Origin of the sequence: Rubrilithobacter danxiaensis (assembly GCF_047272945.1) — a bacterium.
In the GTDB taxonomy this organism is placed as follows: domain Bacteria; phylum Bacteroidota; class Bacteroidia; order Sphingobacteriales; family Sphingobacteriaceae; genus Rubrolithibacter; species Rubrolithibacter danxiaensis.
Genome location: NZ_JBKOPS010000014.1, coordinates 1 through 57,671, shown reverse-complemented (window position 1 = coordinate 57,671; position 57,671 = coordinate 1). Strand labels below are relative to the sequence as shown.

Genomic DNA, 57,671 nt, shown 5'->3' with positions numbered 1-57,671 from the left:
TATGATTAAGAAAAGTCTTTCAATAGGATACCTTCTTCTGTTGCTTACATTAAATGCCGTTTCGCAACAATTACATGTTCTGCCACAGAATAAGGATTTGAAATACATGGGGCGGATTTCACACAGTCCGGACATTGCGGAATTGTACTGGTCAGGTTCGTCTGTGAAGATGAATTTTGAGGGAACAGCTGTAAAAGCTGTATTAAAAGATGAGCGGGCAAATAATTATCTGAACGTTATCATAGACAACGACAGTATTTATAAAATTAAATTAGATTCCGTTAAAAAAGAATATTCTCTGGCAGAACACCTTCCAAACGGAAAGCACAGCATAGAGTTAGTTAAGATAACTGAATACGACCGTGGTAAAACCGGATTTTACGGATTCGAGTTAAATAAAGAGGGGAAAATTTTGGATGCACCGGCCCCTCGAAAAAGAAAAATGGAATTTTATGGAAACTCTATTACCTGTGGTTATGCTGTAGAAGATGCGACAGGAGATTCTCCCGCGAGTCCGTTTGAAAATCACTATTTAAGTTATGCCGCCATTACTGCCAGGCATTTCGATGCAGATTATAATTGCATTGCTAAAAGTGGTATCGGAATAACAATCAGCTGGTTTCCTTACACCATGTCCACTGTTTTTGACCGCTTAAATCCTGATGATTCCTCTTCAAAGTGGGACTTTAAAAATTATACACCAGATATTGTTGTGATCAATCTGTTTCAGAACGATTCATGGTTGGTGAACATGCCGGAACATCCGGAGTTTAAACGATTGTTTGGCAGCAAAAAGCCTTCGGAAGATTTCATAATAGACTCATATACCCGTTTTGTAAAAACAATTCGTGAAAAATATCCTCATTCTGATATCATTTGTGCATTAGGAAATATGGACGCTACAAAAGAAGGATCCCCCTGGCCTGGATATGTTGTAAAAGCTGTGAAATCATTAAATGATAAACGGATTTATACCCACTTTTTCCCTTATAAAAATACGCCGGGGCATCCAAAAGTAACTGAACAGCAAGCAATGGCTCAGGATTTAATTGAATTTATTGAGCAAAACTTTCACTGGAATTAGTCTTATAAAAATATTCGGGAGCGTTTACTTCCCGATGTACAATAGTGGTAGGTAGTTCCAGGTGGTAAGCACCTGATGGAATCAGTCCGAATCCTCCATATCTTTCCATCAGTCTGAGCTGGGCTAACACATCTTCTCCGCAATGATTTTCCGGAAGTTCTTCCCAAAAATCGAACCCTCCGGTTTCCTTTAGTTTTGCTGTATTAAATAATACGCAGCCACCAACCCATGAAACTTTATACTTTTTCTGGTTTGCAGGATAAATAGCCAGCTTTTCTGCAACATGGAGAATATTTGCCGCATTATGCAAGGGATACCTGTTCCATTCTTCAGTTCCGGGCCGAACAATTTCGGGTTCAACCTTGTTTTCCCAAAAATTGATGTACTGCTGATGAGGCCTGTAATCGTTCAAATAGCTTAACCCTATCAAAGGCATTCCAACAAAGCCCGCATTCTCATCCTCAAGAGCAGTAAGCATTCTTTCTAAAACATCGGCTTCCAGTATAATGTCGTCGTCTAAAAATAAAGAATACTCTCCTGTTGCCTGTTCCAGTAAAAACTGTCGCTGATGGGCAATGCCCCTCGAAGGTAAATTTTGTAAAATTCTGACTGGGTTTTTATGTAACTCAAAAACACGTTTTATAGTTTGTATAGTGCCATCTTCTGCTACAGCCAAATCACTCTGATCGGAAATAATAAGTTCAAAATCTTTACAAGTTTGTGAAAGCAGGGCAGTAAGTGTAGCTGTAAGCGCATTTAGACGGTTGTAAGTGGGAATAAGAATTGAAATTTTCATTCTTTATGTTTCTGCTAAAATCTCTGAACGGTCTCTGAAAAAGAATCTCTTAAAACTTTGTTTTGTTTTTTTGAATTTGAAATAAGTTCTGCTACTGTCAGTTTTACTTCCTGAACTGTTACATCAGTAACAAATGAGGTTTCGTGTGTGCAAAAACCCCGATCTTCCTTATCGAATTGCTTCGAAGAAAGTCCGCATAAAGGGCAGTTAACAGTCCACGACATTAAAGTTCTGTTGTATGCAGTAGTCATAGGCAGGCCGGTTATGCCATTTCCGCATAAAAAAATACCGGCGGTAGGTGTTTTTACTGCCCTTGCTAAATGTAACGGACCGGTATCATTTGAAATTACAACTTCAGCAAGGGATAAAAGGCCTGTCATTCCATTTAACGTAAGTTTACCACACAAATCCTGAATCTTCTCTGAATTCCTGGCATTAGTTATAACTCCGGAGACAATCTCTTTTTCAGCAGACACTCCTGTTATACAAACTTGAAATCCTTCATTTGTTAAAAAATCTGCTATTTGACTGAAATTCTCTGCCGGCCATCTTCGTCTTACATCCGTTGCGCCCGGATGAATAACTGCTATTGGTTTGTTATGATTTGTAAGAACATTTGTTGCTTCATTAATGTCGCTTTGAAGTACAGTAACTACTGGTTCAATAGAAGTAGTTGTAGCTCCAACTTTTGAAACAACCTCCAGGTATCTTAAAATTTCGCTGAAATAATAGACATAAGGAACATTGATATCCAAATCTACGGCATCCGGAGTTTTTAAACCGGCATTTAATTTTGCCCCAAGGCGAAGTAAAAAGGGATTGGAGTTTTTGCCGCCCCCGTGTAACTGGAAAGCCATGTCAAATTCTTCCTTTTGCATTTCAGAAAAAAAGGTATTCACTTCCGCTATGTCGGCATTAAAATTTTCTTTTTCGCCCACGCCGGGATACGGAGGAACTACCACAACACGATTTACCGGACCGGCCCTGTCAGTTAAGAAATCTTTATGCCACTGTTTGCCCAGTAAGGTTAATTCCGCTTCAGGATAAGCTTCTTTTAAGGCTTGCAAGGCAGGAATTATAAAAATATAATCACCAAGCGCATTCGCCCTTAATACTGCTATTTTTTTAACCATGAATTTTTAAGCTTCGGTTTTCTCAGGAGCAGTGCATAAGCCGAGTAACTCTGCTTTTTCTATAATATGTCCCTGCATTTTTTCTTCTACTTCCTCTCTTTCAGAAGCTTTTGGAAGATCAAGCACGATATCAAGCGCATATAATCTGAACCAGTAATGATGAGTGCCTTTAAAATATTTCGGACAAGGGCCTTCGTAACCGAAACTATGATTATTGGCGAGTCCCTCTATGCCACCTGCGGGAACAGTGTTTTCATCTACTTTTGTCGTTTCAGACGGAATATTGAAAACCATCCAGTGCGTCCAGGGTTTGGGAGTTGCGTCTACATCTTCAAATATCAAAACAAGGCTTTTAGTTCCTGCCGGAACGTTTTCAAATTCTAAAGGCGGAGTAATATTTGGACCCAGGCAGGTGTAGGGTTGAGGGATTTCTTCGTTGTATTCGAAAACTGTTTTTATATTCATCTGATTGATTGTTTTTCAGTATCGAAACAGTGTTTTTATGTAAAAGGTTTATACGTTATTTAAATTTTTCTCCCTTAAAAGCTTAAATAAATCTGTGGGAACAATGTTAGTTAGCTGCTGTTAGTATTAAAACATAAGAAGCAAAAACTATGCAGGAAAATAACGAAGATTTCCATGGCAGACAAGGTCAGAGCCAGGATAAAAGCGTACAGGAACAGATTAACGAAAAATATAATGAGGGAGAAAACAGGAGAGAACCAACTGGTGAATCAGAAAATGAAGAGTCACATTGGTCGGGATATAATCAGGATAAAATTGATACTTCTGAGCAAGGGGTGGTAATGCCTGATACAGAATCTGATGAAGATGTAGTAAACTCTCAAAGCGCACAAGGAAACTACTCTTTTTCAGAAAATCCTCCTTTATACGGTGCTGATGACATCAGTGGAACCCGCCAGAATGATGTGAATCCGAGTAATGCTTATCGCGGCAAAGATGAGCAGAAAAAGAATGCGGAAAATGTAGGCGGTACAAGTGCTGAAGATATTTAAATAGGGTAGACTGTCCAAAAACAGTAATGATGATTTTTGGACAGTCTCTTGAATTAATCTTACAAATCTATCTTTTTATGTTCACCTACCTGGTACGGATTTCCGGCCAGGCCGGCCTTTACAACCAGCAGTATTTGCGACATGATAGAATCCGGTGCATCCCAGTATTCAACCTTGTGCGGAACTACTTTCAGAAGTGCGATGTTCGGATCATTTTTCCCGTCGGCAAACCATGCCTTAAACATTTCGGTCCATAATTCATCAATTTTTTCCTTATCTGCCGATAAGCTTGCTTCTCCCGTTACTGAAACATACAGATTATTCGGATGATCGGTATAATTTATATTTACCGTTCGGGTTGTAGTAATTTCTTCCGATTTGATAGAATCCTTTTGTGTTAAGAACCAGATTACGCCATCGTCTTTTATTGGAAAAGTGTACATAGGCCTGCTATGCGGTTCTCCTTTAGTATCATTGGTGGTCAGCATAGCTATTTTAACATCCTTGACCCTGTCAGATAGTTCCCTCACTTTTTTTATTCTCTCAATTTCATTGAGTTGTTCCTGAATTTCCTGAGTATTCATAAGCAAAATTTTTAGGCAGCTATATTTATAAATACCAATGCCTTAATTTTGTTTAGGAAGATTGAAAATCAGAACGTACTGCGATTGTGGAATAGTCGCCGGTAAATTGATTACTTATACTGGCACAAATAAGAAGTTTGCCCAACAGAACGTACTTTGAATTTTACATCAGCCGGAACTTTAAACTGCTCACCCTGTTTAAAAGATTTCCAATCAGATTCTCCGGGTAATAAGGCTATTAACGTACCTTCAATAACTATCATAGTTTCTTCTGTAGAAGTGCCAAATTCATATTCGCCCTCATCCATTACTCCGATAGTTGATTTTCCGTTGAGTGATTCGTAACCTAACGATTTTACTTTGCCGTCAAAATATGCATTAACTTGTATCATGTTATTTTCTTTGCGGCTAAAATACGCAAGAGAATTAAAAAAATTGGCGTCAACTTTAATAGGGAAGATTTAATAGAAAGTCGTTCAGTATCCTGTTAAGCGTTTGCTCACGGGGAAGAACAATTTCATCATATAACAGGGGCCACGACTTGTATTTTTCTTTGTGATGCTTCAGCATATTTGAATAGGCCATATAAACACATTGTTCTACTAATTTCAGGCTTTCCTTATCAGCAGAAATACTTTTCAGCGAGAATTCTGTTTTTGTTTTAAGCCTTGTCATAACTACTCCGCTTATATTATTTACTGTATAATCAGTAATAACTACAAAACTTCTGACAGCATTTACAGGATAACTGATATCAAATGAAAAATCAACAATACTATGGAATTGTGATTCATTGATGCATTCTTTATTAATATAAAATTCTTCCAGATTAGTTTCCTTTTCTTTCAACAGAATGGCTTTCATCTTTTCTAACAGTTATTTCTCATAATCCCCATACTGCTGTCAAGATACTTTTATATTCGTTTCAATTTAGAGGGTAACGCTTTTATTACTATTTTTCCAAACCTAAAAAAGAGCTTCTTGTTTAATGGAAGGTCTTGTAAATAATGTTTATGATAAGAAAATTACCTCTTTTATTTCTGTGTTTTTTAATGCTCAATTCTGCTTGCCGGAAAGATGATAAAATAAAAGATCAAACAAGTAGCAGGATGTCTGCAGACTACGACGGCAGTTTTATCCGGTCATATTATGATTTAACCTGTAAAATTGTAAAGAATACTTCCGGTTTCTTTCCTACACAGGCTTCCAGGGCTTATGCTTATATATCATTGGCGGTTTATGAAGCAGCTGTTCCGGGTATAGATCTGAATGCAAGTCTTGCAGGGCAGATAAATGGATTAAGCAACAACTCGCTTCCGAAACCCGAGGCTGGACTGGAATATAACTGGGCTATCGCAGCAAATGCGGCAACTTCAGATATGATGCGGAAAATGTTTGAAATCAAAATTTCTTCTGAAAATCTGAATGACATTAAAGCATTGGAAATGGAAAATAAAACAAACCTTGCAAATGGAGTAAATACCGATGTTGTAATCCGTTCAGAAGCATTTGGAAAAGCAATTGCTGAAGCGTTATATGAATATTCTAAAACGGATGGCGGGCACCAGTCCTATCTTGACCCTTTTAAACCTCAGTTTACTTCGCCAGCCGGCGATGATCAATGGGTTCCTACTGGTTCTGCAAAATATCCTGTTAGCCCTAAATGGGGAGAAAACAGGCCATTTCTTACTTCCAATATAACTCAAACAGAACCGGCTCCTTGTTATCCTTTTTCTTTTGAAACAAATTCGGATTTATATAAAGACGCTTTAGAGGTATATAAGCAGGTTAAAAATAATACAGAAGAACAGGTTTTAATAACAAAATTCTGGGCAGACGATCCGTTTAACACCTGTACACCTACAGGACATACCGTAAATATTTTAACACAGCTTTTAGAAGAAAATAATGCTTCTTTAGCTAAAACTGCTATTGCATACGGTAAAATGGGAATTGCTGAACACGACGCGTTTATTGCCTGCTGGAAATGTAAATACAAAACAAATCGCTTACGCCCGGTTACTTATATTCAAAAATATATCGACACTTCATTCACTACTGTTATCGGTACTCCACCTTTTCCTACCTATGTTTCAGGCCACTCGGCAGAAATAGGAGCGGGGAGCGAAATCTTTACTGATCTGTTTACTAACGGTGACGGAAAATATAAGTTTACAGACCGCTCACAGATCCAGTACGGTTTTGAAGCCCGAAGCTGGAACAGTTTCGACGAGATGGCGAAGGAATGTGCCGATTCAAGATTTTATGGAGGTATTCACTTTAAACAGGATAACGATCTTGGATTGGTACAGGGGAAACTTATAGGGAAAAATATTAATAAAATGATAAAATGGCCAAAAGGAGTATAAACTACCCTGTATTATCGGCTATTTTATTATTTTTTCTTGCCCAGTGTACCAGCCCGTATAAAACAGAAAAAGCTAAAAAGGATGCTTCTGTAATTGCCCGGATGGAATGTGAATCGAGGCAGTTTACACACAAAAAGTTTTTACTTGCCGACAAGTATAGTGCATTGGATAATAAGGTTATCAGGCACGAAATAAACCAAGATGAATCTGACAGTATCCGAAGAAAACTGGACAATGAAAAGGCGGTTCTGTTGAAAGAATCGCAGGTAAAGTCTGATTCGCTGCTTCACTATCTCAGAAAAATCTGGAAAGAAGATTATCCTTCTAAATCCGACAGGGCGCTTTTAGACTCACTCACGCAGATTGAATTAAAGAAAATATGCACATTGGATAGTCCGTAATAATGATTGGCTATGTGTTTCTGTTTCTATTTCGATCATCAATTTCAAAAATTTGAACTAATTTCACGTTATCCAGGTAGTTTCAATATAAATTGCCTGGAATTTTAGATGGATGAAATTAAACAAGCTCAGCTCAGAACAGTTGATGTAATACGTTATGTTACTCCTTTGCGTGAAGGAGGTTCATTACCCGCTATTGCCGAAGCGGATGATGAGTTTTTATATGTGCTGAAGTTTCGGGGTGCGGGCCAGGGTGTAAAAGCGCTGATAGCCGAACTTATTGGTGGCGAAATAGCACGGGCACTCGGGTTAAAAGTTCCGGAAATTGTATTTGCTAATCTGGATGAAGCCTTTGGCCGTACCGAACCGGATGAAGAAATTCAGGATTTGCTCAAAGCCAGCACCGGGCTTAACCTGGCTCTTCATTACCTTTCGGGAGCAATTACTTTTGATCCGGCAGTTACAAAACTGGATCCTAAACTTGCCTCGCAAATTGTATGGTTAGATTGCCTGTTAACAAATGTCGACCGTACTGCCCGTAATACCAATATGCTTACATGGCATAAAGAATTATGGCTGATAGATCATGGTGCTTCCTTGTATTTTCATCATTCGATGCAAAACTGGAAAGAACACGCTGTTCGACCTTTTTTACAGGTTAAAGATCATGTATTACTTCCTTCGGCTGCCGAACTTGATTCGGTTGATGAAGAGTATCATTCGCTTCTTACTCCAGACCGGATTCGTTCGATAGTTGCCTTAATTCCGGAGGAATGGCTTACAGGAGAATTTGAATCTTCCGCAGAACACCGAGAAGTTTATACTCAATTTTTAGAAACACGGATAGCATCATCAGAAATATTTGTAAAGGAAGCAAAGTATGCAAGAGAATCACTTATTTGAGTATGCTGTTATTCGTGTAGTGCCACGTGTGGAACGGGAAGAATTTTTGAATATCGGTGTTATTCTGTATTGCCTTAAGCAAAAATTTCTACAGATACGGTTCAATTTGGATGATAAGCGGCTGCAGCTTTTTTCAGAAAGTCTGGATATTAAGGAACTGGAAGAACATCTTCTTTCCTTTAGCAGAATTTGTGAGGGAAGCAGGGAAGGAGGGCCTATTGCTAAATTGGATCCGGCATCGCGGTTTCGCTGGCTTACAGCAACAAGAAGTACGGTAGTACAAACTTCAAAAGTTCATCCCGGTTTTTGCAAAGATGCAACTGAAACGCTCAACCGGCTTTATAATCAGCTTGTTCTGTAAATTGTTCGAATGTTCTTATCACCGGAAAATAAATAAAAACAGTTATGGAATGGGAAACAAAAAATAATCAATTAGTTAAAAGCTTTGAATTTAAAGACTTTGTACAGGCTTGGGCTTTTATGACTAAGGTTGCAATGGCAGCAGAAAAGATGAATCATCATCCAAACTGGACAAATATTTACAATAAAGTAGAAATAAAGCTCAGCACACACGATGCAGGAGATACTGTGACAGATAAAGACAAGGCTTTGGCGAAAGTAATAGATAGCCTGGCATAGCAGAGGTGGCGACGATGTTCTGAGTGCAGCTACTGCGGGAAAGTTGGCTCTGAAATGGTGAAAACGATAGTTGTTCAGGGAAAATTGTTATTTTGATCCACTTTACCAATTATACCTGTATTTATGAAACTTTACCTCTGGAAAAACCTGTTATCGGTTTTACTGATTACAGTAAGTATTAGCGCTTGTAAAAAGGATAAACCGCAGAACAATGTCGTTGAACCACCTCCATATAAGCCTGATACAACAGCCACATTTACGGGTTTGCCTGTTTTTAATATCCGTACAGTTGGCCCTGTAACCTCCAAAGAAGATTATGTAAGCGGCAGTTTAAGCATCAACACCAACTCTTTATATGAGCAGGAAACGACTCAGATTGCCCTGCAGATTAAAGGAAGAGGCAACTCCACCTGGTTTTTGCATCCAAAAAAACCATACCGGCTTAAGTTTAAGGAAAAAGCAAAAGTTTTAGGACTGCCAGCCGCCAAGAACTGGGTACTTCTTGCCAATTATTCAGATAAAACTTTAATGAGAACCGGACTGGCGTTTGAATTAGGAAAGCAAATGCAAGCTGATTTTACTCCGGATGTAAGGTATGTAGAAGTTTTTATGAATGGAGAGTATTTGGGCAATTATACACTTACACAACAGGTAGAAGTTAATGAGAACCGCGTAAATATAAAGGAACTTAAACCTGAAAATACTGCCGAGGCTGAAATCACCGGTGGCTATCTTGTCGAGCTGGATGAAAGAAAAGATGAAGAAAATTTATTTACTACCGATAGAGGGCTGCCTATGACAGTTAAAGAACCGGAAGATATTACGGAAGCGCAGTTCAATTACATAAAGAATTATATCCAGTTAACAGAAAACGTATTATTTTCCCCTGATTTCGCCGATCCTCAGAAAGGATATGCAAAATATATCAATGTCGATTCCTTCATCAACTGGTTTTTAATAGAAGAGTTGTTTAAAAACCAGGATTCCCAGAAGTACAGCAGCATGTTTTACTATAAAGATCGTGGCGGAAAATTGGGAATGGGCCCTATCTGGGATTTTGATCTTTCAATAGGCAATGTAGATTATTCAGACGCTACATATCCCACAGGCTGGTGGGTAAAAGATGGTTTATGGTTCAAAAGACTTTTTGAAGATCCTGCATTTCGTAAAAAGGTAAAAAAGCGCTGGGATGAAATAAAGGTGAAGGAAGTTCCGGCAATGTTTACGTATATAGATAGTACCGCAAAATACCTGCAGAAATCGCAGGAACAGAACTTTTCAATCTGGCCTATTTTAAATATGAAAGTCTGGCCAAATCCTGTAGTTTTAGGTACTTATCCGGCAGAAGTAAACCATATTAAAGAATGGCTGACAACACGCATTGATTGGTTGGATGCTAATATTGAGTTATAACAGTGTATAATGAGAATAATAATATCAGTAAACTGATCTTAACTCAAAACGGAAGCAGCTATCGATGCTAATAAGATGAAATGTAACATTAACAGATTTTTGTAATTTCTTTCTCGTGGTTAATTTTTTGTCTTATACTTAAACCGGATCTGATTATATTCAAAACCTGGAATACGCTGTTAATTTTGTTTCCTTGTCTTTATGAAATTCAGATCAACATATAAAGCTGCACATTTAGTAGCAGCAACTATAGAATCACATTTTGCACAGCATGTAGAAGAAGCACTGAAAGCAGGCGAGCAGAATATTGCCCCAGTCCCTTCTGTTGAAACAATTGAATCAATTATTGACGTTGGATTTTGGGCAAGCCTTCGGCGGGAAGAAGGGCACTCCCCTAAAATATCGCTGGCATATACGTCGCCGGATCAGGTTGAACAGCCCTTAACTTTTGCTAAGAAACTGCCGTTTAATCCACAGGTTCTTACGAAACTGGCACCGGGAGTTGAACGGCCCGGAATTCACTTAGGCGTGTGGAACGACGGAGATGGTTTATATTTATGGGGAACAACACGATCAATTCCCGGTATTTGCTTTGTTCTTGAACTTATTGAACCTGGTTTACTGATAATAAAGCACAGGCGTTTCAGCGGCTTTGGCAAATTTGTAAACGTAGCCATTCTTAAAGGAGACGAGATAAAAATTGTGGATGAACAAAGTGGAAACCTTCCCGATTGCCCGAAACTGTTAACTTCACTGCTTAGTTTCAGTTCTACATCTTCATGGAACGATTCAGTAAACATACTTGTTCAGCTTGCTGCCTCTATGCGGGCTCACGGCCGGGGAGGAACGCTGCTGGTCGTTCCATCGGGTACGAGTGACTGGAAGAATTCTATTGTACATCCAATTTCATATCCTGTTGTTCCGGCATTTAAAGGATTATCTGATTTAATGCTGCACAGTCAGGAGGATAAAAACAAACCTCAATGGCAGGCAACGCTTACCAGATTAGTTGATACGGTTGCAGGTTATACGGCTATTGACGGTGCTACCGTTATTACTGATAAGCACGAACTGCTGGCATTCGGGGCAAAGATTGTACGATCTGATAAAGGAAAACCGGTAGAACAAGTAATTTTAACGGAACCGATAATAGGAGGAGAAGCAAGCGTTATACATCCTGCCCAAAACGGCGGTACAAGACACCTTTCAGCAGCACAGTTTGTATCTGATCAGCGTGATTCTATTGCTTTGGTTGCCTCTCAGGACGGTAAATTTACTATTTTCGGCTGGTCGCATTGTGAAGAAATGGTCCATGCCCATCGTGTGGATTCTTTGTTAATGTAATCTTAACTTGTTATTTATACTGCTTAAAAAGGGTGTTTTAACTCTTTTTCAGGAAGTTAAGTATGTGTATGTTAATCTTCATAAACAATTTATGTTATGGGGAAATTTCCAAAGCATACTGAGGGCAGCACTGTTGTAAATTCTTTTTCTGTCACCTTAAAAGAAGGTGCAGTAGATTGTGAAATAGCTGAATATTGGCATCCGCTGCATATTACTTCTGTTTCCTGTGAGAATAAGGAAAAAAGGATCATCACACGCACAGTAGGAATATCCAAAACAGATCAGACAAACTTTACTTCCAGTATTAAAGGCACTTTAGGCATAAAAAATCTGTTAGCATTAGAGTCCGAGTTAAAATCTTCGAGAAATATTACAATTACTACCCAGAATTCTGTTACAGACAGTCTTGAAAAAGAATTTGCTGCACCTCCCTGCAAGGAAAAAAATATCGCGGTTTACCAGCTGGTAAGACAATACGAGTTTATTGTAAAAAAGCCTAAGAGATTCGGAATATTTAAAGAAAGGATTAAAAAAGTAATTGTAAAAGATTACCTGGATGTGTACGATGATGTTACCGAAATAATAGCTAATTACGAAGAATGTGATTGTCAAAAACCGTTACAAGAAGAAAAGTACTACACCGTATCGGGCCAGCTAAATAACCTGCATACCACTACCTATATTGGAATAACTAATGGAAAACTCAAGATATGGAATCAAGAAGTTCCTATACCTTCCGGATCTTCAGCTTTTAAAAACCAACGCGTCAGAATAACTAACAAGGATATACCGGAGTACCTGAAGTTTATTGCCGGGTTAGAAGATGAGTTTTATGATCTAGACATAACTTCTGTAACAGAGGATAAGGGTGATTTAAAAGTTAATAGCGAATCCGCATCTGAAAAAAAATCTTCGGGGGCTGTTCTAACTCCTGACGATTTTATTAACCAGCCTGAGGTATTGAAAAGCATTCAGAAATTAAAGGTAAAGTTTGGTGAGAATTACGAAAAATTGAAAGTTTCGGATGTATTGGATCAGTACGGAAATCAATATGTGGATCTTGTTCAAAAGGGAGGTGGAGTATTGGGAGTGGCTCTGGCGGGTTATACATATGTATTAGAGGAGGCGGGAATTCGTTTTTTGCGCCTGGCCGGAACCAGCGCTGGAGCAATAAATACAGCATTGCTCGCTTCAATTGATGGAGTAATCGATTCTCCCGACGGTACCCGTCTCCATCACAAGAGTGGGAAAAAGTCAAAGCGAATTCTGCAATATATTACGAGCCTTAATTTTTTTAACCTGGTAGATGGCCATCCCTTTGCCCGCTGGATTATTAAGAATTTCATTACCAATAAATCGTTCACTAAGCAGGTAAAACAGGTTGCGTCCTTCATTCTGGGTTCTTTATTGGTTCTGCTTTTTTGTAATACCCTTTTTTTAGGATTGAGTTATAAGTACGACTGGGCAGACACACTTGCCAAAATTACCTTTGTTCTTACCGGCTTTAATATTCTGTTAATTGCTGCAATAACTTTTTACTCTTCTTTTCTTTTCAGCCGTTTACGTTCCTGCGGTTATGGTATTAATCCCGGCAAGTTTTTTTACGAGTGGATAAAGAATATACTGATTGAAAATAACGTGCATACTATAAAAGATCTGCAGGATAAAATGGAAGTGCCCATACCTGGGATCCGGCTTAGAAAAGCTCATCCTACAGGCATAGATGGTTTGAATGGAGATGTAACTTTTATTACTTCAGAACTTGTTAGTCAAAATAAAATTGAGTTTCCGAGAATGTGGAACCTTTTCCGATCAGATCCTGATGCTTTACATCCGGCTCGTTTTGTGCGTGCTTCCATGTCCATTCCCATATTTTTCGAATCGCACATGATACCGGATATCGATCGTAGCGACCCTGCGATAATGGAAGCATGGAAAGAATATTTTGGAGTAGATCAGGAAGATATACCGCATATCGCACGATTTGCAGACGGAGGAATGTTATCAAACTTCCCTGTAAATATTTTTTATAATCCGAAAGTGGTAGAGCCCCGGATACCAAGTTTTGGAATTAACCTGGACGATTCTGAACCGGATACTATCGATGGAAGTGATGCGTACACCTGGAGTTTGAGTAATTATGCCGGTCGTATAATAAATACAATGCGCAATTATTATGATAAAGACTTTATGATGAAGAATAAAGTATTTACAAAAGGTATAGGCAATATCAAGTTAAGTGAATTCAACTGGCTTAATTTTTTTATTTCTGACGATGATAAGAAACGGATGTTTGTAAAAGGCGCTGAAGCGGCCTGTGATTTTCTGCTGAATTTTAACTGGGAAGAGTATCAGCAAAAACGGATTGAAATGCAGCAGATGATTGAACAGGGCCAGAAAAAGCAGGAAGAAAAGAAAAATGCCTTTAACAAAACAAGTTTCAGAAGCTTTATTCTGGAAGATGAGGATAAATTGGATGATCCGGATCTGACGAATGAAAATTTGAATGTAAATGTTTAACAATACTCGCTATGTTTATATTTGACCAGATGTGGCTGTATTTTACAGCTTGTTTTACACTGTTTTTGCTTACAAGCTGGATAATGAAGCGGCAAAGCCGTTATTTTTTTACAATGGGTCATACCCGGCAGCGGTTTAGTATTTTTGACCTTGAGTTTCCGGCAACTTCCGCGGAGCTTATAAAACTGATCAAAGGAATTGATGAATTACCCAATGCAAATGAAGCGAAGGTCTCAAAAACTGCCTTGCGTTCGCAGCTGTTAACAGACTTTCTGTTTATGCTTGCAGTGTATCCCGCTGTTTTCATGCTCTGTATGAAAACGGCTTCCAAAATGCAGTCTACAGGCCAGGCTGTTTTTGTCGTATTAGCTTACCTGCAGGTGCTGCCACTTTTATTTGATGTTATTGAAAACTGTTATTTGCTGAATAAGTTAAAGCAGCCGGTAGAATCTGCTGCTGATGTTCACCGTGCTTACCGTTACATGGTTATTGCAAAATGGGCGATTGCCTGTACAGGCGCAGTAACGGCTTTTTCCGGCCTCACTTATTTCTGGGTTACCGGAAGCTATCATGAAAACTCAGTTGTTTTCTTTGTAATAATGCTTATTGAAATCGTCTTGTTCGTAATGGTAAGTCAAAAAAAGAAAAAGGTATCTTATTGACTTTTCTTACTGCTTTCAATGTTTGGTAAAAATCCGGTTAAAAGGCCAATTAAAGGCAAAAATGAACAGAGGTAAAACACATGGCTGATACTTGTTTTATCGGCCAGGTTACCTAAAAGTGCCGATCCTAATCCTCCCATTCCAAAGGCAAAGCCAAAAAATAAACCCGCTACCAAACCTACTTTGCCCGGTATAAGTTCTTGCGCATATACTAAAATCGCAGAGAAAGCAGAAGCTAAAATCATCCCGATAGGAACAATTAATACACCTGTCCAGAACAGGTTGGCATACGGAAGCAGTAAAGCGAAGGGAGCCGTTCCCAGAATAGAAACCCATATTACATATTTTCGCCCGATACGGTCGCCGATTGGGCCGCCGGCCAAGGTTCCGGCTGCTACAGAAAACAGGAAAACAAACAAGTAAATCTGTGAGGTTTGTACAGAAATATGAAATTTATCAATAAGGTAAAAAGTAAAATAGCTGGTTAAACTTGCCATGTAAAAGTACTTGGAGAATATAAGCACGAGCAAAATAATAACCGACATAACGATTCTGCTCTTAGAAAAGGTTGATGTATTAACAGTGACGTTTTGCTGTTTTTTTGCCGATTGTGTTAATATTCGACCTTTGTACCATTTGCCTACCGTGCTTAAAATCACTATTGCAACTAAGGCAATAATTGAAAACCAGATCAGGCTGAACTGGCCGTAAGGAACAATAATCCACGCCGCCAGTAACGGACCTATTGAACTTCCTGCATTTCCTCCCAGTTGAAAAACAGATTGGGCTAAGCCTCTTTTTCCTCCGGAGGCCATGTGTGCCATCCGGGAAGCCTCGGGATGGAATATAGAAGATCCTACACCAACAAGCGCTACGGAAACCAGCATCAAATGAAAGTTATTAGAAACAGAAAGAATAATGAGGCCTGTTAGGGTGAATCCCATTCCGGTTGCGAGTGAAAACGGTTGCGGTTTTTTGTCTGTATATAAACCTACAAATGGTTGCAGTAAAGATGCTGCCATTTGAAAAGTTAATGTGATTAATCCGATCTGAGAAAAGCTGAGATGGTAATCCCTTTTTACAATCGGATAGATAGCAGGAATTAAAGATTGGATGGTATCGTTTAATAAATGAGAAAAACTGATAGCAAAAAGAATTGGAAATACGGTTTTTTCAGCGAGATCTTTAGATACGGTAGCGGTGTTCATTCAACAAAAATAGGAGCAAATGCACATAGCCTTGTGATACTTTGCAAGGCCCTGAACTTTTTTACTTAATACAGATAATCTAATAACTTACATTAACTAATACCGGAAAATGATCTGAAGGATATTTTCCATGATAAGAGTCTGTAAGAATACCCCATTTATTTACTTTAAAATGCTTGCTTATAAACACATGATCTATAATTTCATTACTATCAGATTTACCAAAAGCATTGAAGGAACCATTATTGGCATAAGGATGTTGCGCTTCTTTATATGAATCTTTTAATGATCCTGAATTGGCTATCGTTTTATACCATGAAGATTGTTGCCCACCGTTAAAATCCCCCGTCAGTATAACAGGTTCGTTTCCGGCGATAGTTTTTATTTTCTGCAATATTAGATTCGAACTTTCTTCACGGGCTTTTATTCCCTCATGGTCAAAGTGTACATTGAAAAAGTAGAACTTTTTATTGGTTTTTTTATCCTGCAAATAAACCCAGGAACAAATGCGGAAACAACATTTGGCATCCCACCCCAATGAAGGTTTATCCGGAGTTTCAGACAACCAGAAATCGCCATGTTTTAACAGATTAAAGTGCTCTTTCTTAAAAAAGATAGCCGAGTGTTCTCCTTTGTCTTTTCCGTCATCACGCCCGGCACCGTAATATACATAAGCCGGTAAAGCTTCGTGGATATCGTCTAGCTGACTTTTTAATCCTTCCTGTGTGCCAAACACATCAAAATCATGAAAACGTATTAGCGAAGCAACAACCGGCACACGGTCCGTCCATAAGTTACCCGTATCACTTTCGTTTTCATATCTCAAATTATAACTGCCTATTGTTAACTGCTGGCTATAAGCAAGCGTACTGAAAATGGATAAGAGAAGGCTTAGCAGGAAGAATTTTAATTTCATGAGACTGGTTTTAATAATAAATAACATCGCTGTAAAAGGATTTATTGAAAATATTGTTCAATAAAAACAAACTTAAAACGAATAATAGTATAATTGAGAAAAATCAGGTAAATATTATGTTAGTGATCAGAAATTATAATGAGTTTGAAAAGCATTTAGGTAAAGAAATAGGAGTGTCTTCCTGGCATGTTATTACTCAGCAGCAGATCAATTTATTTGCTGATGCAACATTGGATCATCAATGGATACATACTGATGTAATAAGAGCGGAAACGGAAAGCCCTTTCAAGGCAACTATTGCTCATGGCTACCTCACTTTATCGCTTATTCCTTATTTATGGAAGCAGTTGGTAGATGTTCAGAATCTCAAAATGGAAATCAATTACGGTATAGAAAATCTGAGGTTTGCCCAGCCTGTAGTTGTAAATAGTGAAGTCCGTTTAAAAGTTAAACTTAATTCGATTGTTAATTTACGTGGAATAACAAAAGCTACATTAGGTATTGAATTAGAAATAAACAATCAAAAGAAACCTGCTTTAAGCGGTGAAGTTATCTTTCTGTATCATTTTATTGATTGAGACTTTTATGGTTGAAAAGATCAGAACCGCTCTTATTATCCTTTTTCTAGGTGCTCTTACAGTTTGTAAAGCACAATCAGAACAGAAAAAGCCGTTATTTAAGGCACTGGTACTTTCTGAAAATGGCGGCCATCATATTTTATACTCTAATGTGGCCAAAACATGGCTTAACAAGCTGGCTGCCGACAGTAATTTTACAGTTGATTATATTGAAAATACGGATACCATAGAGGAAGCATTCTTAAACGGGTATCAGCTTTTTATCCAATTAGATTATCCGCCATACGGCTGGAAAGAGAAAGCTGTTAATGCTTTTCAAAAATACATTACAGAGGGGCACGGAGGCTGGATCGGCTTTCACCATGCCACATTACTCGGGGAGTTTGACGGTTACCCGATGTGGCACTGGTTTTCTGAATTTATGGGCGGTATCCGTTTTAAAAATTACATTGCTGATTTTGCTTCCGGTAAAGTAAATGTAGAAGATAAACAACATCCGGTTATGAAAGGAATACCTGCATCATTTATTATAGAAAAAGATGAATGGTACACCTACAATAAAAGTCCGCGTGCCAATGTACATGTTATTGCCAGTGTTGATGAATCTTCCTATAAACCCGCAAGGGATATAAAGATGGGAGATCATCCGGTAATCTGGACAAATGAACACGTAGCAGCAAGAAATATTTATATTTTCACGGGGCACTCACCCGATCTGTTTAAAAATCCGGTTTATACTTCGATTTTCAAAAATTCGATCTTTTGGGCAGCAAGCAAATAATTAATAAAAACAGAAACATTAAAAATTATTAATAATATATGAAAAGACGGGATTTTGTAAGAACATCCGTACTGGGATGTTCGTTAGCAGGAATTGCTCCTGTAATCAGTAAAGCTTCTGAAATAACAGAATCAATGGAAAAGCAATCGCTTGAATTTTATGAGCTGAGGGTTTATACCCTGAAAAACGAGGCGCAGCAAAAACTGGTAGAAGATTATTTTAAAAATGCAGCTATTCCTGCTTTAAATAAAATAGGCAGCCGTAATGTAGGTGTTTTTACCGAACTCAAGCCGGAAGGGTTTACCAAACTCTACGCCCTTATTCCTTATAAATCCATGGATGACTTTTTAAGAAGCAGCGAAAGATTAAGTCAGGATAAAAAATATGCACAGGCTGCCGCCGCTTATCTGAATGCCCCGGCAACAGCTCCTGCTTATGAACGGATTGAAAGCTCATTATTAAGGGCCTTTACAGGAATGCCTAAAATAGAAGTGCCGTCAAAAAAATCAAGAATATTTGAACTTAGAAGATACGAAAGTCCAAGTGAAAGTGCAGGTAAAAAAAAGATAGAAATGTTTAACACCGCTGGCGAGATTAGCATTTTTAAAAGAACAGGGCTTACTCCTGTATTTTTCGGTGAAACCCTTATTGGCCCTCAACGTCCTAATCTTACTTATATGATTACGTTTGATGATATGGACGAGCATGACCGTAACTGGAAACAGTTTGGCAGTGATCCTGAATGGAAAAAAATCAGCAGCATGCCCGAATATGCAGATGCTAAAATAATTTCACATATCAATGCCACGTTTTTAAAGCCTGTTGAATTTTCGCAGATATAAAAGTACTTTGCTTGAAATGCGCCCGCTGTATTGAAGTTTCCGACAAGTAATAATAGGGTGTCTTAATAATTTCTACCATATTTTCCACCAGGGTTTCTCCTTTTCAGGAAGAAGGTCTGGTGTTTGACTATTAGAAGCCTTTTTAATAATTCTTTCTTTGCTGATATGCCAGATCGAAGACCTTTCCATATTTATACTATGGTACTTTGTATAATCAGAAATTTTTTTCTTAGCTGCCTGCATCTTATAATCTTCCCAATTGACGGCCAAAGCATTAAATCCGGGATTTGCCTTAAACACCTCATCAATAATAAACTCTGTTTTACCATCCTGCTGCTCAATTATACGTTTTAGATAGTCGGCGTTCAATGTATCCAGGCTATCTGCGTATTGTATTTGAATTTCTCTTCTTTCTGCTACAGTCAATCTCGGAATTTCTAATATCGAAGTGTTTACTTTTTCAAGGAGTTTCAGTTTTACTGTAAGTTTTTCGATTTCTTCTTTGGTGTAGCTTGTCTCAAAAGTTCCCTGCAGTTCATCATTGATAAGAACGCTGTCAAGAAGCGTAGTGCTGAAAAACTCTTCATTGATTTTGTCGTAAAAGAACCTTTCATTAATATAATTAAAAGGTTTTGTCATCGCCATTGTAAGCCATTCAGTATTTTTTTCCTGACTCATGAAATAATTTAATTGATCGCCAAATTAGAAAATAGGATATATTACATTCTCTGTAGGCGATGTAATTGTTACAATAATAGCATTTGAGCAAAATGCAGGTTAAAAATATTCCTTTCTGATTTTCAGGAGATCTTCCGGAGTATCTACGGCAAGTGTTTCAATATCAGTAACAGCAACACGAATTTTATAGCCGTTTTCTATCCAGCGAAGCTGTTCCAATGCTTCTGCTTTTTCTAATGCAGAAAGGGGTAATTGTGTTATCGCAAGCAGGCTATCTGTACGGTAGCCATAAATCCCGATATGTTTATAGTAGATTGTATTTTTTAACCACTCTGACATTTCTTTTCCCCGGAAATGGGGGATAGGGCTGCGACTGAAATAAATAGCTTCAGAACGCTTATTTAACACAACTTTAGGAGAATTTGTATTGGTAAGTTCTTCCGGGCTGTTTATTTCTTTTACTAAAGTAGCTAAAGTGGTGTCCTCATCGGCAAAGCAGGTACAAACCAGGTCAATTTGTATAGGATTGATAAAAGGTTCATCGCCCTGGATATTTATTATAACATCAAAGCCCGGAAGTTTCTTAGCAACTTCTGCACACCGGTCGGTTCCGCTCTGATGTGCGGCTGAAGTTAAAATTGCTTTATAACCAAGTTCATGAAGGTGCAAAAGAATCCGCTCATCATCCGTTGCAACTACTACTTCATCCAGCTTTTCTGATTTTAATGCCTGTTCATAAACCCGTTGAATCATTGTTTTCCCTTCAATATCAGCTAAGGGTTTTCCCGGAAAGCGGGTAGAAGCAAAACGGGCAGGTATTATTCCAAGAATGGCACTTTTCTTCATTTTAATTCAAATGTTTAGTTGCTCTCCGGATATCAAATTTTCTCTTTTTAAAATAGGAGTGATTAGAATAAGCCGTGCGTTTCGCGTTCTATACTTTGTATTATGTATCCCAGATCTTCCGGATTGTTTGCAAAGTCAAGTTTGTCTTTATCTAAAATTAATAGTTTTCCTTCTTTGTAACCGTCAATCCACTTTTTGTATTTGTCGTTCAGTTTAGAGAGGTAGTCGAGGCGAATACCGGCTTCGTATTCACGGCCTCTACGCTGAATGTTGTTTACCAGAGTTGGAACAGATGCTTTAAGATAAATCAGCAGATCGGGTGGCTTTACAAAAGATATGATATTATCGAATATTGCCCGGTAATTTTCGTAATCGCGTGTCGTCATTAACCCCATATCATGAAGATTTTCAGCAAAAATGTAAGCGTCTTCATAAATGGTCCGGTCCTGGATAATATTCTGTTTGTTTTTCTGAATATCAATCAACTGTACAAAACGGCTGTTCAGAAAATAGATCTGTAAATTAAAACTCCAGCGTTTCATGTCGCTGTAAAAATCCTCTAAATAAGGATTATTCTCTACAGTTTCGAATTGCGGCTCCCAGCCTAAATGTTTTGAAAGTAATTCAGTGAGCGTAGTTTTGCCTGCACCAATATTTCCTACTATTGCAATGTGCATCTGATAAATAGAATTGAAAATTAAGATTTAACCCAAAAACTGGTTTAATATCGACAAAAACAAGCTTATTATATAATTTAGACTGCTTTTTTATTAAAAACTTTTAAATCCGATAATCTCTCTCACTTCCTTAATTGTTTTCGAAGCACTTTCCCGGGCCTTTTCTGCGCCCAATTTTGCTACTTTTCTCAGATAATCAGAATCTGCACCTATTTCTTTTATCCGGGTTCTTATGTCTGTTGTAGTAAGAATAATATCTTCGGCAAGTTGTTTCTTTAAGTCGCCGTAACGGATCTGGCAGGTATTGTACAGATTATTAAAATGTGAATAAGTGTCTTCAGAAGAAACTATCCTCATTAAGTCAAACAGGTTTTGAATTGCTTCCGGTTTTTCCTGGTTTTCTTCCGTTGGTCCGCTGTCGCTTACAGCACGCATCACTTTTTTTTTGATAAATTCAGGTTCGTCAGACAGAAAAACCGCATTGCCTTCGCCTTCCGATTTTCCCATTTTTCCTTTTCCATCCAGACCCGGAACCTTCACCAGTTTCTCCGAAAAAGAAAAAGCGTAAGGCTCTGGAAAATAATCGGTTTTATACAATCTGTTAAACCGGTTCCCGAAGGTCCTTGCCATTTCCAGATGTTGTTCCTGGTCTTTTCCAACCGGTACTTTGGTTGCTTTATGAATAATTATATCTGCCGCCATTAAAACAGGATAGGTAAGTAAGCCGGCATTCACATTCTCCGGATTTGCCCTTACTTTATCCTTAAAAGAGGTGCTTCTTTCCAGTTCGCCCAAATAAGCGTTCATATTAAGGAAAAGATACAATTCGGCAATTTGTGGCACATCCGACTGAATATAAATAGTAGCTTTTTCCGGATCAATACCGGCGGCAAGATATTCAACCAATACCTGTTTTACATTATCATGCAGATGTTCTGAAGTTGGATGCGTAGTTAATGAATGATAATCGGCAATAAAGAAAAAGCAGTTATATTCATCCTGCATTTTTAAGAAGTTTTTAACAGCTCCGTAATAATTGCCCAGATGTAACTTGCCTGTACTCCGAATGCCACTTACAACAGTTTCCATAATACGGCGAAAGTAAGTATTTTTTCTATTTTTGATGAAGCATGAAACGTCTTTTAAAGAAAGTGCACCGTTGTTTTTATCTTCTTAGTGTGATTTTTTTCTTTGTTCTGTTATATCCCTTGCTTTATTTCTATTCAAGGAAATTTGAAAGGTTTCCTGTTCTTAACAAGCTTCGCCGGCTATTCGCATTTTCCACGTCTTTTGCAGCCGGTTTTTTTTATGTTTTTGAATATGAGAAGGAAATAGATTGGTCTGGTACATATATTATCTGCCCCAATCATGCCTCTATTCTTGATATTTCAGCCATTTCTGTTCTTGTAAAATCGAATTTTGCATTTATGGGAAAAGACGAATTGCTCGACAACCCGATTACTGGTTTGTTTTTCCGATCAGTTGATATCCCCGTAAACAGGGAGAGTAAAATAAGCTCTTTTCGTGCATTTAAAAGAGGAGAGGAGTATGTTAAAAAAGGAATGAGCCTGGTGGTTTTCCCCGAGGGCACTATAGCAGATGTTTATCCGCCGGTTCTGCAGTCGTTTAAAAACGGACCTTTTCGCCTTGCAATTGAACAGCAAATACCAGTAATTCCGGTAACATGTTTGAATCTTTGGAAAAAAATGTGGGATGATGGCTCTAAATTGGGAAGTAGCCCGGGGATTTGCGATATTCGTATTCACGAGCCAATTGAAACAAAAGGTTTAACTTTGGATGATATAGATTCTCTGAGAGAAAAAACGTACCGGATTATCTGTTCAGAATTAAATAAAAATGCAACTTAATAACGATACAATCTCAAAAATTGCTCATCTGGCCAGACTTGAAGTGTCTGAATCGGAAAAAGAGAACCTGCTGGAGGATATGAATAAAATATTGAGCTTTATGGAAAAGCTGAATGAGCTTGATACAGCAGGTGTAGCGCCTTTAATTTATATGACTGATGAAGTGAATGTCTTTCGGGAAGATGTGGTGAAACAGGAAATCAGTCTGGAAGAAGCATTGAAAAATGCCCCCAACCAGGATGGTCAATACTTTAAGGTTGCCAAGGTAATTGATAAATCAGCAGGTTTGTAACAAATTAAGCCAGTGTAGGGTCTAAACCAGGTATGACACAACAGCCCTTAATAACCATCAATGATATTGGTCGCAAATATGTGATTGGTGCAGAAACAATACATGCTTTAAAGTCGGTAAGCCTTGATATTAAAAAAGGTGAGTTTGTTGCTTTAATGGGCCCTTCCGGTTCAGGAAAATCAACGCTGATGAATATTCTTGGATGCCTGGATACTCCTACAAAGGGAGAGTATATTCTTAATGGAATAAACGTTAGCCACATGTCAGATAATGAGCTTGCGGAAGTAAGAAACAAAGAAATTGGCTTTGTATTTCAAACTTTTAATCTTTTACCCCGCTCTTCGGCATTAGAGAACGTGGCTTTGCCGCTGATATATTCAGGGATAGGCAAAACTTCCCGTGAAGAGAGAGCAAAAAAAGCCCTGGAAAACGTAGGTTTGGGGAACAGAATTGATCATAAACCAAATGAGCTTTCCGGCGGGCAGCGTCAGCGTGTTGCTGTTGCACGGGCACTTATAAATAATCCTTCTATTATCCTTGCGGATGAGCCAACGGGAAACCTTGATACCAAAACATCTGTAGAAATTATGGGCCTGATGGAAGAAATCCATTCAAAAGGCAATACCATTATCCTGGTAACACACGAAGAAGATATTGCGCAGCATGCGCATCGTATAGTACGGATGCGTGACGGACTTATTGAGAACGATTACATAAACGAAAATGTAAAATCAGTTTCTCCACGCCTTAAGGACCTGAGGGAAAAAGGGCTGGATTTTGAGCAGATCCAATAAGCGGAAAATTAAGAAAGCTTTCCGCTGTTGTTTGTACCGTTAACGAACTGTTCTTCGATGTATTTAATCTGTGTTTTGCCATGAGGGGTAGGTTCGCCCTGCGCATTCAGATTGACAAAAACAATTTTATCAATTGTTAATATGCTTTTCCGGGTTATTTTATTTCGCACTTCGCAGCACATGGTAAGTGAAGTACGCCCGAAATGAGTAGCTGTTATTCCTAATTCAATAATATCTCCCTGTTTTGCCGAACTTACAAAGTTGATCTCAGAAATATATTTCGTTACAACAAGGTCGTTTTCAAGTTGTACGATTGCATAAATTGCCGCCTCTTCGTCTATCCAGCGCAAAAGGCTTCCTCCAAATAAAGAACCATTCGGATTTAAATCTTCAGGTTTTATCCATTTACGTGTATGAAAATTCATATGTTTAAAATCTGATTAGACAGATTCAATAATATTGCCACGGTTATATTGGCAGATAATTTGGCAGAGTTTTAAAGAACATAGACATGAAAATTTATACTAAAACGGGCGATAAGGGCTATACTTCTTTAATTGGAGGCACGCGTGTACCTAAATATAATATTCGTATAGAAAGTTATGGAACAATTGATGAGCTTAATTCGTATATAGGCCTGATTCGGGATTTTGATATCAATAATTCTTATAAAAACGTTTTAAAAGAAATACAGGACAGGCTTTTTACAATTGGTTCGGTTTTAGCATCTGATCCGGAAAAGTCTAAAATGAAAATCCCGGATTTGTACGAAAAGGATATTGAACTACTGGAAAATGAAATAGACCGTATGGAAAATGAACTTCAGCCTCTGAAAAATTTTATATTGCCAGGCGGAAGTAACAGCATTTCATTTTGTCATGTAGCCCGGTGTGTTTGTCGGCGGGCGGAGCGTGCAGTAGTACATTTAGCTGAAGAGAGTCATGTTGAAGAAAAAGTGCTGATATATTTAAATCGCTTAAGTGATTTTTTATTTGTATTGGCACGAAAACTGGCACAGGATGCAGGAATTCAAGAAAATGAGTGGCATCCAAGAGTTTAACAGGATTATAATTTTTTTATAATCTTATTTTTATTATTATATTTTTGCGAAAAAATTAACTTTAAATTGTAGGACTATGTATTGGACATTAGAATTAGCATCACATTTGGAAGACGCGCCATGGCCTGCTACAAAAGATGAGCTCATCGATTACGCAATTCGTTCGGGTGCACCAGTGGAAGTGATAGAAAACCTTCAGGCATTGGAGGATGATGGAGAACCTTACGAAAATATTGAAGAGATCTGGCCTGATTATCCAACAAAAGACGATTTCTTCTTTAATGAAGATGAGTATTAAAAATAGTTGAACAACTATTTTAGACGAGACAATATTAGAAGCTGTTTCAGTTTGCTGCGAATTCGGAATACCAATTCTTTGCCTTCTGCTGAAACAGCTTTTTTAGTTTAATTCAGTGTACTTTCTTTTACCTCTAGCAAAGTATTCCCAAACAATACTCTTGCTGAAAAATCCTTTGTGATTAAAACTGGAAAAGTCTTTTAACTTATGTATACTGCCAGTTAAAATCATTTTTAAGAAATAAAAATGTGCCTTATTTATCGCGAATGCGTTTTTGAATGTGCCTTCGGAGATAAATTTTAACAGTGAAATAAAATCTAAACAAAAGCGGATGGAAATAATAAAAGCTGCACGTCCGGCAGGCAGGTTTTTATACAGCATCAGTAAATTGTTCCGGAAGTTTAGGTAGGTTTTATGCGGGTTCTCTTTATTTAAGGTTCCTCCACCAATGTGATATACAGTAGAGTCCGGACAATACATTACTTTATAACCCAGGTTCTTCAATCGCCAGCAAAGGTCTATTTCTTCCATGTGAGCAAAAAAATGCGGGTTAAAACCTCGGGCTTCTTTCCAGCAGGAGCTTCTTATAAAAAACGCGGCTCCACTTGCCCAAAATACTTCCTCTGTGCTTTCGTACTGCCCTGTATCTTCTTCAATAGTATCAAAAATTCTTCCTCTGCAAAAAGGATAGCCAAACTTATCTATTAATCCTCCGGCGGCACCTGCATATTCAAAAAAGTCTTTTCTGTTCCAATCCTTCAATTTGGGCTGCGCTGCTGCAACAGTTTTGTCGCTTTCGAGTAATGAAATTACCGGTTCAATCCAGTTGGAAGTAACTTCCACATCCGAATTTAGAAGAATGTAATAATCGGCATGTACTTTTTCTAAGGCTTTATTATAGCCTCCTGCAAATCCATAATTCTGCTTATTCTCAATAATGCGAACTTTCGGGAAGTTTGTATTAAGGAAATCTATTGAATCGTCGGTGGAGGCATTATCGGCAACGATAATCTCCAGTTCTGGGTAAGAAGACGCACATACAGAGGGAAGAAATCGCTCGAGATAGTTTTTACCGTTCCAATTCAGAATGATGACGGAAACTTTTGGATTACTCATTGCACATCCTCCGGCTTAAACTTCCAGCGTTTGTGCGACCATAGCCACAACTCAGGCTTTTTTTGTATTATTTGTTCTAATTCACGCGTATGTCTTTCGGTAATTTCAAACTCTTTTGTATCCTTTGGTTTGGTAAATAAAGTTTTAAAAGTGCAGGTATAGTAACCTCGTTTTACCCGGTCAAAATGCCCGAAGATTATAGTGTTATTAGTTAGTTTCGCAATCTTTTCAACCCCAAGAAAAACAGAAGTGGGCTGATTCAGAAAGTTGGTGAAGTGTTTTGATTCCCCCTGGGGTGGAGTTTGATCGCTTGCAAAACCAGCAAAATAAATTTGTCCTTTAAATTCTATTATTTTTTTTAAAGTCTGTTTCATCGAAACTAAAACTCCTCCTGTTTTCGAACGCATAGAGTTAAACATCTTCTGAAAATTCTTGTCAGACAATGGTTTATAAATCACTAATAAAGGCTCTTTAAAACCTAATGGTAATCCTATAGTTGACCATTCCCAATTGCCGTAATGTCCCGAAACGAGTAGCACAGATCTACCTGCATTAAAATGCTCTTGCATAATTTCAGCATTTATTAGTTTAAAGCGTTTTTTTATACTTTCTGTTGAAATTGAAAGCATTTTAATCGTTTCTAGAATCAGATCTGTAAGGAAGCGGTAAAACTTCTTTTCGATCTCCGCTCTTTCCATTTCTGATTTCTCGGGAAAAGCATTTTGCAAGTTCGTTCGCACTACTACTCTCCGGTATTTAACTACATAATAAATAACTAAATAAAAGAAATCGGATAAAAGGTAAAGTACCCTGAACGGAAGAAGCGATATTAAATACAGGAAAAACCGGGTAATTCTGTAGAGAACGTAATTCATTGAAACACTCTTAAAGATCCGTCGATCCCTTTAATTTGTTCTGATTTTATTAAGCTTGTTTTTATCCTTAATTTCGTCAATCAGGTTTACAAACTTACTATATAGAATGAATAAAGGCGCAATTTTACCATTATTTTACCTTCCGCCAATAGAATATTTTAACGTACTCATCAAGAACAGGAGCAATTTTTTAATTGAACAGTTTGAACATTTTCCGAAGCAAACTTATAGGAACCGGGCTATTATTCAATCCACTAATGGAAAATTGAATTTAATTGTACCAGTAATAAAAGGTTCAAAAGTGCATACCAAGGTAAGGGATGTTAAAATAAGTCATGATTTTAACTGGCAGCGGCTCCATTGGATGAGCCTGCAGACTTCTTACCGGAGCTCGGCCTTTTTTGAATTTTATGAAGATGCTTTTGCTCCTTTTTTTGAAAAGAAATGGGATTTTATTTTCGATTATAACATGGAAATCCTTCAGCTTTTACTTAAACTGCTTAAAATAGATAGTCAATACCAGCTGACAGATGTGTACGAAGGCAGTTATCCCGGCTGGGAAGATTACCGGGAGTCCATTCATCCAAAAATTAATTCCAGCTATACGGCAAAACCCTATTTTCAGGTTTTTGAGGAAAAGAACTCTTTTATGCCCAACCTAAGTATTGTGGATTTGTTATTTAACCAGGGGCCGCAAAGCACACATTTTATCTGACGATATGAGAAAAAAGTTTAAGCCAATAAAAATAAAATCCAGGCCACAGTTTAATAATCCGGGTGCCAGTCCTGGTTATATTCAATTAAGTCCTGAAGCGCTTAAACCTCAGATCACAGTTTATTCTTATGATAAAATGGGATATAATGAGCTGAAACCTGAAAATTATGCGGAAGTACGACGAATACTTAATACTCCTGAAAAAACGTTCTGGGTGGATGTAAGGGGACTTGGAGATATTGATCTTCTGAGATCTTTCCAGGATGATTTTGATATCAGCTCTTTAGTGCTCGAAGATATTATTCATACCTACCAAAGGCCAAAGCTTGAAGAATATACAGCCTACGCGTTTGCTATAAGCAGGATGCTTACTTTAGACAAGGAATTAAAGCTTGAAAACGAGCAGGTGTCGTTTATTCTCACTTCAAAAGTCCTTTTTACTTTCCAGGAGAATTATACGGATTGCCTCGATCCTGTAAGAAAAAGGTTAAAGGAAGGAAAGGGTACTATTCGGTCTGGCGGAACGTCCTATTTAATGTATGCGTTAATGGATGTTATTCTCGATAATTATTTTACACTCATTAATCGTTTTGGCGAAGACTTGGAAAGTCTGGAAGATTGCCTTTATGAACATCCTGATAAAACTATTCCTATTAAAGCGCAGCAGATAAAAAGAGGCTTTATTGTTATCAGAAGGGCAGCCTGGCCAGAAAGAGATAAACTGAACGATATGCTCAGGAGTACATCAGAACTAATAACGGATGAAACAAAAGTGTTCCTCCATGATGCTTATGATCATTCCATGCAGATTATTGATCTGGTAGAAAGCTATAAAGAAATAAGCAATAGTTTAATTGATACTTATCTTTCTTTCGCAAGCAACCGGATGAACCAGGTAATGAAAGTCCTTACCATAATTTCCGCAATCTTTATTCCGCTTACATTCATTGCCGGAGTGTACGGGATGAACTTTGCACACCAGGATCCGGATACGGGTAAGATACTGGAAAAGAACATGCCCGAACTGTACTCGGAACATGGATATGTTTATACATTGCTGGCCATGTTGCTGATTGGTATTTTACAACTTCTGTTGTTCTGGAGAAAAGGCTGGCTTAAGTAAAAAATCAGGTAAAATTAAACTTCCTCGGGTGCCGGAAGTCCTTTCTCAGTCCAAATTACTATTTTAGCAACGATGCAGTCATTCGAGCTTGACAAGAGCGATATTCAACGGATCAGGCAGGCCCTGGAAGGAGATGAGGCTACGCTAAAAGCGTTACTGGATGAATATCATGCTTCCGAGATTGCCATTATATTCGAAGGCCTTCCGCAGGAGTCGAGAGAGAAGATCATAAATATCCTTCCTTCCGAAATAGCGTCAGAAGTTATCTCTGAAATGGATGCTGAAATCCATCCGGAGAAAATTCTTGAAAACCTGCACCCCGAAAAACGGTCGGAGATTGTTGAGGAAATGGATTATGATGTCGCTACCGATATTATCAGCCAGCTTCCCCAGGAACAGCAGCAGGAAATCCTTGAAGAATTAGATGAAGAAGATGCCTTAAACATCAGGCAATTACTTTCTTATGAAGAAGATTCAGCCGGCGGGTTAATGAATACCCAGGTGCTGAAGATCAACAGTAACCTTACCAAGAAAGAAGCGCTTGAAGAAGTGATCCGCCAATCGGAAGAAATGGAGGAGTTTTACACCATCAATGTGGTAGATAACAGGGGGCGGCTGGTAGGGATTGTATCACTGAAAGATATTATCAAATCTAAAAATACGGTTCATATCCGCGAGTTGGTAAACGATGATTTTGTTTATGTAAAGGCAGAAACCGACCAGGAAGAGGTTGCTAAACTTTTATCCCAGTACAATTTAACAAGTATTCCTGTAGTAGACGATCACATGCATTTATTGGGAAGAATAACTTTCGATGATGTAATGGACGTTCTTGAAGAAGAAAATACAGAAGATATATTAAAATTTTCGGGTGTCTCTGAAGATGAAGAACTTGCAGGAAACTGGAAGGATGCAGTGAAAAGCCGGCTGCCCTGGCTGATAATAAATCTTGGAACCGCATTTCTTGCTGCATCTGTTATCCGTTACTTTGATGATACTATTTCCAGGTTTGTGGTGCTGGCAGGTTACAGTACCATTATTGCAGGGATGGGAGGGAATGCGGCAACGCAGGCTCTTGCAGTAACTGTCCGTCGTATTTCTTTAAGTGATCTTACAGATAATCAGGCTTATAGGACGGTATTAAAAGAGTTTACTGTTGGATTGATAAACGGAGCCGTAAACGGCCTCATCGTCTTATTATTTGCTTTGTTTTACGATAAAAATCCTATGCTCGGATTGGTGATTTTTCTTTCCATGACTGGAAATCTGGTAATCGCCGGTATTACCGGAGCCTCTATTCCGCTTATTTTAAAGCGTATTGGGATTGATCCTGCAATTGCTTCTTCCATTATTATTACCACTTTTACCGACGTGTTTGGCTTCCTGCTGCTTCTGGGTTTTGCAAGTAAACTATTGCTTTAAGCAAGATAATTTTTGCCTTCGGATAATTTTAATAGACAAAATTTTATTTAAGTTTGCTGCTCACAGAACCATTAAGAGATAGCAATGACTGAGATCAGGTATAACTGGACAAAAGAGGAAATTTCTGAAATATATCACAGCCCTTTATTAGACTTAATTTACCGTGCAGCAACTGTTCACCGTGAGAATAAGGATTATTCGGAAGTGCAGATCAGCAGCCTTTTATCTATTAAAACAGGCGGTTGTCCCGAAGATTGCGCCTATTGCCCGCAGGCCGCACGTTATCACACTGATGTTGAAGTGCAGGCGCTCATGTCGGTTGATCAGGTAACTGACGCGGCAAAAAAAGCCAAACATGCAGGAGCTTCTCGTTTATGTATGGGAGCAGCCTGGAGGGAAGTAAGAGACAACCGTGATTTTGATCGTGTAATTGATATGGTTAAAGCTGTAAACAGCCTCGATATGGAAGTTTGCTGTACACTCGGCATGCTTACTGAATCGCAGGCGCAACGCCTTGCAGATGCTGGTTTGTATGCCTATAACCATAACCTGGATACTTCTGAAGATGATTATAAGCGAATTATTACCACCAGAACCTATGACGACCGTTTAAAAACGATAGAAAATGCCCGTAAAGCTAAATTGACAGTTTGCAGCGGGGGAATAATTGGCCTGGGCGAAACAGTGGAGGATCGGATTTCAATGTTGAGAACGTTGTCTAATATGCCAAAACATCCTGAATCTGTTCCTATCAATGCATTGGTACCGGTGAAAGGTACACCTCTAGCTGATCAGCCACGTGTTCCGGTATGGGAAATGGTCAGAATGATTGCAACTGCCCGTATTATTATGCCTAAAACCGTGGTACGTTTATCAGCGGGAAGAACTGAAATGAGCCTTGCAGATCAGGCATTGTGTTTTATGGCAGGCGCTAACTCTATTTTTGCAGGAGATAAATTATTAACTACACCAAACCCCGCCTTCAATGAGGATATGCAGATGTTTGAAATCTTGGGACTGAAGCCTCGTGAAGCTTTTAAAAACGGAAGGCCGGAAATAAAACAAGAAGAAGTTATATCTGAGTAACTTTCTCTTGAATCAGGCAGCAAGTTGTCTTTCAACCCTGCTTAACAGGTTGTAAATATCAAAGGGTTTGGGAATGAAGTCATCTGCACCAAACTCAACAAGTGTATTTTCAATATCCGGATGAGCTGAAACCATAATTACAGGAATGTTTTTAGTTTCGGCATTTCTTTTAATTTCCCTGCAAATTTCTCTGCCGTCAAAATTTCCCAACATAATATCGAGTAATATCAGGTCGGGGTGAATTTGGTTGATCTTATTTACAACGTCTTCGCCGGTAGAAAAAGTAACAACCTTATATCCTGAATCAGTAAGAAGAAATTCTAAAATCTCCCGTATATCGTACTCATCCTCTATAGCAAGTATAAGTTTATCCATAGTGTATTTATTTGAACAATCAGGTAAAGCAAATATCATGCTATAAGTCGATTTAACTTGTAAGACAGTAGTCAAATCCCTTATATCAAAGGATTTAAATTAAAAAGGTGGTTTTTGTAAAAAATCCTGTATAAGCTTTTTCCGTGTATCAAAAAGCAATTGTGTTTTACTTTTTGCATTTTCAAGTATGACTGTTTCAGCAGTTTTTGCAGAACCGCAGTTAAAAGGAGGGGCTGGACTGTATTCTAAAATTAACTGAACAGTTTTGGCTACATCTTCTCCTGCTATCAGGGCGGTTAATGTTAATCCGAAATCTATTCCGGCAGTAATTCCGCCACCGGTAATCCTGTTTCTATCTGTTACAACTCTTTCTTCCACGGCTTCTACACCAAACATTTTAAGCAGTTCTATCGATCGCCAATGTGTAGTCGCCCTGAATCCATCCAGCAATCCGGCTGCTGCCAACAGGAGTGAACCGGTACAAACGGATGTAATATAACTGCATTTGTTTCCCTTGCTTTTTAGAAACGAAATAAAAACATCATTAGTAAGACAGTTATTTATTCCTCTTCCTCCCGGAACAAAAAGAATATCAAAATCAGGACAATCAGAGAAAGAAAGATCAGCTTGTATGTTTAATCCTCCTTCAGCTGGTATCATTCCTTTGTTTTCAGAAATCACCAGAACTTCAAAACAATCTGCCCGAACAAAGACATCATACGGGCCGATAAAGTCAAGAAGCGTTAATTCGGGGAAAATTATCATTCCCACCTTTAATTTTTGCATCGCTTTTTATTTTTGAAATTAATATTTGTACTGTACTAAAATACTTTAAAACTGTACTAAAGTATTTTAAACAGGTTTTAGTAGCTGTTTTCTTTTTTAAAGCCTCTGAATTAAACTTTTCGGGTTTTGAAACATCGAACAGTTCATCTAAATTTAGCAACTCAAATTATAAACTTTAAACATCAATAATGAGAATTTCAATTAAGCTTTTGATAGCACAGGTATTTGTTTTCTTCGCTCTTGTGAATTTTTCTTATGCGCAGCGTCCTGAATCAAAACTTGGATGGCAGCTGGGAGCACAGGCATGGACTTTCAGACAAAGTACTTTTGCTGAAACACTGGACACTTTAAAATCCATTGAAGTGGATTATCTGCAAGGATTTAACGGACAGAAACTTGGTGGAGGCATAGATGGTAATATGGATTTTCATATGGATGCCGCAACACGCGAGAAAGTTTTGGAATTACTAAAGCAGAAAGGAATAAAAATGGTCTCTTTCGGCGTAGTAAGTGCTAATAGTGATGACGACTGGCGCCAGCTTTTTGAATTTATTAAGGGGATGGGGCTGAAGCAATTTGCTACTGAGCCTGATCCTAAATTCATTCCATTGGTAGCTAAACTTGCCGATGAGTACGAAATTAACGTAGCAATTCACGATCATCCTCGTCCGACCCGTTACTGGAGCCCTGATACAGTTTTAAAATATATCGGTGCAAGCAAAAGATTGGGCGCCTGCGCTGATATTGGCCATTGGGTTCGCTCTGGTTTAGACCCGGTTCAATGCCTGAAAAAGCTTGAAGGACATATTTTTGAACTGCATTTTAAAGATCTGGACAGAAAACCTTCTGAAGAAATGCTTAAAACGCTTGCTGCTATTCCGGCAGGAGGACAATGGCCAAAAGAAGTATTTGAACTTTTAGAAAAAGGTCCGCACGATGTGCATTGGGGAAATGGAGTTTCTAATATTTCAGGTGTAATGAAAGAGCTTAAAAGACAAGGTTTTAAAGGGCCAATCTTTGCCGAATATGAATATAACTGGGGTAAAAACGCGGCAGATGTAGCAGCCAGCGCAAAGTATTTCAGATCAGTAGCCAAAAAATTATAATAAGTAAGATGGATAGGCGATCGGCTGTTAAAAGCTTTCTTATTGCCGGAAGTGCGCTTGCTTTTTTTCCATCCTGTTTACAGGATAAGAAAATAACTTCTGTCAAATTAAAAAACTTAAGTATAGATCAGGATCAGGAAAAGTTACTGGGAGAAATCACAGAAACCCTGATCCCAAAAACAGATACTCCGGGTGCAAAAGATTTATCCCTTCATCTTTTTGTGTTAAAAATGATGGATGACCTTTTCGAAAAGGAACAGCAGGAGAAATTTGTAAAGGGTTTGGATCAGATCGATGAAATTGCTGAAAAAAACTACAATAATCGGTTTGTTAAATTAACAGCGCCACAGCGGGAAGAGTTGCTGAATCGTGTAGAGAAAAAGGAATTCTCTGGCGATGTGCAGTCTTTCTATCCGTTAATGAAACAGCTAACGATTACAGGATACCTCAATTCAAAGTATGTAATGACTAAACTACGGGTATATGAATTAGTACCTGCACGTTTTCACGGTTGCGTACCAGTTAAAAAAGTAAGTTAAGAATGGCAAATATAAACGGCGATAGTTTAAAAGACAGAACTTTTGATGCAATTGTAATAGGTTCGGGAATAAGCGGGGGATGGGCAGCAAAAGAGTTTACAGAAAAAGGCTTAAAAACATTAGTACTTGAAAGAGGGCGGGACGTAAAACACATTAAAGATTATCCTACTACAAACATGTATCCCTGGGAGTTTGAACACAGGGGGCAGATGCCATTGGAAGTAACAAAAGCTAACCCTGTAGTAAGCAGGTGTTATGCTTTTAACGAAGATGCAGCACATTTTTTTGTAAAGGATAACGAACATCCGTATGTGCAGGAAAAACCTTTTGACTGGATACGCGGATACCAGGTTGGCGGAAAATCGCTTCTATGGGCCCGGCAAACTCAACGCTGGAGTGACTTCGATTTTGAAGGCCCTGCCCGTGATGGTTTTGCTGTTGACTGGCCTATACGGTATAAAGACATTGCTCCCTGGTACAGTTATGTAGAAAAATTTGTAGGAATATCGGGAAATAAAGATGGCTTGCCTCATTTACCCGACGGGGAATTTCTTCCTCCTATGGAGCTAACTTGTGTAGAGAATTACTTTAAAGATTTTGTAGCGAAGAATTATAAGGACCGGCAGGTAATTTATGCACGTTGTGCGCACCTTTCCCAACCTGAACCTATTCACCTGCAACAGGGTAGAGGGCAGTGTATGAAAAGAGATCTATGCCAGCGTGGATGTCCTTTCGGAGGGTATTTCAGCAGCAATTCTTCTACTATTCCCTGGGCAATGAAAACGGGTAATCTTACCCTGCGCCCATTTTCTGTAGTACATTCCATTATTTATGATGATAAAAAGGGAAAAGCTACAGGCGTAAAAGTAATTGATACGAATTCGAAAGAAGAGATTGAATTTTATGCACCGGTTATTTTTGTGAATGCTGCTGCGCTTAATACAAACCTCATCTTATTAAATTCAATATCTCATCGCTTCCCGAATGGTATAGGAAATGATAACGGTTTATTAGGTAAATACTTTGCATTTCATAATTACCGGGCCAGTATGTCTGCGGAATACGATGGATTTAAGGATTCTACTTCCGACGGCAGAAGGCCGACAAGCGCTTATATTCCCAGATTCAGAAATTTGCATAAACAGGAAACAGACTTTTTGAGAGGATATGCTGCGGGAATGTATTCTACCAGAGCCGAATATCCTAATACGCAAGGAACTGGTAAAACACTTAAAGATCAGCTTTTACACCAGCAGTTGAGCCCGTGGTTTGCAGGGTCGCACATGATGGGGGAAACTATTCCTAAAGAAAGCAATTACGTTGCTTTGGATAAAAGCAAAAAAGACGAATGGGGAATTCCACAGTTGAAGTTATCTGTAGACTATGACGATAACGATGAGAAGATGATAAAAGACTTTTTTGAACAGATGACTGAAATGTATACCAAAGCAGGTTTTACAAACATCAAAACCCGCGATTCAAAACAGGCCCCCGGTTTGGATATTCATGAAATGGGTGGTGTAAGGATGGGTAATGACCCTAAAACCTCACTCCTGAATAAATGGAACCAACTGCACGCCTCTAAGAATGTTTTTGTTACTGACGGTGCCTGTATGACATCGACTTCTACACAAAATCCGTCACTTACTTACATGGCTTTAACTGCACGAGCAGTGGATTTTGCAGTTAGAGAGATGAAAAAAGGAGAAATTGCTTAAATTCTTTTATTTATAAAAACACGAAAGGCTCAGAAATTTCTGAGCCTTTCGTGTTCTAAGAACCTTGAGTATTAACTGAGTAATTTTTTCAGGTTCTGCATACTGGAAGTAATGCTTCCAAACGGATCAGCAGGCATATCGTGTTCAACAAAGAAGTGCTGCATTCCTGCTACTTTTGCGTTTGCAAAGATGTTTTTAAAATCAATAGTGCCTTCTCCAACAGGTTTTATTACCTGTCTGTCCTGGGTAAGGTCTTTAACATGCCATAAAGGGAATCTTCCCGGCTGTTTCTTGAATAATTCTACCGGATCATAGCCTCCTTTTACAGCCCATGCAAGGTCTAATTCCATCTTTAGATTCGCCGCATCAGTTTGTGCCAGAATCATTTCATAAGGTATATGTCCTTCAACTTCCTTAAATTCAGCATCGTGATTGTGATAGCAGAAAGTTAATCCTGCTTTCTTTGCTACCTCTGCTGATTTGTTTAATACCTCTATCGATGATTTAATTTCATCGAGTGTAGCGATTGGAGTGCTGGCACAAACAATATATTTTATTCCACCTTCAGCTGCGTCGTCAATCAATTCCTGGTGATTGTCTCTGAGATTTTTCATTGGTGGAATTGACATCGGTTTGCCACTTGCATCTACCGGCATTTTAAAGTTAGGAGGTAATTTAATGGGAGCACCTATAACATGATGCGATTGCCATGCTAGTCCCAAATCTTTGGTAAGTGCAGCAAATTCCTTTGCTTTCATTCCATAAAAACCGCCTTTTTTACTGAATGCGGATTCGATCTCTTTGTAACCCAGATCTGCTACTTTCTTCAGATTACCTGCTACATCATCATCCAGTACATTAAATAAAGTAAATAATCCCAGTCCTACCGGATGCATGGTTTTAGCGAATAACTCAATTGGCAACTGGCTGGCTAGCATCGTACCCAATGCAGCTGTGCCTGATTTTTTTAGAAATTCTCTTCGGTTTATCATATTGGATTTTTTTGAATTATTTTCCTGAGGCTTTTGAAACAGCAGTTGCTTTATCCGCTTCGTTCATTTTAAATAAGATATCTGTCAATACAAATACAATCTGGCCGGTAGCTGCTTTTGGATTTTTATAAATAAAATAAATATCATGCACACCGGAAGTAGGTGCCAGTTTTAAAGTGGTGGGTGGTTGCGAAAACATCTTAGCCATTTCAACCGGATTAATGGAAGTGGACTCACCGACTATTTTACCAGTAGGAGAATCAATGCGCATTTCTACCGTACCTCCGGCAGCATTGGCCTGTTCTTTTGGAGCTAATGCTGTAAATGTCAGCTCACTTATTCCCGTAAGGTCTATTTTATTAAACCCGATGTATGCACCATTGGAAGATCCGATAACCATATTTCCCATTTGCGGCACTTTGTACACCTGTACAGAATTTGATGCGTCAAAGCTGCTTGCACTTATACGTGCATTGCGAAGTGTAAATGTTTTTTCTGCGGTGATTCCGGGTATTCCCAAAGCTCCTTTATCTTTATAAGCAGCCCTTAACAGGTAAATTCCGTTTCCTTTGTCTCCTTCAGGCAATTTGGCCATAATAGTTCCCTTCACCGGTAAGGATTTATTTGCAGCAGGTTTGTTAGATAAGTTTAAAATATACTTTACCATTTTTGTGGCATCTGCCTGCGTTATTTTGGGATGGGCACTCATTGATACTTCTCCCCAAACACCCGATCCGCCGCTGATGATCTTTTTAGCAAGACGTTCTGGGGCGGTGCTGTTGTTTTTATATTTAAAAGCTACCTGACGGAAAGTAGGTCCTACCGATTTTTTATCAATGTTATGGCATGCCTTACAGTCGCTTGCAGCAATTAAAGCAGATCCTTCAGCAAATTGTGCAGAGGCATCGGCGCTGCGGTGGCCCTGAGCAATTGCCACCTGGTCAAAACCTTCCGGCAGATAATCAGCTGTGACTGCGACCTGGGCTGGTAATATCTTACCATTTGCTAAACTTCCGTCTTCTTTATCTTTAACCTTTACATTATAGTTTATTGGTTTATTAGGGAAAAAGAAAGTTTTATTTCCGGGGGTAATATCAAATGCAAGTACTGCAGGTTCATTTCCAGCTTTAATTTCTATTGTTTTACTTGTTTTTGCACCGGGGCCGTCTGTAACTGTAAGTACTGCTTTATAGATACCGGGCTTATCAAAAGTAACGCGTGAGTTTTCCTGCGAATAAATTTTGGGTGAACGACCTGCGGAAGTAATCTTCCACTCGTATTTTAAAGCATCATTATCCGGATCGGTGGTGCCTTTTGCAGATAGATTAACAGTAAGGGGTAATGCACCGGCTGTTTTATCAGAAGTAGCTACTATCTCCGGCTTTCTGTTACCGCCATTGTATTCAATCCGGACTAAGCGTGCATCGTCATTTCCCTGGAACCAGCCACTACCATACTCTAGCATATACAGATCTCCATCCGGGCCAAATTCCATATCCATCGGGTTGCTGTATTTGTTGCCCTGCATAAAGTGTTCCATGCCTGCATAATTGCCATCTTTATCAAGGGTTACAGCCATAATCCAGCCACGCATCCATTCATAAATAAATAGTTTGCCATCATAATAATCAGGAAATGCCCGTTTTGCATTTTTAAATTCATCAGAATGGAAAACGGGGCCGGCCATTGCTGAACGACCACCTGTACCTACTAAAGGAAATTCAGGAGATTCTGCATAAGGATACCAGATAAATGCGTTTTGAGCAGCAGGTAATTCATTTAAACCGGTATTGTTTGGGGATGTATTTACAGGATGTTCTGCGTTAAATTTAGCTCCCGACTGGTTCTTTTTAAAGTCGAATTTGTTATAAGCTTTATTGTCTCCAACAAAATAAGGCCATCCAAAATTTCCCGCTGCTTTCGCCTGACCGATTTCATCGTGTCCGGCTGGTCCGCGATCTTCTTTTGGTTTGCTCGCATCAGGGCCTACATCTCCCCAGTAAAGATATCCTGTTTTGGGATCTACTGATATTCTAAAAGGATTTCTATGGCCCATAGTGTAGATTTCAGGGCGTGTTTTTGCCGTTCCTTTTGCAAACAGGTTGCCTTCCGGAATGGTATAGGATCCGTCATTTTCAGGATGAATCCGTAAGATTTTTCCCCGAAGGTCATTTGTGTTAGCAGAAGATTTCTGAGCATCCCATGGAGAACGTCCTTCCCGTTCGTCAGTTGGACTGTAGCCATCAGATCCGTGCGGGTTTGTATTATCGCCGGTAGATAAAAATAAATTACGCTGACCGTCAAACGCGATAGAACCACCAGTGTGGCAGCATTGCTCACGTTGTGTGTTAACTTCCAGCAATACTTTTTTTGAGTTTAAAACCAGTTCATCGCCCTTTAATTCATAGCGTGTAAGTATATTCTTGGCTTCTTTTCCCACAGGAGAGTAATACAGGTAAATCCAGTTGTTTTCACTGAAGTTTGGATCTTTTGTCAATCCCAGCAAACCATCTTCTGCTTCCGATTCCTTTCCAGAAGCATCAACATATTTTGTGCTCACAGAAATTTTGGCAATTACTTTTATTTTGCCAGTAGCGGGATTATATAATTTTACATTTCCGCGTCTTTCGATAAATAAAACCCGATTGTCTGGTAAAACCGTTAATTCCATCGGTTCCTCCAGTTTTTCTTCAATAACCACTTTGGTAAAGCGGTTCTCTTCGGGCATTTTTTTAGTGGTAACTTTTGAATAATCTAATGATTTAGGGCTTTCTCCACCCATTACGTAATTCAGGCCTTCCCACACGTGTTTTAAAAATAATGGTTCGCTAAAAGAAGCATCTGTATGTCCTCCGGCTGTATAAAATGAACGACCTCCATCAAATTCCTGGTACCATGCCATAGGATGATCTTCTCCGTTTGTACCTCCTTTGTAAGTCTTTTCATCTATTTTAAGTAGTACATGAATATCCGGACTTATATTTTTGAACGAATAAAACTCATCTTCACGGTCCCAGCGTTCAGGTAAGAAACTGGTAGCCGGATTGTTTTTGTCAACAACTACGAATGTTCCTTTTTGAACATTATCAGGCATAGGGTGATTTGAAAACCACGCTCCGGCCAGCTTTCCATACCAGGGCCAGTCGTATTCGGTATCGGTAGCTGCATGGATGCCCAGATATCCTCCGCCTGCCTGGATGTATCGCTCAAAACTGTTTTGCTGTTCCGCATTAAGCACATCGCCTGTAGTGCTTAAAAACAGTACTGCCTTGTATTTTTTAAGATTTTCTTCATTAAATTTTGTTGCATCTTCGGTTGTATCCACTGCAAAGCCGTGTTCCTGTCCCATCTTTATAAGCGCTAATTTTCCTGCGCCGATAGATGCATGCCTGAATACGGTGGTTTTACTAAAGACCAGAACTCTCGGTTGCTCTTTATAAAGCACAAATGAGCCCAGCGCAGCAATGGCCAATACTAAAAGGGAGGCCAGTCCCCACGTTTTTGAACGCTTGTAAGAATGTTTCATTTTTTGGATATAATTAGTTATTATTTTGCAGTACGGAGTTTACAATAACATTCAATTTATTATTGTGTCACACTGACACAATAATAAATGTTTACTTTTAATTCTCAAAACATATTTTTGTGCGTATGCTTCAAGAAGAAGAATTTGTAAATAATAATTTGTCTTGGGATAAATATCTGAACCACATTTCAATAGATTGTGTGGTATTTGGTTTTCATGAGGGTGCATTGAAGGTGCTGCTTGTAAAAATGAAAGGAATAGACGAATTGTATCTGCCAGGCGCATTTGTTCTGAAAGAAGAATCATTGGAAGATGCTGCAAGCAGGATATTAAAAGAAAGAACAGGTGCTGAAAATATATTTTTAAAACAGTTTTACACATTTGGTGATCCTCACCGGTCTGAATATCACATTCAAAAATACAAGGAAGCTTTTGAGCATGATGAAGAGTTTTTCACCAACAGGTTTATTAGCATTGGATTTTATGCCTTGGTAGACTACACAGATGTAAATACTTCGCCCGATGTTTATTCTGAAGATTGCAACTGGTACGAAATTCCTGATCTGCCGACACTGATACTGGATCACAATTTAATATTGAATAAAGCACTGGAAGCACTTCGAATTCAGCTTAATTATCAGCCTATAGGACTTAATTTACTGCCAAGAGAATTTACAATGTCCGAACTGCAGAAAATGTACGAGGTAATACTTAATAAGAAACTCGACCGGCGAAATTTTCAACGAAGGATGTTAAGTTTTGATATTTTAACCCGGCATGATACTCCCCGCAAATCCGGGGCACATAAAGCTCCTTACCTCTATTCATTTTGCCTAGAAAAATACAATAATGCATTAAAAGAAGGTTTACGCGGAGGATGGTAACAAAATTCTCAAAAGTACCTGAAAGAGGGATATAAAATAAACAGAGCTAATCATATATTGATACATTTATTTTAATAATGGTAGAAAATTTAAAAGCCTTTCTTGATTCTAAAGCAGAGCAGTATAATCGCCCTGATTTTATAGAGAATGACCCCATTGTAATCCCACATCAGTTTGATCAGAAACAGGATATTGAGATTATGGGATTCTTTGCTGCTATTCTGGCGTGGGGGCAGAGAAAAACCATTATTAATAAATGTAAAGAATTAGTAGAAAGAATGGAAGGCGCTCCATACCAATTTGTTATGGAACACGGGGAAAATAATTTAAAATCACTTTTAGGGTTTAAACATCGTACATTCAACGATATTGATCTTTTATATTTTATTCATTTTTTCAAACAGCATTACAGCAAGTTCAATTCACTCGAAGATGCTTTTTTGCCCTCGCGAACCGGAAAAGGTGCTAATCACATCTTCAGGGAAGAATTTATGGACGAAGGTTTTTTATATAATGAAACCGAAGTGTCTTCACCGGTATGTATGTTAAATGAATTAAAGGCAAACGACAACAGAATTGAAGTCCTGTTGAATCACTTTCGTACATATTTTTTTTCACTTCCGGACTACCCTTCAAGAACAATAAAGCATGTGAGTTCGCCGGCACAAAAATCTACTTGTAAGCGCTTAAACATGTTTTTGCGATGGATGGTTAGAAAAGATAATTGCGGAGTAGATTTTGGAATATGGAACCGGATTAATCCATCCCAATTAATTTGTCCATGCGACTTACATGTAGAGCGTGTGGCTCGTAAACTTGGTTTAATCACACGAAAGCAGGTAGACTGGCTTACAGCGGTTGAACTGACAGAACATTTAAAAATGTTTGACCCGACAGATCCGGTGAAATATGATTTCGCTTTATTCGGATTAGGAATAGAAGAAAATTTTTAAATCCGGTTCATGTTAATTAAAACAATTAATAAGAATTCTTTAATTCTTATTAAACTTTAATTTAACTTTAGCGTACAACTCGAAAACGCTAACTCGATTGCTGATTAATGGAATATGCTTCTTTTTTTAAAAGGTTTATAGTCTTAAACCTTCGGCCTTTATTGGGAATTTTATTGTTTATTGGTCTATCGACTACGGCGTTTGCCCAGGGTAATTCTCTCAAATTTGAACATATAACCACACTGAATGGGCTTTCACAAAATACGGTACAATGTATTTTAAAAGATCGTTATGGCTTTATGTGGTTTGGAACCGGCGACGGATTGAATAAATACGACGGTTATAAATTCACAGTTTATAAAAATAATCCTAAAGACCCTGCAAGTTTAAGGCTTAACAATATTCAATGTTTGTACGAAGATAAACCTGGAAATTTATGGATTGGTACAAATGGGGGTGGTCTGAGTATGTACGACAGGAAGACGGATTCTTTTATTCATTACCGGGAAAGTTATACCGATCCGACCACCCTGAGCAGCAACGATGTTGCTGCTATTTATGAAGACAACCGGAATAACCTTTGGGTGGGAACGTATTATAATCTGAACCTTGTTAACAGAAAAACAGGGAAAATAAAGAGGTTTCTGCATACTTCCGATAAGAATAGTTTAAGTAACGATATTATTCTTTCAATTTTTCAGGATAAAAAAGGAAACCTGTGGATCGGTACATCAAAAGGATTGAATCTTTATGATTATACCACCGGAAAGTTTAAGCACTTTCTGCATGATAAGAAAAATCCAAACAGTATCAGTAACGATACAATCAGGTCGATACTGGAAGATGATAAGGGCAATTTATGGTTTGGAACCGCTGGAGGCGGGCTTAACCGTTATTACAGCGATAAAGGAACATTTGAAAGTTTTAAAAAATCAACACACGGTTTAAGTAACAATAATATACTATCCATGGTAAATGCCGGTAAAGGGAAAATATGGATAGGAACAGAAGAAGGATTGAATCTTTTTGATCCGGATAAAAAAACGTTCTATAGCTACATTAATAGCCCCGCCGATCCAAATAGTATTGCCCACAATTCTGTTAACTCTTTACTGCTTGATAATTCTGGTATACTATGGGTTGGTACGTATGCTAAAGGAGTAGATAAATACGATAAAAACATTTCATTTTTTTCACAATTTAAGCACGAAATATCTGATTTAAATAGTTTAAGCAGCGATATTGTAACTTCGTTTGTTGAAAATGCTGATGGCAATATCTGGATTGGAACAGATGGTGGCGGTTTAAATCTTTATCAGGCTGCAACCGGAAAATTTCTTCATTATAATCATCAGCAGAATAATAAAAATAGCTTAAGCCACGATGGCGTTTTAGCCTTATTGCCTGATGATAATAAACTGTGGATAGGAACTTATGATGGTGGGCTTAATTTGTTTGACCCGTCAAAAAACTCCTTTAAGCATTTTGCAAAGGGAAATAAAGATACTGATTTAAGCAGTAATTCTGTTTTTGCCTTATTGAAAGACCGTTACGGTGATATCTGGATCGGATTAAACGAAGGTGGGGTAAACGTTTTAAATAAAGCAACCAATAAAATAACTCGCTACCGATATAATGAAGCAGATACCGCGAGATGCTTAAGTAATGATGATGTAAGAACATTATATGAAGACCGTCAGGGTAATATTTGGGTTGGAACTTACTCGGGGCTGAACTTATTTAACAGGAAGACAAAAACCTTTGTCCATTTTGATGAGAGTAATTCAGAGATTGAGAGTAATGTTATTTTTTGCCTTTATCAGGACAGAAAGGGTAATTTATGGATTGGAACAATGGGCGGCGGACTTAATTTGTTCGATTACAAGACAAAGAAATTTACCTCCTACAGGCAGAAGCATGGTCTACCAAATGAGATAATAAATGCTATTCTTGAAGATGATAAAGGATTTTTATGGCTAAGTACAAATAAAGGCCTTAGCCGTTTTGACCCGAAAAGCAAGACTTTTAAAAATTACGATGCCTATAGTGGTCTGCAAACACTGGAGTTTTTCAGGAATGCAACTTTAAAAACAGCTTCGGGAGAATTGCTTTTTGGAGGAACAAACGGCTTCAATGTTTTTGATCCTGCCGCTCTTAAAACTAATCTGAATATTCCGCCTGTAGTTTTTACAGACTTTCAGCTTTTTAATAAAAGTGCCGATATTCATGCGAAAGATTCTCCTTTACATACTAATATCAATTTAACTAAAGAAATTGTCCTTTCTTATAAACAGTCTGTATTTTCAATAGAGTTTGCAGCACTTGATTATACGCTTTCTCAAAAAAATGAATACAAGTATAAACTTGAAGGTTTTGATGCAGATTGGAGAAACGCCGGCACAGAGAGAAAAGCGTACTACACCAATCTGGATCCGGGTGAATATGTTTTTAGAGTTCGGGCTTCAAACAACGATGGAGTATGGAACAATGTTGGTGCATCGGTAAAAATAATCATTACTCCCCCGTTCTGGGCTACCTGGTGGTTTAGGATACTATCATTAATAACAATTATCAGCGCAGTATATGTAGCTTATCGTCTACGGATCCGGGCAATTGAAGCACAAAAAGCTGTACTTGAAAGACAGGTGCTCATACGTACTGAAGAAGTCAGAAAACAATCAGAAAAACTTCTTGCGCTTAACGAAGAACTTCAGGTACAATCAGAGGAGTTACAATCGGTTAACGAAGAGTTACATGTTCAATCGGAAGAGTTGCAGGCGCAGTCAGAAAACTTACACATTCTGAACAAAGAATTACGAGAGCAGAAAGAGCAGGAAAAAATAGCACGCCAAGAAGCTGAGCAGGCCCGGCAGGAGGCAGAAAAGGCAAACCAGGCCAAAGGTATCTTCCTTGCTACAATGAGCCACGAAATACGCACGCCGATGAACGGTGTTATCGGAATGGCTTCTTTACTGGCAGATACTCCTTTAAATGATGAGCAAAAAGAATATGTAAAAATCATCAATACCAGCGGCGATGCTTTGTTGGGTGTAATCAATGATATTCTGGATTTTTCAAAAATTGAATCCGGCCACATGGAGATTGAACAGCATGATTTTGATCTCCGAACTTGTGTTGAAGGAGTAATGGATTTATTTTCAGGAAAGGCTGCAGAGCAGGGACTTGATCTTGTTTATGAAATAGATCCGGGTATTCCGTTAAAAATAATGGGCGACGCGTTACGATTGAGGCAGATTCTTATAAACCTGGTAAGCAACGCATTAAAGTTTACGCACAAGGGAGAGGTTTTGGTAAAAGTAAAACTTGGAAAAGAAACAGCAGATTCTTTTGAATTATGCTTTGAAGTTCAGGATACCGGTATAGGAATTCCCAATGATAAATTGTCAAGGCTGTTCAAAGCATTTTCGCAGGTAGATTCTTCAACTACACGCCGTTATGGAGGTACTGGTTTAGGTTTGGCAATAAGCGAACGTTTGGTAAGATTAATGGATGGAAATATTGGAGTGAAAAGCGAAGTTGGAAAAGGTACTACATTTTATTTCTCTGTAATAAGCAGATTTCCGGCAGGATTTGAAAAGCAGTATACTGTATATGCTATTGACGAAGCACCTGGAAAAAAAGTCTTGATTATTGACGATAATATTACAGCTCTTAATGTCCTTAAATCGCAGCTGAATTTATGGAAAGTGATTGTAACAACTGCAACTTCAGGCAAAGAAGCGTTAGAGCTTGTTTCAAAAGACAGCAATTTCGACTTGGTGATAGTAGACATGCAGATGCCAGAAGTCGGTGGGCTTACCGTAGCAAAAGCAATAAAAGAGCAGGTGCCCGGCCTTCCGATTATTTTGTTAACTGCAGTTGGCGATGAACGGAGATTGCAGTTTCCGGACCTGTTTGCTGCAATATTAAGTAAACCCGTAAAACAGGGATTGTTATTAAAGGAGCTGAAACAGCAATTTCAAAACAGTTCAAATAAAATTAAAAAGCAGCAAAACGCCGACTCTGTACTTTCAGAAGATTTTGCTTCTGCATACCCTTTATCAATATTGCTGGCAGAAGATAATTTAATCAACCAGAAACTTGCAATCCGGGTGTTGAATAAACTGGGGTACCAACCGGAGCTTGCGAATAATGGGAAAGAAGCTGTTGAAATGCTTCAGAAAAAGGAATATAATTTGATTTTGATGGATGTGCTTATGCCTGAAATGGACGGGCTGGAAGCTACCCGTGTGATCAGAGAAAGTGACCTTCTTCAGCCACAGATAGTAGCCATGACAGCGAATGCTTTGCCGGAAGACAGAGAAGAATGTTTAAAGGCTGGCATGAATGGTTACATTTCAAAACCTATTAAAATAGAAGAATTGCTTGATACTCTGAGAAATATATCCTTATCAGTAAATCATTTTCAACAATAGTTAAGGTTGTTAAAATTGAAGTACATGTTTAGCTTACTGTTAAAGTTGTATGAACTTTAACTGCGGGTTTGCGTAAAAGGTAGCAGCTAAGCTTCATTATGATAAAAAAACAACCTGATCTCCTGGTTTTTAAAAGCCTGATTAGTTTATGTGTTTGTTTACTCCTGCTTGTTATATCGCCGGCAAGGGCCTTTTCTCAGAATAAATTATCATTTAAACATCTTACTACAGAGAACGGCCTGTCTCAAAGCCTTGTCCATTGTATCTTAAAAGACAAGCAGGGATTTATGTGGTTTGGTACACAGGACGGTCTGAATAAATACGATGGTTATAAATTTACTATCTACCGGCATAATCCAAAAGATAACAGAAGTCTCAGAAATAACAATATTGAGTCTATTCTTGAAGATAGTAGTGGAAACTTATGGATTGGGACAAATGGAGGTGGATTAAGTTTATATGACCGCCAAACAGATTCTTTTCATCATTATCTTCAAGATTCTCCGCTTGGGGAGAATATCTTCACGATGTTACAGGATAAGGATGGGGATTTATGGTTAGGCACTTATACCGGTTTAATTAAATTTAATCCTGCAACAAAAAAGCTTTTATCCTTTAGGCACAGCAAAGCAGATCCGTATAGCATAAGCAGCGATGTGATAAATTCCTTATTTAAGGATAGCAAAGGGAATTTGTGGATAGGCACAAACAACGGGTTAAATTGTTATAATGGTAAAACAAAGAAATTTATCCATTATCAACATGATAAGAATAATCCCAAAAGCATTGGAAGTTCAGTTATCCGAAATGTTATTGAGGATAGCAAGGGGAATTTATGGATAGGAACGATGAACGGCGGGTTGAATTTTTTCAATGTAAAAACCGGATCTTTTATCCGTTATACTTTTGATTATAATAATCCGAAAAGCATAAGCGATAACACCGTTTTTGCGCTTATACATGGAAGTGATGGGAAAATTTGGGCCGGTACCGAAAATGGATTAAATCTTTTTGATCCTGTTAAGAAAACGTTCCATGTATACAAAAATAATCCAAGCGATCAGAGCACTATAAATAATAATTCTATTAATTCTTTATATAGGGACGATAAAGGGATTTTATGGATAGGCACCTACGCGGGAGGTATCAATGTTTACAATAAGAATTTCTCATCTTTTGTCAGCTATAAGCAGGATCTTCTGGATGAATATAGCTTAAGCGGAAATATTGTAACTTCTTTTGCTGAAGATGAAAAAAATAATGTGTGGATCGGAACCGACGGTGGAGGATTAAATTATTTCGACAGGAAAAATAATAAATTTATTCATTATATAAATGATCGCTTAAATCCAAATAGCTTAAGTCACAATTCGGTATTAGCGGTTATTAAGGATCGGGATAATAATATCATAGCGGGTACTTATGAAGGAGGATTAAATATTCTCAATCCTCAAACAAAAAGCATCAGTCATATTACTTCAGGAACAGGAATTAATGAGTTAAATGATAATTCTATTTTCGCTCTTTTAGAAGATCGTTATGGAGATATATGGATTGGTACAAATTCTGGCGGCGTAAATGTTTTAAATAAAAGGAATAAAACAATAACAAAATACAAAAAAGATCCATCGAATACTAAAAACGGCATTTCAGATATAAGTATAAGGGCTTTGTATGAAGACAGGAAAGGTAATGTATGGATTGGTACGTATGCATCCGGACTTAACCTTTTTCATAGGGAGACTAAAACCTTCTCGAGTTTCAGGCACGAAAATAGTAAACTAAGCAACAATTCTGTTTCTTCCATCTTTGAAGACAGTAAAGGAAACCTCTGGGTAGGAACTATGGGAGGTTTTAATTTATTTAATCCAAAAACCAAAACATTTATTGAAATTACAGAACCCGGGGGATTTATTGACGGTAATATTAATGGTATAGCAGAAGATAAAGCCGGATATATCTGGATAAGTACTAACAAAGGTCTGTGTAGGTATGATGTAAAAACCGGAAAATTTAAAAATTACGATGTTTACAACGGGCTTCAGGGTTTTGAATTCTTCAGAGGAGCAAAACTGCTGTCCAGAACAGGAGAGTTATTTTTTGGGGGAACAAATGGCTTTAATGTTTTTAACCCCTCAAATATTAAAGATAACAGAAACATTCCTCCTGTTATGCTTACTGATTTTCAATTGTTTAATAAATCAGTTTTAGTAGGAGATAAAGATTCACCGTTAAACGCTCATATCAGTCAGGCAAAAGAGGTTACGCTCAATTATGATCAGTCTGTATTTACAATTGAATTTGCAGCTTTAGACTATACCTTATCCGAACGCAATACATATGCCTATAAATTGGAAGGCTTTGATAAAGACTGGAATTATGTAGGTACACAACGACGGGCAAATTACACTAACCTCAATCCCGGAACCTACATTTTCAAGGTAAAAGCGGCCAATAATGATGGAATCTGGAATGAAAAAGGCTCAACATTGCGAATAATTATAACACCTCCGTTTTGGGAAACATGGTGGTTTAAAATTATAGCATCGCTCAGTATAGTCGGAGCAGTGTTTGGCTTCTATCGTTATCGTATTAATAAAATAAAAAGGCAGAAAGAGGAACTTGAAAAAGTAGTATCTGCACGAACTGCAGAAGTGATACAACAGGCTGAAGAATTGCAATCCCAATCAGAGGCCTTGCAGGCAGTAAATGAGGAGTTGCAATCGCAGGCGGAGCATTTACAGGTATTAAACGAAGAGTTACAGGAAGAGCGGGAGAAGGCCGATAAAGCCAATCAGGCCAAGAGTGTATTTCTGGCCACGATGAGTCACGAGATCCGCACACCGATGAACGGGGTGATCGGAATGGCTTCCCTGCTTGCCGAAACCCATCTAAACCACGAGCAGGAAGATTATGTCAAGACGATCCGCACCAGCGGAGATGCGCTGCTGGCCGTTATCAACGACATTCTGGATTTCTCCAAGATCGAGTCGGGGAATATGGAGCTGGAGCAGCAGGACTTTGACCTGCGCAAATGCATAGAAGATGTGATGGACCTGTTTGCGGGTAAAGCAGCCGAGCAGGGCCTGGATCTGGTTTACCAGATCGACCACATGGTTCCTACCCAGATTCTGGGCGACGGGCTTCGCCTGCGCCAGATCCTGATCAACCTGGTAAACAATGCTTTGAAGTTCACCCATAAGGGGGAAGTATTTGTGCAGGTGCATTTAAGCAGGGCTGCTAATGATAATATAGAGTTAACCTTTGATGTAAAAGATACGGGGATCGGTATCCCGGAAGAGAAGCTGTCGCGGTTGTTCAAGGCCTTTTCACAAGTCGACAGTTCGACCACCCGAAAATACGGAGGTACAGGTCTCGGCCTTGTCATCAGCGAGCGGCTGGTAAAACTGATGGGGGGAAGCATCTGGGTAGCAAGCGAAGCAGGTAAAGGCACCACTTTCAGCTTTAACATACAAACAAAAGCCGGCCGGGAAAGCCTGAAGCAATATGCTTATTTCAATACAGCAGGCAATGAAGGCAAGAAAGTACTGGTGATAGATGATAATCAGACGAACCTGAGCATCATCAAAAGCCAGCTGGAGTTGTGGAAGCTGGTACCGGTACTGGCTTCTACGGGAGAGGAGGCCTTGTCATTGCTGTCCTCGGGAGCAGATTACCAGTTGGTGATCACCGATATGCAGATGCCGGAAATGGATGGCATAACATTAGCCCAGGCAATAAAGGCGAAGTATGCTCATCTGCCCATCATCCTGTTGAGTTCGATAGGAGATGAAAGCAGGGCAAAATACCCGCATCTGTTCAATTCGGTATTAACCAAGCCGGTAAAGCAGAAGCAGCTTTACAGCCTGGTGCAGGCAGAGTTGAAGCAGCAGGGAGGCAATGCAGTGTCATCGGAACAGAAAAAAGCTTCGGTATTATCGGAAGATTTTGCAAAGCTGTATCCGCTGGATATCCTGCTGGCGGAAGACAACCTGATCAACCAGAAGCTGGCCCTGCGGGTACTGAACAAGCTGGGATACCAGCCGGAGGTAGCCAACAATGGGAAGGAGGCAGCTGAAATGTTACAGGAGAAGCGCTACCAGGTAATTCTGATGGATGTGCTGATGCCGGAGATGGACGGGCTGAAAGCAACAAGATATATCCGGCAGCACAGTAGCTACCAGCCGGTAATTATAGCTATGACGGCCAATGCCTTGCCGGAAGACCGGGAAGAATGCATCCGGGCAGGAATGAATGATTACATCTCCAAACCCATCAACCTGGAAATACTGGTAAGGATTCTGCAAGAGACAGCTGAAGGTATTCGCGAAAGAGAAAGTTAAGATTCATTGTTGAATTAGAATTGTATTTTCTTATTTGTAAAATTATTTTCACAATTGAAATAAGAGTATCTTTAATATAATAGCACCGTAAAAGGGAACTAATAAGATCAGTAACACTATCCTAATAAGAAAAATAGTAGTACCTGATCTTTCTTGAGGTATGATGAATTATTTGAAAAGATTTTATTTTATTCTGCTGTTTCTGTTGCAATTAATCTGTGTTCCGGCATCGGCACAGAAATTAAATCTCAAATTTAAACACATAGGAATTTCTGAAGGACTTTCTCAAACCAATGTAATCTGTATCCTTCAGGATAGAAGAGGTTTTATGTGGTTTGGAACCAAAGATGGGCTAAACCGGTACGATGGCTATTCCTTCCGTGTGTATAAAAATATAACTGCTGATCCTTATAGTTTAGGTTTTAATTTTATTGAAACTTTATATGAAGATTCTAAAGGAAATATCTGGATTGGTACACGCGGCGGCGGATTAAATAAATACGATCCTGAAAAGGAGCTGTTTTTTGCATATAAACACGAGGATAAAAATAAGAATAGCCTTTCAAGCAATATTATTAATACTATAAAGGAAGATAGTTATGGTAATTTATGGATTGGAGGTGCCGCTGGTTTAGATCTGTTCAATCCTAAAACAAACAGTTTTATTCATTATAAATATTCGCGTAAAAATGCCGCCAATACAAATGAAATCAATATTTCAGGGATTTTTGAAGATAGCGCCCGCAATTTGTGGATTACGTCTACTGGCTCAGCTGATGGCTTAAATCTTTTTGATAAAAAAACTGGAACCTTTAAACGTATTACCGGAAAGGTAAATGGTAATGAACTAACAGAGAACAGATTCTGGAAGATGTTTGAAGATAGTAAAAAGCGCTTGTGGATCACTTCAAGATATTCTGGTTTATATCAGTTTGACGGAAAAGGAAATTTTAAAAACTACCAAAAAGAAAATAAGGATAATAGCCTGCCTCATAACAATGTGATGTCTGTAGATGAAGATGAGGAAGGAAATATCTGGCTGGGAACAGAAAATGGCGGGCTAAGTATTTTTAATCCTTCTACAGAAACGTTTACAAACTTTGAAGAAGATCCTATTGACCGGAATGGATTAAATAACAATTCAATACATTCCATTTTAAAAGATAGAAATGGAAATATGTGGCTCGGAACCTATACGGGTGGCATTAATTTATATAATAAAAGCGGGAATAAATTCAATCATTATCGCCATCAGCTGTCTCCGAATAGTTTAAGTAATAATATGGTGCTTGACCTGTTTGAGGATTCAAAGAGAAATTTATGGATTGGAACGGATGGAGGCGGAGTAGATCTATATGACCGGATCCAGGGGAATTTTAAACATTTTTTGAAAGGGCAAAATGTACTGGCTGTAAGAGAAGATCCTGAAGGTAACATCTGGGCTGGCACATGGGGTAATGGTATAAGCATATTAAATAAAAACAAAGGAACTATAAAACACCTTTTAAATAATCCAAAAAATCCTGACGGCCTTAGCTTTGATAATATTTATGCGCTTGCTGCTGGTAAGGATAAGAAAATGTGGATAGGTACTTTTGGAAATGGAGTGGATGTTTATGATTTCAATACCGGAAAGTTTACACATTATAAAAGGAACGACAATGACCCGAAAAGTTTAAGCAATAATTCGGTTTATTGTTTACTGGAAGATAGTAAAGGCGACATCTGGATTGGAACAGAAGGCGGAGGCTTAAACAGATTTGATAAAAAAACCAATACGTTTATACGATATCAGCATACCGGTATCAACAGCATTAGTAATAATAGTGTGGTGTCGGTATTTGAAGATGAAAAAGGAAATATTTGGGCAGGTACGTATGTGGGCTTAAATTGTTTAGACAGAAAAACAAATAAATTTACTGTTTACGGACTCAAGGATGGATTGGCTGGCGAAATAATTTATGGAATAGTTTCCGATAATTCGGGTAATTTATGGCTGAGTACTAATAACGGAGTTTCGAAATTTAATTTAGCGAAAAAAAGGTTTACTAATTATACTACCACGGATGGTTTACAGGGTGAAGAGTTTAAAATTCACTCAGCACTTAGAAGTTCCTGGGGAGCTATCTATTTTGGAGGTATTAATGGTTTTAATGAATTTTATCCTGATAAGATCAAAGAAGACGTTTATAATTATCCATTAGTACTCACAAACTTTCAAATATTCAATAGACCTGTAGCTATTGCAAGAGCAGATTCTGATTCCAGTCCGTTGAAAAAAAGCATCAATGAGGTAAAAGAAATTGTACTTAGTTACCGGCAATCTGTTTTTTCTTTTGATTTTGCTTCACTTGATTTTACTTACAACAATAAAATTAAGTATGCATATATGCTGGAGGGATTTGATAAAGACTGGAATATAGGATCTTCCCGAACGGCAACCTATACAAATCTTGACCCGGGTAAATACATTTTCAGAGTAAAAGCATCTAATAATGATAAAGTCTGGAATCAGAAGGGCCGTTCAATAAAAATAATTATTACGCCTCCTTTCTGGATGACGTGGTGGTTTCGAATATTGATGGTATTAAGTATTGGAAGTGCTGCCATTGGTTTTTACAGATATCGGCTCAATACAATAAAACGTCAGAAAGAAGAACTGGAGGGACTGGTTGTTGTACGTACATCAGAAGTAACCAAACAGGCTGAAGAGTTAAGAGCACAATCAGAACATTTGCAGTCTCTAAACGAAGAGTTGCAGATGCAATCCGAAGAACTGCAGGTACAATCTGAAGAACTGCAATTAAAGTCAGAGGCTTTGCAGGCAGTAAATGAGGAGTTGCAATCGCAGGCGGAACATTTACAGGTATTAAACGAAGAGTTACAGGAAGAGCGGGAGAAGGCCGATAAAGCCAATCAGGCCAAGAGTGTATTTCTAGCCACGATGAGTCACGAGATTCGCACACCGATGAACGGGGTGATCGGGATGGCTTCCTTACTTGCCGAAACCCAGCTAAACCACGAGCAGGAAGATTATGTAAAGACGATCCGCACCAGCGGAGATGCGTTGCTGGCCGTTATCAACGACATTCTGGATTTCTCCAAGATCGAGTCGGGGAATATGGAGCTGGAGCAGCAGGACTTCGACCTGCGCAAATGCATAGAAGATGTGATGGACCTGTTTGCGGGTAAAGCAGCCGAGCAGGGCCTGGACCTGGTTTACCAGATCGACCACATGGTTCCTACCCAGATTCTGGGCGACGGGCTTCGCCTGCGCCAGATCTTGATCAACCTGGTAAACAATGCTTTGAAGTTCACCCATAAGGGGGAAGTATTTGTGCAGGTGCATTTAAGCAGGGCTGCTAATGATAATATAGAGTTAACCTTTGATGTAAAAGATACGGGTATCGGTATACCGGAAGAGAAGCTGTCGCGGTTGTTCAAGGCCTTTTCACAAGTCGACAGTTCGACCACCCGAAAATACGGAGGTACAGGTCTCGGCCTTGTCATCAGCGAGCGGCTGGTAAAACTGATGGGGGGAAGCATCTGGGTAGCCAGCGAACCAGGGAAAGGCACCACTTTCAGCTTTAACATACAGACAAAAGCCGGCCGGGAAAGCCTGAAGCAATATGCTTATTTCAATACAGCAGGCAATGAAGGCAAGAAAGTACTGGTGATAGATGATAATCAGACGAACCTGAACATCATCAAAAGCCAGCTGGAGCTGTGGAAGCTGGTACCGGTACTGGCTTCTACGGGAGAGGAGGCCTTGTCATTGCTGTCCTCGGGAGCAGATTACCAGTTGGTGATCACCGATATGCAGATGCCGGAAATGGATGGGATAGCATTAGCCCAGGCAATAAAGGCAAAGTATGCTCATCTGCCCATCATCCTGTTAAGTTCGATAGGAGATGAAAGCAGGGCAAAATATCCGCATTTGTTCAACTCGGTATTAACCAAGCCGGTAAAGCAGAAGCAGCTTTACAACCTGGTGCAGGCAGAGTTGAAGCAGCAGGGAGGCAATGCAGCGCTACCGGAACAGAAAAAAGCTTCGGTATTATCGGAAGATTTTGCAAAGCTGTATCCGCTGGATATCCTGCTGGCGGAAGACAACCTGATCAATCAGAAGCTGGCCCTGCGGGTACTGAACAAGCTGGGATACCAGCCGGAGGTAGCCAACAATGGGAAGGAGGCAGCTGAAATGTTACAGGAGAAGCGCTACCAGGTAATTCTGATGGATGTGCTGATGCCGGAGATGGACGGGCTGGAAGCAACAAGATATATCCGGCAGCACAGCAGCTACCAGCCGGTAATTATAGCTATGACGGCCAATGCCTTGCCGGAAGACCGGGAAGAATGTATCCGGGCAGGAATGAATGATTACATCTCCAAACCCATTAACCTGGAAATACTGGTAAGGATTCTGCAGGAAACAGCTGAAAGTATTCGCGAAAGAGAAAGTTAAGATTCATTGTCGAACACGGAATAGAACAGTATCTTTACAAAAAGATTTTGTTTTGGGAACTCCGGTAGATTTTGGATTTAAAAATTACAATTATTACGGCGCATATCTTCGCAAAAAATACAATGGAAAACGTGTGTTTAAGATCATTGTAGATGGCGGATTTACTTGTCCGAACCGGGATGGCAGTAAAGGATATGGCGGATGTACGTATTGTAATGTAGATTCTTTTACTCCGGAACTCTCGAGGAAACTTCCAACAATTCGTGAACAGATAGAACAGGGTATGCAGCGGGCAATTAAAGGATATGCTGCAGAAAAGTTCATTATCTATTTTCAGCCTAACACCAATACCTATGCTCCTGCACATTATTTAAAAATGATGTACGATGAAGCATTGAGTATTAATCCTGAGAATGTAGTAGGCCTTTCTGTTGGTACACGTCCGGATTGCATTGATGCGGAAAAAGTAGCTCTTCTCGAAAGTTATTCAGATAGGTTGGATGTGGACCTGGAAATGGGAATGGAATCTATTTATAATGATACCCTTGCCAAAATTAACAGAGGTTGTACTCACGAAGAACTTGAAAATGCTTTAAAGCTAGTTGAAAATTCTTCGCTTGATATTTGTGTCCATACAATTTTCGGTTTCCCATGGGAAACCCGCGAAATGATGTTAAAGTATGCAGATGAAATTAACCGGTTCCCTCAAATTAAATTCGTAAAACTTCACCATTTACACATAGTTGAAGGCTCAATAATGGGGGTAAAATATAAAAGGGAGCCTTTTAAAGTATTTTCAATTGAAGAATACACTGATTTTCTGGCCGAATTTATTCCTCTCCTCAGGCCGGATATTGTTATTCAACGCTTATTCGGTCTTGCCGACTACGATCTGCTAATTGCTCCAAACTGGGGATTGAAAAAAGCAGAAATCCAAACTTATATTGATAAAGAACTTGAAAGAAGGGGTGTAAGGCAGGGAGATCAATATAAACTTATGGATGTAGTACGATGAAGTTCGTACGCAAAGGGCTTTCCTTATTTATGCTTTAATTTTATTTCTTCATATTAGTTGCTTAAGAACGAAAATGAGTCTTAAGTAATAAGATATTGCTTGTTTTCTTTTTATAAACAGTTCCTTCAATATATTTAGTAAGGTTATACTATCCCTTAGCCTTTCATTTATTTCAAATCACCTAAATTATTATAAGCTACTGTTAATATCTATTGGATAAACTATATATTTTTTCCGACTAATATTGATCTTTATCGTAAATTTTTATCTAATTCTTATTTTAAAAAGTTTGTTTTAGTTACTTATGTTGAAATAATATTAAAAATTTAACCATTTTTCCTATAATCTTTACTATTTATCGTTTTTTTCTTGTTTATTTTTAAGTTTATATGAATTATTTTCCGATTTTACATATCAAATATTAAAATAAAAATCATCTATAGCGAATTTTTGTTTAAAAAACTTAAAAATATGATAAATAATTACAATAAACT

The 57,671-nt window shown here is 38.6% G+C and carries 51 protein-coding genes; 32 read left to right on the top strand and 19 right to left on the bottom strand.

The window, feature by feature from the left end; translation table 11 throughout:
• The first annotated feature begins 1 nt into the window (after position 1).
• Complete coding sequence (locus ACLCDL_RS15680; RefSeq protein WP_423149351.1) at positions 2 to 1,084, top strand: SGNH/GDSL hydrolase family protein; 1,083 nt, start codon at positions 2 to 4, stop codon at positions 1,082 to 1,084.
• Here the strand turns inward: ACLCDL_RS15680 and ACLCDL_RS15675 are convergent.
• Genes ACLCDL_RS15675 through ACLCDL_RS15665 form a run of 3 tightly spaced genes read right to left on the bottom strand, consistent with a single transcriptional unit; the run spans position 1,056 to position 3,478 of the window.
• Complete coding sequence (locus ACLCDL_RS15675; RefSeq protein WP_423149350.1) at positions 1,056 to 1,880, bottom strand: glycosyltransferase; 825 nt, start codon at positions 1,878 to 1,880, stop codon at positions 1,056 to 1,058. The two genes, ACLCDL_RS15680 and ACLCDL_RS15675, sit on opposite strands and share 29 nt — an antisense overlap.
• 14 nt (positions 1,881 to 1,894) lie before the next feature.
• Positions 1,895 to 3,013 (bottom strand): glycosyltransferase family 9 protein, encoded by a 1,119-nt coding sequence (locus tag ACLCDL_RS15670; RefSeq protein ID WP_423149349.1) that lies wholly within the window; start codon positions 3,011 to 3,013, stop codon positions 1,895 to 1,897.
• A gap of 6 nt (positions 3,014 to 3,019) precedes the next feature.
• On the bottom strand, positions 3,020 to 3,478 hold the full coding sequence (locus ACLCDL_RS15665; RefSeq protein WP_423149348.1) for a YbhB/YbcL family Raf kinase inhibitor-like protein: 459 nt from the start codon (positions 3,476 to 3,478) through the stop codon (positions 3,020 to 3,022).
• A 149-nt stretch (positions 3,479 to 3,627) separates the two neighbouring features.
• Here ACLCDL_RS15665 and ACLCDL_RS15660 point away from each other — a divergent pair, with 149 nt between their 5' ends.
• Positions 3,628 to 4,029, top strand: coding sequence for a hypothetical protein (locus ACLCDL_RS15660; protein ID WP_423149347.1), 402 nt, complete (start codon positions 3,628 to 3,630; stop codon positions 4,027 to 4,029).
• A 59-nt stretch (positions 4,030 to 4,088) separates the two neighbouring features.
• On the opposite strand, the gene ACLCDL_RS15655 is transcribed toward ACLCDL_RS15660, so the two are convergent.
• The 3 genes from ACLCDL_RS15655 to ACLCDL_RS15645 all read right to left on the bottom strand — a co-directional run bounded on the left by ACLCDL_RS15655 (position 4,089) and on the right by ACLCDL_RS15645 (position 5,477).
• Positions 4,089 to 4,613 (bottom strand): pyridoxamine 5'-phosphate oxidase family protein, encoded by a 525-nt coding sequence (locus tag ACLCDL_RS15655; protein WP_423149346.1) that lies wholly within the window; start codon positions 4,611 to 4,613, stop codon positions 4,089 to 4,091.
• A 110-nt stretch (positions 4,614 to 4,723) separates the two neighbouring features.
• The gene (ppnP, locus tag ACLCDL_RS15650; RefSeq protein ID WP_423149345.1) at positions 4,724 to 5,005 is read right to left on the bottom strand and encodes a pyrimidine/purine nucleoside phosphorylase; all 282 of its coding nucleotides are present in this window, start codon (positions 5,003 to 5,005) and stop codon (positions 4,724 to 4,726) included.
• 55 nt (positions 5,006 to 5,060) lie between these two features.
• Positions 5,061 to 5,477, bottom strand: a complete 417-nt coding sequence (locus ACLCDL_RS15645; protein ID WP_423149344.1) for a hypothetical protein — start codon at positions 5,475 to 5,477, stop codon at positions 5,061 to 5,063.
• 149 nt (positions 5,478 to 5,626) lie between these two features.
• On the opposite strand from ACLCDL_RS15645, the gene ACLCDL_RS15640 reads away from it, so the two are divergent.
• The 9 genes from ACLCDL_RS15640 (at position 5,627) to ACLCDL_RS15600 (ending at position 14,864) form a co-directional block, all read left to right on the top strand.
• Positions 5,627 to 6,982, top strand: a complete 1,356-nt coding sequence (locus tag ACLCDL_RS15640; protein WP_423149343.1) for a vanadium-dependent haloperoxidase — start codon at positions 5,627 to 5,629, stop codon at positions 6,980 to 6,982.
• Positions 6,964 to 7,383: a hypothetical protein gene (locus ACLCDL_RS15635; protein WP_423149342.1), complete on the top strand. Its 420-nt coding sequence runs from the start codon at positions 6,964 to 6,966 to the stop codon at positions 7,381 to 7,383. The genes ACLCDL_RS15640 and ACLCDL_RS15635 overlap by 19 nt, the downstream gene beginning before the upstream one ends.
• A 108-nt stretch (positions 7,384 to 7,491) precedes the next feature.
• Positions 7,492 to 8,286: a HipA family kinase gene (locus ACLCDL_RS15630; protein WP_423149341.1), complete on the top strand. Its 795-nt coding sequence runs from the start codon at positions 7,492 to 7,494 to the stop codon at positions 8,284 to 8,286.
• A complete protein-coding gene (locus ACLCDL_RS15625; RefSeq protein ID WP_423149340.1) occupies positions 8,264 to 8,647 on the top strand; it encodes a DUF3037 domain-containing protein in 384 nt (127 codons plus the stop codon). Before ACLCDL_RS15630 ends, ACLCDL_RS15625 begins: the two co-directional genes overlap by 23 nt.
• Before the next feature lie 44 nt (positions 8,648 to 8,691).
• Positions 8,692 to 8,925, top strand: coding sequence for a 4a-hydroxytetrahydrobiopterin dehydratase (locus tag ACLCDL_RS15620; protein ID WP_423149339.1), 234 nt, complete (start codon positions 8,692 to 8,694; stop codon positions 8,923 to 8,925).
• A 123-nt stretch (positions 8,926 to 9,048) separates the two neighbouring features.
• A complete protein-coding gene (locus ACLCDL_RS15615) occupies positions 9,049 to 10,338 on the top strand; it encodes a CotH kinase family protein (protein ID WP_423149338.1) in 1,290 nt (429 codons plus the stop codon).
• Positions 10,339 to 10,539: 201 nt separating this feature from the next.
• Positions 10,540 to 11,682, top strand: coding sequence for a putative sensor domain DACNV-containing protein (locus ACLCDL_RS15610; protein WP_423149337.1), 1,143 nt, complete (start codon positions 10,540 to 10,542; stop codon positions 11,680 to 11,682).
• 96 nt (positions 11,683 to 11,778) lie between these two features.
• The gene (locus ACLCDL_RS15605; RefSeq protein ID WP_423149336.1) at positions 11,779 to 14,202 is read left to right on the top strand and encodes a patatin-like phospholipase family protein; all 2,424 of its coding nucleotides are present in this window, start codon (positions 11,779 to 11,781) and stop codon (positions 14,200 to 14,202) included.
• A gap of 11 nt (positions 14,203 to 14,213) precedes the next feature.
• The gene (locus tag ACLCDL_RS15600; RefSeq protein WP_423149335.1) at positions 14,214 to 14,864 is read left to right on the top strand and encodes a hypothetical protein; all 651 of its coding nucleotides are present in this window, start codon (positions 14,214 to 14,216) and stop codon (positions 14,862 to 14,864) included.
• Here ACLCDL_RS15600 and ACLCDL_RS15595 read toward each other — a convergent pair.
• Both ACLCDL_RS15595 and ACLCDL_RS15590 read right to left on the bottom strand, forming a co-directional pair.
• Complete coding sequence (locus ACLCDL_RS15595; RefSeq protein ID WP_423149334.1) at positions 14,858 to 16,072, bottom strand: MFS transporter; 1,215 nt, start codon at positions 16,070 to 16,072, stop codon at positions 14,858 to 14,860. The two genes, ACLCDL_RS15600 and ACLCDL_RS15595, sit on opposite strands and share 7 nt — an antisense overlap.
• A gap of 79 nt (positions 16,073 to 16,151) precedes the next feature.
• Complete coding sequence (locus ACLCDL_RS15590; protein ID WP_423149333.1) at positions 16,152 to 16,988, bottom strand: endonuclease/exonuclease/phosphatase family protein; 837 nt, start codon at positions 16,986 to 16,988, stop codon at positions 16,152 to 16,154.
• Positions 16,989 to 17,104: 116 nt separating this feature from the next.
• Here ACLCDL_RS15590 and ACLCDL_RS15585 point away from each other — a divergent pair, with 116 nt between their 5' ends.
• From ACLCDL_RS15585 to ACLCDL_RS15575, 3 genes are read left to right on the top strand one after another with little or no spacing between them, the layout of a single operon-like run.
• Complete coding sequence (locus ACLCDL_RS15585; protein ID WP_423149332.1) at positions 17,105 to 17,566, top strand: MaoC family dehydratase; 462 nt, start codon at positions 17,105 to 17,107, stop codon at positions 17,564 to 17,566.
• On the top strand, positions 17,532 to 18,347 hold the full coding sequence (locus ACLCDL_RS15580; protein ID WP_423149331.1) for a ThuA domain-containing protein: 816 nt from the start codon (positions 17,532 to 17,534) through the stop codon (positions 18,345 to 18,347). Before ACLCDL_RS15585 ends, ACLCDL_RS15580 begins: the two co-directional genes overlap by 35 nt.
• 38 nt (positions 18,348 to 18,385) lie before the next feature.
• Complete coding sequence (locus ACLCDL_RS15575; RefSeq protein WP_423149330.1) at positions 18,386 to 19,189, top strand: NIPSNAP family protein; 804 nt, start codon at positions 18,386 to 18,388, stop codon at positions 19,187 to 19,189.
• Between the two features lie 72 nt (positions 19,190 to 19,261).
• Here ACLCDL_RS15575 and ACLCDL_RS15570 read toward each other — a convergent pair whose 3' ends face one another.
• The 4 genes from ACLCDL_RS15570 to trpS all read right to left on the bottom strand — a co-directional run bounded on the left by ACLCDL_RS15570 (position 19,262) and on the right by trpS (position 22,479).
• Entirely contained in the window at positions 19,262 to 19,867 is a 606-nt protein-coding gene (locus ACLCDL_RS15570) for a hypothetical protein (RefSeq protein WP_423149329.1), read from the bottom strand.
• A gap of 99 nt (positions 19,868 to 19,966) precedes the next feature.
• Entirely contained in the window at positions 19,967 to 20,713 is a 747-nt protein-coding gene (gene kdsB, locus ACLCDL_RS15565) for a 3-deoxy-manno-octulosonate cytidylyltransferase (protein WP_423149328.1), read from the bottom strand.
• 62 nt (positions 20,714 to 20,775) lie between these two features.
• Positions 20,776 to 21,390 (bottom strand): deoxynucleoside kinase, encoded by a 615-nt coding sequence (locus ACLCDL_RS15560; protein WP_423149327.1) that lies wholly within the window; start codon positions 21,388 to 21,390, stop codon positions 20,776 to 20,778.
• Between the two features lie 93 nt (positions 21,391 to 21,483).
• A complete protein-coding gene (trpS, locus tag ACLCDL_RS15555; protein ID WP_423149326.1) occupies positions 21,484 to 22,479 on the bottom strand; it encodes a tryptophan--tRNA ligase in 996 nt (331 codons plus the stop codon).
• Positions 22,480 to 22,520: 41 nt separating this feature from the next.
• Here trpS and ACLCDL_RS15550 point away from each other — a divergent pair, with 41 nt between their 5' ends.
• Genes ACLCDL_RS15550 through ACLCDL_RS15540 form a run of 3 tightly spaced genes read left to right on the top strand, consistent with a single transcriptional unit; the run spans position 22,521 to position 24,344 of the window.
• Positions 22,521 to 23,258 carry a lysophospholipid acyltransferase family protein gene (locus ACLCDL_RS15550; RefSeq protein WP_423149325.1) on the top strand — a complete coding sequence of 246 codons (738 nt, stop codon included), beginning with the start codon at positions 22,521 to 22,523 and terminating at the stop codon, positions 23,256 to 23,258.
• Positions 23,248 to 23,550, top strand: a complete 303-nt coding sequence (gene gatC, locus ACLCDL_RS15545; RefSeq protein ID WP_423149324.1) for an Asp-tRNA(Asn)/Glu-tRNA(Gln) amidotransferase subunit GatC — start codon at positions 23,248 to 23,250, stop codon at positions 23,548 to 23,550. Before ACLCDL_RS15550 ends, gatC begins: the two co-directional genes overlap by 11 nt.
• 32 nt (positions 23,551 to 23,582) lie before the next feature.
• Positions 23,583 to 24,344 (top strand): ABC transporter ATP-binding protein, encoded by a 762-nt coding sequence (locus tag ACLCDL_RS15540; RefSeq protein ID WP_423149323.1) that lies wholly within the window; start codon positions 23,583 to 23,585, stop codon positions 24,342 to 24,344.
• Positions 24,345 to 24,352: 8 nt separating this feature from the next.
• Here ACLCDL_RS15540 and ACLCDL_RS15535 read toward each other — a convergent pair whose 3' ends face one another.
• On the bottom strand, positions 24,353 to 24,769 hold the full coding sequence (locus ACLCDL_RS15535) for an acyl-CoA thioesterase (RefSeq protein ID WP_423149322.1): 417 nt from the start codon (positions 24,767 to 24,769) through the stop codon (positions 24,353 to 24,355).
• An 86-nt stretch (positions 24,770 to 24,855) separates the two neighbouring features.
• On the opposite strand from ACLCDL_RS15535, the gene ACLCDL_RS15530 reads away from it, so the two are divergent.
• Both ACLCDL_RS15530 and ACLCDL_RS15525 read left to right on the top strand, forming a co-directional pair.
• The gene (locus tag ACLCDL_RS15530; RefSeq protein ID WP_423149321.1) at positions 24,856 to 25,404 is read left to right on the top strand and encodes a cob(I)yrinic acid a,c-diamide adenosyltransferase; all 549 of its coding nucleotides are present in this window, start codon (positions 24,856 to 24,858) and stop codon (positions 25,402 to 25,404) included.
• Between the two features lie 76 nt (positions 25,405 to 25,480).
• The gene (locus tag ACLCDL_RS15525; RefSeq protein WP_002996718.1) at positions 25,481 to 25,702 is read left to right on the top strand and encodes a DUF2795 domain-containing protein; all 222 of its coding nucleotides are present in this window, start codon (positions 25,481 to 25,483) and stop codon (positions 25,700 to 25,702) included.
• Positions 25,703 to 25,804: 102 nt separating this feature from the next.
• Here the strand turns inward: ACLCDL_RS15525 and ACLCDL_RS15520 are convergent, their stop codons facing one another.
• On the bottom strand, positions 25,805 to 26,818 hold the full coding sequence (locus tag ACLCDL_RS15520; protein ID WP_423149320.1) for a glycosyltransferase family 2 protein: 1,014 nt from the start codon (positions 26,816 to 26,818) through the stop codon (positions 25,805 to 25,807).
• Positions 26,815 to 27,693 (bottom strand): lysophospholipid acyltransferase family protein, encoded by an 879-nt coding sequence (locus tag ACLCDL_RS15515; RefSeq protein WP_423149319.1) that lies wholly within the window; start codon positions 27,691 to 27,693, stop codon positions 26,815 to 26,817. The genes ACLCDL_RS15520 and ACLCDL_RS15515 overlap by 4 nt, the downstream gene beginning before the upstream one ends.
• A 106-nt stretch (positions 27,694 to 27,799) precedes the next feature.
• On the opposite strand from ACLCDL_RS15515, the gene ACLCDL_RS15510 reads away from it, so the two are divergent.
• From ACLCDL_RS15510 to bioB, 4 genes are all read left to right on the top strand, one after another.
• Complete coding sequence (locus tag ACLCDL_RS15510) at positions 27,800 to 28,408, top strand: WbqC family protein (protein ID WP_423149318.1); 609 nt, start codon at positions 27,800 to 27,802, stop codon at positions 28,406 to 28,408.
• Between the two features lie 4 nt (positions 28,409 to 28,412).
• Positions 28,413 to 29,531, top strand: a complete 1,119-nt coding sequence (gene corA / locus ACLCDL_RS15505) for a magnesium/cobalt transporter CorA (protein ID WP_423149317.1) — start codon at positions 28,413 to 28,415, stop codon at positions 29,529 to 29,531.
• A 72-nt stretch (positions 29,532 to 29,603) separates the two neighbouring features.
• Complete coding sequence (mgtE, locus tag ACLCDL_RS15500) at positions 29,604 to 30,953, top strand: magnesium transporter (protein ID WP_423149316.1); 1,350 nt, start codon at positions 29,604 to 29,606, stop codon at positions 30,951 to 30,953.
• Between the two features lie 84 nt (positions 30,954 to 31,037).
• Positions 31,038 to 32,039: a biotin synthase BioB gene (gene bioB / locus ACLCDL_RS15495; RefSeq protein WP_423149315.1), complete on the top strand. Its 1,002-nt coding sequence runs from the start codon at positions 31,038 to 31,040 to the stop codon at positions 32,037 to 32,039.
• 12 nt (positions 32,040 to 32,051) lie between these two features.
• Here bioB and ACLCDL_RS15490 read toward each other — a convergent pair whose 3' ends face one another.
• Together ACLCDL_RS15490 and ACLCDL_RS15485 are read right to left on the bottom strand one after the other, a co-directional pair.
• A complete protein-coding gene (locus ACLCDL_RS15490) occupies positions 32,052 to 32,414 on the bottom strand; it encodes a response regulator (RefSeq protein ID WP_423149314.1) in 363 nt (120 codons plus the stop codon).
• A gap of 99 nt (positions 32,415 to 32,513) precedes the next feature.
• Positions 32,514 to 33,200 (bottom strand): DJ-1/PfpI family protein, encoded by a 687-nt coding sequence (locus ACLCDL_RS15485; RefSeq protein WP_423149313.1) that lies wholly within the window; start codon positions 33,198 to 33,200, stop codon positions 32,514 to 32,516.
• 188 nt (positions 33,201 to 33,388) lie between these two features.
• Here ACLCDL_RS15485 and ACLCDL_RS15480 point away from each other — a divergent pair, with 188 nt between their 5' ends.
• From ACLCDL_RS15480 to ACLCDL_RS15470, 3 genes are read left to right on the top strand one after another with little or no spacing between them, the layout of a single operon-like run.
• Positions 33,389 to 34,306 carry a sugar phosphate isomerase/epimerase family protein gene (locus ACLCDL_RS15480; RefSeq protein WP_423149312.1) on the top strand — a complete coding sequence of 306 codons (918 nt, stop codon included), beginning with the start codon at positions 33,389 to 33,391 and terminating at the stop codon, positions 34,304 to 34,306.
• 8 nt (positions 34,307 to 34,314) lie between these two features.
• Complete coding sequence (locus ACLCDL_RS15475; protein ID WP_423149311.1) at positions 34,315 to 34,845, top strand: gluconate 2-dehydrogenase subunit 3 family protein; 531 nt, start codon at positions 34,315 to 34,317, stop codon at positions 34,843 to 34,845.
• A 2-nt stretch (positions 34,846 to 34,847) separates the two neighbouring features.
• Positions 34,848 to 36,563, top strand: coding sequence for a GMC oxidoreductase (locus ACLCDL_RS15470; protein WP_423149310.1), 1,716 nt, complete (start codon positions 34,848 to 34,850; stop codon positions 36,561 to 36,563).
• A 71-nt stretch (positions 36,564 to 36,634) separates the two neighbouring features.
• Here the strand turns inward: ACLCDL_RS15470 and ACLCDL_RS15465 are convergent, their stop codons facing one another.
• Both ACLCDL_RS15465 and ACLCDL_RS15460 read right to left on the bottom strand, forming a co-directional pair.
• Complete coding sequence (locus ACLCDL_RS15465; RefSeq protein WP_423149309.1) at positions 36,635 to 37,555, bottom strand: sugar phosphate isomerase/epimerase family protein; 921 nt, start codon at positions 37,553 to 37,555, stop codon at positions 36,635 to 36,637.
• Positions 37,556 to 37,571: 16 nt separating this feature from the next.
• Positions 37,572 to 41,081, bottom strand: a complete 3,510-nt coding sequence (locus ACLCDL_RS15460) for a ThuA domain-containing protein (protein WP_423149308.1) — start codon at positions 41,079 to 41,081, stop codon at positions 37,572 to 37,574.
• Positions 41,082 to 41,206: 125 nt separating this feature from the next.
• On the opposite strand from ACLCDL_RS15460, the gene ACLCDL_RS15455 reads away from it, so the two are divergent.
• From ACLCDL_RS15455 to mnmL, 6 genes are all read left to right on the top strand, one after another.
• Complete coding sequence (locus ACLCDL_RS15455) at positions 41,207 to 41,965, top strand: NUDIX hydrolase (protein WP_423149307.1); 759 nt, start codon at positions 41,207 to 41,209, stop codon at positions 41,963 to 41,965.
• A 77-nt stretch (positions 41,966 to 42,042) separates the two neighbouring features.
• Positions 42,043 to 42,918: a TIGR02757 family protein gene (locus ACLCDL_RS15450; protein WP_423149306.1), complete on the top strand. Its 876-nt coding sequence runs from the start codon at positions 42,043 to 42,045 to the stop codon at positions 42,916 to 42,918.
• A gap of 161 nt (positions 42,919 to 43,079) precedes the next feature.
• Entirely contained in the window at positions 43,080 to 47,354 is a 4,275-nt protein-coding gene (locus tag ACLCDL_RS15445) for a two-component regulator propeller domain-containing protein (protein ID WP_423149305.1), read from the top strand.
• A 98-nt stretch (positions 47,355 to 47,452) separates the two neighbouring features.
• Positions 47,453 to 51,697: a hybrid sensor histidine kinase/response regulator gene (locus tag ACLCDL_RS15440; protein WP_423149304.1), complete on the top strand. Its 4,245-nt coding sequence runs from the start codon at positions 47,453 to 47,455 to the stop codon at positions 51,695 to 51,697.
• A 172-nt stretch (positions 51,698 to 51,869) separates the two neighbouring features.
• Positions 51,870 to 56,162 carry a two-component regulator propeller domain-containing protein gene (locus tag ACLCDL_RS15435; protein WP_423149303.1) on the top strand — a complete coding sequence of 1,431 codons (4,293 nt, stop codon included), beginning with the start codon at positions 51,870 to 51,872 and terminating at the stop codon, positions 56,160 to 56,162.
• A gap of 52 nt (positions 56,163 to 56,214) precedes the next feature.
• The gene (mnmL, locus tag ACLCDL_RS15430; protein WP_423149302.1) at positions 56,215 to 57,177 is read left to right on the top strand and encodes a tRNA modification radical SAM protein MnmL/YtqA; all 963 of its coding nucleotides are present in this window, start codon (positions 56,215 to 56,217) and stop codon (positions 57,175 to 57,177) included.
• The last annotated feature ends 494 nt before the right edge of the window (positions 57,178 to 57,671 follow it).

Coding starts and splice junctions, on each gene's coding strand:
- ACLCDL_RS15660 (WP_423149347.1), top strand. CDS start 3,628: ATGCAGGAAAATAACGAAGATTTCCATGGCAGACAAGGTCAGAGCCAG.
- ACLCDL_RS15680 (WP_423149351.1), top strand. CDS start 2: ATGATTAAGAAAAGTCTTTCAATAGGATACCTTCTTCTGTTGCTTACA.
- ACLCDL_RS15540 (WP_423149323.1), top strand. CDS start 23,583: ATGACACAACAGCCCTTAATAACCATCAATGATATTGGTCGCAAATAT.
- ACLCDL_RS15440 (WP_423149304.1), top strand. CDS start 47,453: ATGATAAAAAAACAACCTGATCTCCTGGTTTTTAAAAGCCTGATTAGT.
- ACLCDL_RS15585 (WP_423149332.1), top strand. CDS start 17,105: ATGTTAGTGATCAGAAATTATAATGAGTTTGAAAAGCATTTAGGTAAA.
- ACLCDL_RS15625 (WP_423149340.1), top strand. CDS start 8,264: ATGCAAGAGAATCACTTATTTGAGTATGCTGTTATTCGTGTAGTGCCA.
- ACLCDL_RS15450 (WP_423149306.1), top strand. CDS start 42,043: ATGGTAGAAAATTTAAAAGCCTTTCTTGATTCTAAAGCAGAGCAGTAT.
- ACLCDL_RS15590 (WP_423149333.1), bottom strand. CDS start 16,988: ATGAAATTAAAATTCTTCCTGCTAAGCCTTCTCTTATCCATTTTCAGT.
- ACLCDL_RS15610 (WP_423149337.1), top strand. CDS start 10,540: ATGAAATTCAGATCAACATATAAAGCTGCACATTTAGTAGCAGCAACT.
- ACLCDL_RS15475 (WP_423149311.1), top strand. CDS start 34,315: ATGGATAGGCGATCGGCTGTTAAAAGCTTTCTTATTGCCGGAAGTGCG.
- ACLCDL_RS15645 (WP_423149344.1), bottom strand. CDS start 5,477: ATGAAAGCCATTCTGTTGAAAGAAAAGGAAACTAATCTGGAAGAATTT.
- ACLCDL_RS15490 (WP_423149314.1), bottom strand. CDS start 32,414: ATGGATAAACTTATACTTGCTATAGAGGATGAGTACGATATACGGGAG.
- ACLCDL_RS15455 (WP_423149307.1), top strand. CDS start 41,207: ATGCTTCAAGAAGAAGAATTTGTAAATAATAATTTGTCTTGGGATAAA.
- ACLCDL_RS15560 (WP_423149327.1), bottom strand. CDS start 21,390: ATGCACATTGCAATAGTAGGAAATATTGGTGCAGGCAAAACTACGCTC.
- ACLCDL_RS15485 (WP_423149313.1), bottom strand. CDS start 33,200: ATGCAAAAATTAAAGGTGGGAATGATAATTTTCCCCGAATTAACGCTT.
- ppnP (WP_423149345.1), bottom strand. CDS start 5,005: ATGATACAAGTTAATGCATATTTTGACGGCAAAGTAAAATCGTTAGGT.
- ACLCDL_RS15600 (WP_423149335.1), top strand. CDS start 14,214: ATGTTTATATTTGACCAGATGTGGCTGTATTTTACAGCTTGTTTTACA.
- ACLCDL_RS15670 (WP_423149349.1), bottom strand. CDS start 3,013: ATGGTTAAAAAAATAGCAGTATTAAGGGCGAATGCGCTTGGTGATTAT.
- ACLCDL_RS15615 (WP_423149338.1), top strand. CDS start 9,049: ATGAAACTTTACCTCTGGAAAAACCTGTTATCGGTTTTACTGATTACA.
- ACLCDL_RS15675 (WP_423149350.1), bottom strand. CDS start 1,880: ATGAAAATTTCAATTCTTATTCCCACTTACAACCGTCTAAATGCGCTT.
- ACLCDL_RS15605 (WP_423149336.1), top strand. CDS start 11,779: ATGGGGAAATTTCCAAAGCATACTGAGGGCAGCACTGTTGTAAATTCT.
- ACLCDL_RS15635 (WP_423149342.1), top strand. CDS start 6,964: ATGGCCAAAAGGAGTATAAACTACCCTGTATTATCGGCTATTTTATTA.
- trpS (WP_423149326.1), bottom strand. CDS start 22,479: ATGGAAACTGTTGTAAGTGGCATTCGGAGTACAGGCAAGTTACATCTG.
- ACLCDL_RS15510 (WP_423149318.1), top strand. CDS start 27,800: ATGAATAAAGGCGCAATTTTACCATTATTTTACCTTCCGCCAATAGAA.
- ACLCDL_RS15525 (WP_002996718.1), top strand. CDS start 25,481: ATGTATTGGACATTAGAATTAGCATCACATTTGGAAGACGCGCCATGG.
- ACLCDL_RS15595 (WP_423149334.1), bottom strand. CDS start 16,072: ATGAACACCGCTACCGTATCTAAAGATCTCGCTGAAAAAACCGTATTT.
- ACLCDL_RS15530 (WP_423149321.1), top strand. CDS start 24,856: ATGAAAATTTATACTAAAACGGGCGATAAGGGCTATACTTCTTTAATT.
- ACLCDL_RS15655 (WP_423149346.1), bottom strand. CDS start 4,613: ATGAATACTCAGGAAATTCAGGAACAACTCAATGAAATTGAGAGAATA.
- ACLCDL_RS15550 (WP_423149325.1), top strand. CDS start 22,521: ATGAAACGTCTTTTAAAGAAAGTGCACCGTTGTTTTTATCTTCTTAGT.
- ACLCDL_RS15465 (WP_423149309.1), bottom strand. CDS start 37,555: ATGATAAACCGAAGAGAATTTCTAAAAAAATCAGGCACAGCTGCATTG.
- bioB (WP_423149315.1), top strand. CDS start 31,038: ATGACTGAGATCAGGTATAACTGGACAAAAGAGGAAATTTCTGAAATA.
- ACLCDL_RS15535 (WP_423149322.1), bottom strand. CDS start 24,769: ATGAATTTTCATACACGTAAATGGATAAAACCTGAAGATTTAAATCCG.
- mgtE (WP_423149316.1), top strand. CDS start 29,604: ATGCAGTCATTCGAGCTTGACAAGAGCGATATTCAACGGATCAGGCAG.
- corA (WP_423149317.1), top strand. CDS start 28,413: ATGAGAAAAAAGTTTAAGCCAATAAAAATAAAATCCAGGCCACAGTTT.
- ACLCDL_RS15665 (WP_423149348.1), bottom strand. CDS start 3,478: ATGAATATAAAAACAGTTTTCGAATACAACGAAGAAATCCCTCAACCC.
- ACLCDL_RS15515 (WP_423149319.1), bottom strand. CDS start 27,693: ATGAATTACGTTCTCTACAGAATTACCCGGTTTTTCCTGTATTTAATA.
- ACLCDL_RS15630 (WP_423149341.1), top strand. CDS start 7,492: ATGGATGAAATTAAACAAGCTCAGCTCAGAACAGTTGATGTAATACGT.
- ACLCDL_RS15570 (WP_423149329.1), bottom strand. CDS start 19,867: ATGAGTCAGGAAAAAAATACTGAATGGCTTACAATGGCGATGACAAAA.
- ACLCDL_RS15620 (WP_423149339.1), top strand. CDS start 8,692: ATGGAATGGGAAACAAAAAATAATCAATTAGTTAAAAGCTTTGAATTT.
- ACLCDL_RS15640 (WP_423149343.1), top strand. CDS start 5,627: ATGATAAGAAAATTACCTCTTTTATTTCTGTGTTTTTTAATGCTCAAT.
- ACLCDL_RS15470 (WP_423149310.1), top strand. CDS start 34,848: ATGGCAAATATAAACGGCGATAGTTTAAAAGACAGAACTTTTGATGCA.
- ACLCDL_RS15575 (WP_423149330.1), top strand. CDS start 18,386: ATGAAAAGACGGGATTTTGTAAGAACATCCGTACTGGGATGTTCGTTA.
- ACLCDL_RS15520 (WP_423149320.1), bottom strand. CDS start 26,818: ATGAGTAATCCAAAAGTTTCCGTCATCATTCTGAATTGGAACGGTAAA.
- ACLCDL_RS15480 (WP_423149312.1), top strand. CDS start 33,389: ATGAGAATTTCAATTAAGCTTTTGATAGCACAGGTATTTGTTTTCTTC.
- kdsB (WP_423149328.1), bottom strand. CDS start 20,713: ATGAAGAAAAGTGCCATTCTTGGAATAATACCTGCCCGTTTTGCTTCT.
- gatC (WP_423149324.1), top strand. CDS start 23,248: ATGCAACTTAATAACGATACAATCTCAAAAATTGCTCATCTGGCCAGA.
- ACLCDL_RS15460 (WP_423149308.1), bottom strand. CDS start 41,081: ATGAAACATTCTTACAAGCGTTCAAAAACGTGGGGACTGGCCTCCCTT.